51 protein-coding genes and 7 pseudogenes (2 of these 58 cut by a window edge) are annotated in these 57085 nt (G+C 54.3%); 47 read left to right on the top strand and 11 right to left on the bottom strand.

What is annotated here, in order from left to right; genetic code table 11:
* The 13 genes and pseudogenes from AC1VYI_RS20015 to AC1VYI_RS19955 all read left to right on the top strand — a co-directional run.
* A protein-coding gene (locus AC1VYI_RS20015; protein WP_050870275.1) for a tyrosine-type recombinase/integrase crosses the window boundary here: on the top strand, positions 1-861 show its 3' portion. Its footprint begins 348 nt before the window's first position; 861 of the gene's 1209 nt are visible here — the last part of the coding sequence; its start codon lies beyond the left edge, outside the window; it ends in the stop codon at positions 859-861.
* Between the two features lie 675 nt (positions 862-1536).
* Positions 1537-1689 (top strand): annotated as a pseudogene (locus tag AC1VYI_RS20010) (helix-turn-helix transcriptional regulator); the annotation flags it as partial.
* A 185-nt stretch (positions 1690-1874) separates the two neighbouring features.
* Entirely contained in the window at positions 1875-2870 is a 996-nt protein-coding gene (locus AC1VYI_RS20005) for a restriction endonuclease (protein WP_050870277.1), read from the top strand.
* A pseudogene (locus AC1VYI_RS20000) lies at positions 2867-2974 on the top strand (hypothetical protein); the annotation flags it as partial. The gene AC1VYI_RS20005 and the pseudogene AC1VYI_RS20000, both read left to right, overlap by 4 nt.
* 71 nt (positions 2975-3045) lie before the next feature.
* A protein-coding gene (locus AC1VYI_RS19995) for an IS3-like element ISSen4 family transposase (protein WP_087451024.1) occupies positions 3046-4166 on the top strand; the annotation gives its coding sequence in 2 pieces (ribosomal slippage) (positions 3046-3304 and positions 3304-4166; 1122 coding nt in all).
* A gap of 30 nt (positions 4167-4196) precedes the next feature.
* Positions 4197-5180 (top strand): annotated as a pseudogene (locus tag AC1VYI_RS19990) (ABC-three component system protein); the annotation flags it as partial.
* Complete coding sequence (locus AC1VYI_RS19985) at positions 5177-5671, top strand: ABC-three component system middle component 2 (RefSeq protein ID WP_050870452.1); 495 nt, start codon at positions 5177-5179, stop codon at positions 5669-5671. The pseudogene AC1VYI_RS19990 and the gene AC1VYI_RS19985, both read left to right, overlap by 4 nt.
* Positions 5668-7548 (top strand): AAA family ATPase, encoded by a 1881-nt coding sequence (locus tag AC1VYI_RS19980; protein WP_050870280.1) that lies wholly within the window; start codon positions 5668-5670, stop codon positions 7546-7548. Before AC1VYI_RS19985 ends, AC1VYI_RS19980 begins: the two co-directional genes overlap by 4 nt.
* Positions 7549-8749: 1201 nt before the next feature.
* Complete coding sequence (locus tag AC1VYI_RS19975) at positions 8750-10654, top strand: ATP-dependent nuclease (protein WP_134866774.1); 1905 nt, start codon at positions 8750-8752, stop codon at positions 10652-10654.
* The gene (locus AC1VYI_RS19970; RefSeq protein WP_114268982.1) at positions 10651-12315 is read left to right on the top strand and encodes a UvrD-helicase domain-containing protein; all 1665 of its coding nucleotides are present in this window, start codon (positions 10651-10653) and stop codon (positions 12313-12315) included. Before AC1VYI_RS19975 ends, AC1VYI_RS19970 begins: the two co-directional genes overlap by 4 nt.
* 286 nt (positions 12316-12601) lie before the next feature.
* Positions 12602-13687, top strand: coding sequence for a PDDEXK family nuclease (locus AC1VYI_RS19965; protein ID WP_050870285.1), 1086 nt, complete (start codon positions 12602-12604; stop codon positions 13685-13687).
* Positions 13688-13948: 261 nt separating this feature from the next.
* Positions 13949-14833, top strand: coding sequence for an NAD-dependent epimerase/dehydratase family protein (locus AC1VYI_RS19960; RefSeq protein WP_134866773.1), 885 nt, complete (start codon positions 13949-13951; stop codon positions 14831-14833).
* A gap of 66 nt (positions 14834-14899) precedes the next feature.
* Positions 14900-15703, top strand: coding sequence for an SDR family NAD(P)-dependent oxidoreductase (locus AC1VYI_RS19955; protein WP_050870289.1), 804 nt, complete (start codon positions 14900-14902; stop codon positions 15701-15703).
* A 19-nt stretch (positions 15704-15722) separates the two neighbouring features.
* On the opposite strand, the gene AC1VYI_RS19950 is transcribed toward AC1VYI_RS19955, so the two are convergent.
* Positions 15723-16130 (bottom strand): dienelactone hydrolase family protein, encoded by a 408-nt coding sequence (locus AC1VYI_RS19950; protein ID WP_226484470.1) that lies wholly within the window; start codon positions 16128-16130, stop codon positions 15723-15725.
* Positions 16131-16152: 22 nt separating this feature from the next.
* Between AC1VYI_RS19950 and AC1VYI_RS19945 the strand changes: the two genes are divergently transcribed.
* The 9 genes from AC1VYI_RS19945 to AC1VYI_RS19905 all read left to right on the top strand — a co-directional run bounded on the left by AC1VYI_RS19945 (position 16153) and on the right by AC1VYI_RS19905 (position 22220).
* The gene (locus tag AC1VYI_RS19945; protein WP_458305850.1) at positions 16153-16293 is read left to right on the top strand and encodes a DUF3363 domain-containing protein; all 141 of its coding nucleotides are present in this window, start codon (positions 16153-16155) and stop codon (positions 16291-16293) included.
* Positions 16294-16428: 135 nt separating this feature from the next.
* Positions 16429-17415, top strand: coding sequence for an oxidoreductase (locus tag AC1VYI_RS19940; protein WP_134866772.1), 987 nt, complete (start codon positions 16429-16431; stop codon positions 17413-17415).
* The gene (locus AC1VYI_RS19935) at positions 17412-17846 is read left to right on the top strand and encodes a nuclear transport factor 2 family protein (RefSeq protein ID WP_134866771.1); all 435 of its coding nucleotides are present in this window, start codon (positions 17412-17414) and stop codon (positions 17844-17846) included. Before AC1VYI_RS19940 ends, AC1VYI_RS19935 begins: the two co-directional genes overlap by 4 nt.
* A gap of 14 nt (positions 17847-17860) precedes the next feature.
* Entirely contained in the window at positions 17861-18628 is a 768-nt protein-coding gene (locus tag AC1VYI_RS19930) for an SDR family NAD(P)-dependent oxidoreductase (protein ID WP_134866770.1), read from the top strand.
* Between the two features lie 33 nt (positions 18629-18661).
* Complete coding sequence (locus AC1VYI_RS19925; RefSeq protein ID WP_134866769.1) at positions 18662-19099, top strand: nuclear transport factor 2-like protein; 438 nt, start codon at positions 18662-18664, stop codon at positions 19097-19099.
* A gap of 39 nt (positions 19100-19138) precedes the next feature.
* Complete coding sequence (locus tag AC1VYI_RS19920; RefSeq protein WP_226483436.1) at positions 19139-19567, top strand: organic hydroperoxide resistance protein; 429 nt, start codon at positions 19139-19141, stop codon at positions 19565-19567.
* 24 nt (positions 19568-19591) lie between these two features.
* On the top strand, positions 19592-20344 hold the full coding sequence (locus AC1VYI_RS19915; protein WP_134866768.1) for an SDR family NAD(P)-dependent oxidoreductase: 753 nt from the start codon (positions 19592-19594) through the stop codon (positions 20342-20344).
* A gap of 109 nt (positions 20345-20453) precedes the next feature.
* The gene (locus AC1VYI_RS19910; protein ID WP_134866767.1) at positions 20454-21506 is read left to right on the top strand and encodes an aldo/keto reductase; all 1053 of its coding nucleotides are present in this window, start codon (positions 20454-20456) and stop codon (positions 21504-21506) included.
* A 246-nt stretch (positions 21507-21752) separates the two neighbouring features.
* Positions 21753-22220, top strand: coding sequence for a nuclear transport factor 2 family protein (locus AC1VYI_RS19905; protein WP_134866766.1), 468 nt, complete (start codon positions 21753-21755; stop codon positions 22218-22220).
* A gap of 48 nt (positions 22221-22268) precedes the next feature.
* Here AC1VYI_RS19905 and AC1VYI_RS19900 read toward each other — a convergent pair whose 3' ends face one another.
* Positions 22269-23261 carry an AraC family transcriptional regulator gene (locus AC1VYI_RS19900; RefSeq protein WP_226483438.1) on the bottom strand — a complete coding sequence of 331 codons (993 nt, stop codon included), beginning with the start codon at positions 23259-23261 and terminating at the stop codon, positions 22269-22271.
* 178 nt (positions 23262-23439) lie between these two features.
* On the opposite strand from AC1VYI_RS19900, the gene AC1VYI_RS19895 reads away from it, so the two are divergent.
* From AC1VYI_RS19895 to AC1VYI_RS19885, 3 genes and pseudogenes are all read left to right on the top strand, one after another.
* On the top strand, positions 23440-24432 hold the full coding sequence (locus AC1VYI_RS19895; RefSeq protein ID WP_134866765.1) for an aldo/keto reductase: 993 nt from the start codon (positions 23440-23442) through the stop codon (positions 24430-24432).
* A gap of 64 nt (positions 24433-24496) precedes the next feature.
* The gene (locus tag AC1VYI_RS19890; RefSeq protein WP_134866764.1) at positions 24497-25477 is read left to right on the top strand and encodes a LysR family transcriptional regulator; all 981 of its coding nucleotides are present in this window, start codon (positions 24497-24499) and stop codon (positions 25475-25477) included.
* Between the two features lie 106 nt (positions 25478-25583).
* Positions 25584-25841 (top strand): annotated as a pseudogene (locus AC1VYI_RS19885) (transposase); the annotation flags it as partial.
* 12 nt (positions 25842-25853) lie between these two features.
* Here the strand turns inward: AC1VYI_RS19885 and AC1VYI_RS19880 are convergent.
* From AC1VYI_RS19880 to AC1VYI_RS19870, 3 genes and pseudogenes are all read right to left on the bottom strand, one after another.
* Positions 25854-27005, bottom strand: coding sequence for an IS30-like element IS30 family transposase (locus AC1VYI_RS19880; protein WP_001254932.1), 1152 nt, complete (start codon positions 27003-27005; stop codon positions 25854-25856).
* Positions 27006-27067: 62 nt separating this feature from the next.
* Positions 27068-27283: pseudogene (locus tag AC1VYI_RS19875) on the bottom strand (hypothetical protein); the annotation flags it as partial.
* A 119-nt stretch (positions 27284-27402) separates the two neighbouring features.
* Positions 27403-28512, bottom strand: a complete 1110-nt coding sequence (locus AC1VYI_RS19870; RefSeq protein WP_001211967.1) for an AI-2E family transporter — start codon at positions 28510-28512, stop codon at positions 27403-27405.
* A 363-nt stretch (positions 28513-28875) separates the two neighbouring features.
* Between AC1VYI_RS19870 and mmuP the strand changes: the two genes are divergently transcribed.
* The 6 genes from mmuP (at position 28876) to tauD (ending at position 35232) form a co-directional block, all read left to right on the top strand.
* Positions 28876-30276, top strand: coding sequence for an S-methylmethionine permease (mmuP, locus tag AC1VYI_RS19865; RefSeq protein ID WP_134866763.1), 1401 nt, complete (start codon positions 28876-28878; stop codon positions 30274-30276).
* On the top strand, positions 30263-31195 hold the full coding sequence (mmuM, locus tag AC1VYI_RS19860) for a homocysteine S-methyltransferase (RefSeq protein ID WP_134866762.1): 933 nt from the start codon (positions 30263-30265) through the stop codon (positions 31193-31195). Before mmuP ends, mmuM begins: the two co-directional genes overlap by 14 nt.
* Before the next feature lie 624 nt (positions 31196-31819).
* Complete coding sequence (gene tauA / locus AC1VYI_RS19855; protein ID WP_001018397.1) at positions 31820-32782, top strand: taurine ABC transporter substrate-binding protein; 963 nt, start codon at positions 31820-31822, stop codon at positions 32780-32782.
* A gap of 10 nt (positions 32783-32792) precedes the next feature.
* Positions 32793-33560 (top strand): taurine ABC transporter ATP-binding subunit, encoded by a 768-nt coding sequence (tauB, locus tag AC1VYI_RS19850; RefSeq protein WP_023310519.1) that lies wholly within the window; start codon positions 32793-32795, stop codon positions 33558-33560.
* Positions 33557-34384 (top strand): taurine ABC transporter permease TauC, encoded by an 828-nt coding sequence (tauC, locus tag AC1VYI_RS19845; protein ID WP_045356367.1) that lies wholly within the window; start codon positions 33557-33559, stop codon positions 34382-34384. The genes tauB and tauC overlap by 4 nt, the downstream gene beginning before the upstream one ends.
* The gene (gene tauD, locus AC1VYI_RS19840; RefSeq protein ID WP_032661615.1) at positions 34381-35232 is read left to right on the top strand and encodes a taurine dioxygenase; all 852 of its coding nucleotides are present in this window, start codon (positions 34381-34383) and stop codon (positions 35230-35232) included. Before tauC ends, tauD begins: the two co-directional genes overlap by 4 nt.
* Positions 35233-35301: 69 nt before the next feature.
* Here tauD and olsF read toward each other — a convergent pair whose 3' ends face one another.
* Both olsF and hemB read right to left on the bottom strand, forming a co-directional pair.
* On the bottom strand, positions 35302-37026 hold the full coding sequence (gene olsF, locus AC1VYI_RS19835; RefSeq protein ID WP_226483439.1) for a bifunctional ornithine lipid synthase OlsF: 1725 nt from the start codon (positions 37024-37026) through the stop codon (positions 35302-35304).
* Positions 37027-37153: 127 nt separating this feature from the next.
* Positions 37154-38128 (bottom strand): porphobilinogen synthase, encoded by a 975-nt coding sequence (hemB, locus tag AC1VYI_RS19830; RefSeq protein WP_028017695.1) that lies wholly within the window; start codon positions 38126-38128, stop codon positions 37154-37156.
* Between the two features lie 455 nt (positions 38129-38583).
* Between hemB and AC1VYI_RS19825 the strand changes: the two are divergent.
* From AC1VYI_RS19825 to AC1VYI_RS19810, 4 genes and pseudogenes are all read left to right on the top strand, one after another.
* Positions 38584-38910, top strand: a pseudogene (locus AC1VYI_RS19825) (autotransporter outer membrane beta-barrel domain-containing protein); the annotation flags it as partial.
* A 67-nt stretch (positions 38911-38977) separates the two neighbouring features.
* Positions 38978-39958, top strand: coding sequence for an IS5-like element ISKpn26 family transposase (locus AC1VYI_RS19820; RefSeq protein WP_016947617.1), 981 nt, complete (start codon positions 38978-38980; stop codon positions 39956-39958).
* A 149-nt stretch (positions 39959-40107) separates the two neighbouring features.
* Positions 40108-42561: pseudogene (locus tag AC1VYI_RS19815) on the top strand (autotransporter outer membrane beta-barrel domain-containing protein); the annotation flags it as partial.
* A gap of 92 nt (positions 42562-42653) precedes the next feature.
* Positions 42654-43277, top strand: coding sequence for a helix-turn-helix domain-containing protein (locus tag AC1VYI_RS19810; protein WP_134866759.1), 624 nt, complete (start codon positions 42654-42656; stop codon positions 43275-43277).
* Between the two features lie 2 nt (positions 43278-43279).
* Here AC1VYI_RS19810 and ampH read toward each other — a convergent pair whose 3' ends face one another.
* Positions 43280-44440 (bottom strand): D-alanyl-D-alanine-carboxypeptidase/endopeptidase AmpH, encoded by a 1161-nt coding sequence (ampH, locus tag AC1VYI_RS19805; protein ID WP_023310524.1) that lies wholly within the window; start codon positions 44438-44440, stop codon positions 43280-43282.
* A gap of 204 nt (positions 44441-44644) precedes the next feature.
* Between ampH and AC1VYI_RS19800 the strand changes: the two genes are divergently transcribed.
* The 3 genes from AC1VYI_RS19800 (at position 44645) to AC1VYI_RS19790 (ending at position 47626) form a co-directional block, all read left to right on the top strand.
* The gene (locus tag AC1VYI_RS19800) at positions 44645-45178 is read left to right on the top strand and encodes an isochorismatase family protein (RefSeq protein WP_134866758.1); all 534 of its coding nucleotides are present in this window, start codon (positions 44645-44647) and stop codon (positions 45176-45178) included.
* A gap of 115 nt (positions 45179-45293) precedes the next feature.
* Entirely contained in the window at positions 45294-46514 is a 1221-nt protein-coding gene (gene sbmA / locus AC1VYI_RS19795) for a peptide antibiotic transporter SbmA (protein ID WP_047173792.1), read from the top strand.
* 14 nt (positions 46515-46528) lie between these two features.
* The gene (locus AC1VYI_RS19790; protein WP_134866757.1) at positions 46529-47626 is read left to right on the top strand and encodes a DUF1615 domain-containing protein; all 1098 of its coding nucleotides are present in this window, start codon (positions 46529-46531) and stop codon (positions 47624-47626) included.
* On the opposite strand, the gene AC1VYI_RS19785 is transcribed toward AC1VYI_RS19790, so the two are convergent.
* The gene (locus AC1VYI_RS19785; RefSeq protein WP_008503287.1) at positions 47623-47922 is read right to left on the bottom strand and encodes a DUF2755 family protein; all 300 of its coding nucleotides are present in this window, start codon (positions 47920-47922) and stop codon (positions 47623-47625) included. The genes AC1VYI_RS19790 and AC1VYI_RS19785 overlap by 4 nt on opposite strands.
* 249 nt (positions 47923-48171) lie before the next feature.
* Between AC1VYI_RS19785 and AC1VYI_RS19780 the strand changes: the two genes are divergently transcribed.
* Positions 48172-48399: a DUF2754 domain-containing protein gene (locus AC1VYI_RS19780; RefSeq protein WP_023310528.1), complete on the top strand. Its 228-nt coding sequence runs from the start codon at positions 48172-48174 to the stop codon at positions 48397-48399.
* Here AC1VYI_RS19780 and ddlA read toward each other — a convergent pair.
* Entirely contained in the window at positions 48396-49496 is a 1101-nt protein-coding gene (ddlA, locus tag AC1VYI_RS19775) for a D-alanine--D-alanine ligase (protein ID WP_029739746.1), read from the bottom strand. The genes AC1VYI_RS19780 and ddlA overlap by 4 nt on opposite strands.
* Before the next feature lie 103 nt (positions 49497-49599).
* On the opposite strand from ddlA, the gene AC1VYI_RS19770 reads away from it, so the two are divergent.
* The 6 genes from AC1VYI_RS19770 (at position 49600) to adrA (ending at position 55267) form a co-directional block, all read left to right on the top strand.
* On the top strand, positions 49600-50283 hold the full coding sequence (locus AC1VYI_RS19770; protein WP_134866756.1) for an extensin-like domain-containing protein: 684 nt from the start codon (positions 49600-49602) through the stop codon (positions 50281-50283).
* Between the two features lie 168 nt (positions 50284-50451).
* Positions 50452-51666, top strand: a complete 1215-nt coding sequence (locus AC1VYI_RS19765; RefSeq protein ID WP_023310531.1) for a multidrug efflux MFS transporter — start codon at positions 50452-50454, stop codon at positions 51664-51666.
* 209 nt (positions 51667-51875) lie between these two features.
* A complete protein-coding gene (iraP, locus tag AC1VYI_RS19760; protein ID WP_023310532.1) occupies positions 51876-52136 on the top strand; it encodes an anti-adapter protein IraP in 261 nt (86 codons plus the stop codon).
* A 99-nt stretch (positions 52137-52235) separates the two neighbouring features.
* Positions 52236-53651 carry an alkaline phosphatase gene (gene phoA / locus AC1VYI_RS19755; RefSeq protein ID WP_134866755.1) on the top strand — a complete coding sequence of 472 codons (1416 nt, stop codon included), beginning with the start codon at positions 52236-52238 and terminating at the stop codon, positions 53649-53651.
* Positions 53652-53740: 89 nt separating this feature from the next.
* Positions 53741-54061: a phosphate starvation-inducible protein PsiF gene (psiF, locus tag AC1VYI_RS19750; RefSeq protein WP_023310534.1), complete on the top strand. Its 321-nt coding sequence runs from the start codon at positions 53741-53743 to the stop codon at positions 54059-54061.
* Between the two features lie 102 nt (positions 54062-54163).
* Positions 54164-55267, top strand: a complete 1104-nt coding sequence (gene adrA, locus AC1VYI_RS19745; RefSeq protein WP_023310535.1) for a diguanylate cyclase AdrA — start codon at positions 54164-54166, stop codon at positions 55265-55267.
* 14 nt (positions 55268-55281) lie between these two features.
* On the opposite strand, the gene proC is transcribed toward adrA, so the two are convergent.
* A complete protein-coding gene (proC, locus tag AC1VYI_RS19740; protein WP_023310536.1) occupies positions 55282-56091 on the bottom strand; it encodes a pyrroline-5-carboxylate reductase in 810 nt (269 codons plus the stop codon).
* A 97-nt stretch (positions 56092-56188) separates the two neighbouring features.
* Here proC and AC1VYI_RS19735 point away from each other — a divergent pair, with 97 nt between their 5' ends.
* Together AC1VYI_RS19735 and aroL are read left to right on the top strand one after the other, a co-directional pair.
* Positions 56189-56647, top strand: coding sequence for a YaiI/YqxD family protein (locus tag AC1VYI_RS19735; protein WP_010428006.1), 459 nt, complete (start codon positions 56189-56191; stop codon positions 56645-56647).
* Positions 56648-56790: 143 nt separating this feature from the next.
* On the top strand, positions 56791-57085 hold the 5' portion of the coding sequence (gene aroL / locus AC1VYI_RS19730; RefSeq protein ID WP_023310537.1) for a shikimate kinase AroL. The gene runs 230 nt beyond the window's last position; only the first 295 of its 525 coding nucleotides appear in the window; its start codon is at positions 56791-56793; its stop codon lies off the right edge, out of view.

Raw genomic sequence — 57085 nt, 5'->3', positions numbered from 1 at the left:
GAAGGTTATGCCTCCGACATTATCGAAGCTTTCAATAAAGATATTTTTCCCTATATCGGCCAGCAGCCGGTGAATGAAATCAAACCGCTGGTTCTGCTGAATGTGCTGCGTCGAATGGAAAGCCGTGGCGCGACAGAGAAGGCCAAGAAGGTTCGCCAGCGCTGCAGTGAAGTCTTTCGTTACGCCATCGTTACCGGTCGTGCGGAATACAATCCTGCAGCGGATCTAACCAGCGCAATGTCAGGGCATGAATCGAAGCATTATCCCTTCCTTACTGTTGAGGAGTTACCAGACTTCTTTAAAGCTCTCGCAGGCTATACAGGAAGCCCGTTAGTTGTTCTTGCCGCTCGTCTGCTTATCCTTACGGGAGTTCGTACCGGCGAGCTTCGAGGTGCTTTCTGGAGTGAGTTTGATCTTGAGAAAGCCGTGTGGGAAATTCCTGCCGAACGAATGAAGATGAAGCGGCCTCACCTTGTCCCCCTTTCTACCCAAGCGCTGGAAATCGTACAGCAGCTCAAAGGGATGACTGGGCAATATCCACTGATATTCCCAGGGCGAAATGATCCCCGCAAAACGATGAGCGAAGCGAGTATAAATCAGGTGTTCAAGCGGATTGGATATACAGGAAAGGTCACGGGACATGGCTTCCGTCACACCATGAGTACCATTTTGCATGAGCAGGGATTTAACTCGGCGTGGATTGAAACGCAACTTGCACACGTCGATAAGAATGCGATCCGTGGTACTTACAACCATGCGCAATATCTGGAAGGAAGAAGGGAAATGATGCAGTGGTATGGGGATTTTATTGATGAGCTAAGGATGAGAGAAGCTGTAGTGAATATGCGTGTTGCGGGGTAAATACAACAATGCATTAGCCATCTAGATTTATAGATGGCTATTGTTTAGTGTGTTTTTTTGTCTGCGAAGTAATTTGCTTTAGATTCTGCTCTTTGATTCGGGTTCAAGTGGTCAAAACAACGGTAGCATCAGTCCAAAGGCCTTCAAACTATAGGGCAGATTTGTCTACGGGCTCGGGGGCACTCCATATCTTGGGAAGGAGCGTCCATCACTTTGCCACCGCATCGGCACTGATATGCGGGAATAAATCACCTGTCAGCCGATAGCCAATTTTTCATACTCCTCCAACAAAGGGCTCATGACGGCTCCAGTGGCCGTCATGAGCGAGAAGCAGCTGTCACATCCATCAATTCAGTAAGCGAATCAAACGTCGGACGCAGTGAAATACCCAGCTCGATTATCCTGGAGTAAATCGAACCGTTTGAATAGTGATCCTGCCCAGCAACGGTGGACACAGCCTTACGCGAGGCTTTGTTCCTCAAATTGCACCGGACTTAGCCCGTAGTTGGGTACACAGGGGACAAATACATGGTGCTGAATGTCTTCTGATGTACGATTGACGTATATCGTCAAAACCCTTACCGTTGTGGTAATAGCCTGTCCATTTTGAGTCGTAATATAACCGCAGCAGCCCATCATCCAGGTGAAATTCTCGCCTAACGGCTTGAGGCTGTTGATGTGTTACCGACTGAGCTAGCGCGCCAACTTGATGCCCCAGCCCATAGGATCACTAAGATTATCAGCGGCAAACGCGAGATTACTAGTAACTCAGCACTACGGCTTGCTCATTGGTTCAGCGATTCTCCGCAGTTCTGGATGCACTTGTAGGCACAGTACGATTTGGAGCTTGTCGAAGCTGAGTTAGGAATAGCTATTAGATCGCTCCCTCCTGGCCCAATTGTTTAAGGTTACAAGATTAATAAACATATGAAGCCTGAACAGGGAAGCTTAATGATGGAGGGGAACAAATCCTTTGCTTACATTAATGAGTGTATTTGGAGGGGAAGTAGCGCATGACTGATACATCCTCAGACATCGTATTCCACTATCCACCGGAGCTGTTCCACCTCTTGGTGGATGTTGTGCCGTTGCTCAACCGCTCTAAACAAGATGTGCTGGTGTTTTTCCGCGGCGCAGGAGTACCTGACAGCATAACTTCTGATATTGCCTTTCACTTGAGGACTGCACCAAAGAATATCAACAAGTACCAGATGGTTCGCACGGTGCTTGAACGCCTCAACGCGAAGGGGGAACACACTCTCCGTGAACGGCGAGAGGTTCTGCGGCGTGTGGTGGACTTTGCGAACTTCGATTCGTGCTGGCCCGCTGACCAACTCAAGGCCAAGGGCCTTGTCGCCAGTATCCGCGAAGTCGTCAACCAAAAAGACGCTTTCACGCGCATGAACAATGCCCGAGAAGAAGAACGGCAAGCCCGACGCGCTGAATTACAGAGGATCGCAGCAGAAAAACGCGATCGCACTGAGAGAATCGAGTGTGCCAAACAGGGTTTATATACATTGTTTGGCACTACTGCGACGGCGCAGGAACGCGGAAAATTGCTGGAGACGGCTCTCAACAACCTTTTTCAAGCCTACGGTGTTCTCATTCGTAAATCCTTCCATTTAGTTGGTGAGGCGGGTGAAGGGATCGTCGAGCAGATTGATGGGATCATTGAACTCGGTGGGGTTCTGTATTTCGTTGAAATGAAGTGGTATCGCAATCCGGTGGGTAAGCCTGAGATTTCAGAGCATCTTGTGAGGCTCATGTCGCGTGCCGAGGTTCGAGGCATCTTCATTTCTGCCAGTGACTACACAGAACCTGCTATTCATACGGTACGTGAATTTCTTCAGCACAAAGTTCTAGTCCTCTCGACGCTTCAGGAGATCATCCGTCTGCTTGAGCGACAAGACGACCTTTCGGAATTCTTCACAAAGAAAGTCCAGGCTGCGCAGATACACAAAAATCCGTACTTCTGCCCACACGATAGCCAAGGAAAAGGTGCGTTATGACGGCGAGTTGGATGGACATCAATAAGCCGCAGAGCCCAGCGACCGTTGTTACGGCCGCTCAGGTGGCGAACGGCCCCATTATGCCGCCGCAGCAAAGGCTACTGTGACCTGCCCCCCGTTGATTAGTACACCCCGATGTTAGTAATGTCTTCATAAGCCACATGAGGACATCCCCATGAAGAAGCGTTTTTCCGACGAACAGATCATCAGTATTCTCCGCGAAGCCGAAGCTGGGGTACCCGCCCGTGAACTCTGCCGCAAGCATGCCATTTCCGATGCCACGTTTTACACCTGGCGTAAGAAGTATGGCGGTATGGAGGTGCCTGAAGTTAAGCGCCTGAAGTCGCTTGAGGAAGAGAACGCCAGACTCAAGAAGCTGCTTGCCGAAGCCATGCTGGATAAAGAGGCGCTTCAGGTGGCTCTTGGGCGAAAGTACTGACGACAGACCAGAAGCGGGAAGCCGTGATGTTGATGTGTGATGCGACCGGTCTGTCGCAACGTCGTGCCTGCAGGCTTACAGGTTTATCCCTGTCGACTTGCCGCTATGAGGCTCACCGTCCGGCTGCTGATGCGCATTTATCAGGGCGCATCACTGAGCTGGCACTGGAGCGCAGGCGTTTTGGCTACCGTCGTATTTGGCAGTTGCTGCGCCGTGAAGGGCTTCATGTTAATCATAAGCGCGTGTACCGGCTTTATCACCTCAGTGGCCTGGGCGTAAAACGCAGAAGACGTCGTAAAGGGCTGGCAACAGAACGTCTGCCGCTGCTCCGTCCGGCGGCGCCCAATCTGACCTGGTCGATGGATTTCGTCATGGACGCACTTTCCACCGGTCGCAGGATCAAGTGTCTTACCTGCGTCGATGATTTCACAAAGGAATGCCTGACGGTCACTGTTGCCTTTGGGATTTCAGGCGTTCAGGTCACGCGTATTCTGGACAGCATTGCACTGTTTCGAGGCTATCCGGCGACGATAAGAACTGACCAGGGGCCGGAGTTCACTTGCCGTGCACTGGATCAATGGGCCTTTGAGCATGGTGTTGAGTTGCGCTTAATCCAGCCGGGCAAGCCAACGCAGAACGGATTTATTGAGAGCTTTAACGGACGATTTCGCGATGAATGTTTGAATGAGCACTGGTTCAGCGATATCGTTCATGCCAGGAAAATTATTAATGACTGGCGGCAGGATTATAACGAATGCCGCCCGCACTCCACGCTGAATTATCAGACACCGTCTGAATTTGCAGCGGGCTGGAGAAAGGGTCATTCTGAGAATGAAGATTCCGACGTTACTAACTGAGTGTTGTATCTAATCGTGGGGGCAGGTCAACTGACTTACTCACCAGACGAGTGGGAGGGATTCGTCGAGGAATGGGCTTATTACTGTCTCAAGGCGAAGTACAAACACGTCCAGCGTTTCTCTGGGGCTGGCGATATGGGTATCGATGTCGCCGGGTTCGTTGGCGATGAACGCCTTCAGGGGGTGTGGGACAACTTCCAATGCAAGCACTACGGCAATGCCATCAGGCCTAGCGATGTTTGGGTTGAGTTTGGCAAGATCATCTGGTACTCGTACAAAGGTGAATACACGGCACCTCGTCGCTACTACTTTGTTTCGCCACGAGGCGCTGGTACGTCACTTAGCCGCCTATTTTCGAACGCCACAAAGTTGCGTGAGGAATTGTATGCAAACTGGGATAAGCATGTGAAAGATGCGATCACTAGCACACAAGAAGTGTCGCTCGACGTGAAGCTCCGTGCCTATATAGACTCATTCGATTTTACCATCTTCGACGCCAAGACTGCACTTCAGCTTATTGACGCTCACAGAGCCACGCCGGTTCACACAGCGCGCTTTGGTGGTGGACTGCCAACGCGGCCTGCATCCGAAAAGCCGCCCCAAGAAGTTGCCGCCACTGAGAGCCGCTATGTGACCCAGTTGTTCGGCGCATACAGCGAGCACACAGGAACAATAGTGACTGACCCTTCGGCCTTGTCCGTGCCGAAACTCAAGGATCATTTCCGCCGCCAGCGCGAGGCGTTCTACGAGGCTGAGTCGCTGCGGGTCTTCGCACGTGATAGTGTCCCGCCAGGCACATTCGAATCTTTGTTGGATGACATCCATGATGGCGTTATTGACACACATGACGGGAACCATGCCGACGGCTACGAAAAGGTCTGCGCTGTCACCAAGGCCGCCCGCGACATGCAGATTACAGCAAACGCCCTCATAATTTGTACGAACCCCAAGGATAGAGACGGAATCTGCCACCAACTTGTGAATGAGGAGCGTCTTCGGTGGACACGATCATGAGCCAAGTACATAAAACAATTACCTTCAATAGCCCACTTGAGGCTGGTATCCGTGCAGTCTCGATTCTAGGTGCAGCCTACCCGCAAGCCTATGATCTCCAGCGGCTTGTGGCCCTTGACTACCTTCTTGTTCATACAGGTGATATTAACGGACCAGACAATTTGCACCCACCGACACCAATGCCCTCTGCTGAATTGCTCGTGCGCCGCAAATTGGTTGAGCAATCACTGTTTCTGATGATGACCCGCGACCTCGTGGAGCGCGAAGTCACATCTGAGGGAATCAAGTACGGTGCAGGCGAAAATGCTGCAACGTTCCTGTCATTAGTATCTTCCAACTATTTGCTTTCCCTGAAGGAACGTGCTGTATGGCTTGTCGAAACCACTGGTGATCTGACGGATGAACAGTTCAAAAGCATGATGCGCCGTTTCTTCGATAAATGGGTCGAACAGTTCCATGGGACTGAGCAGAGCTTGGGAGGTGAGCTATGACGGCAGTAACTCCCGGCTTACGCTTACGCTTTCTCGGTTTTTTTGGGCCAGAAAAGCCACCCGCAACAGTGACCTTCGGTGCTGGCCTCAATGTTATTTACGGCGCATCGAACACTGGAAAATCTTTCATTGTCGAAGCCATCGACTTCATGTTCGGTGGAAAGCCCCCCCTGCGCGACATCCCTGAGCGTGTTGGCTACGACCTTGTTCTCTTGGGGCTTGAAACCCTTGATGGGGAGTTATTTACTCTCTGGCGCAGTATAGATGGTGGTGGTTTTCGGCTCTACGAAGACTTGCACCAGACGCCACCAACTACTGAAATTCCGTATACGCAGCTTGACGAAAAACACAGCGATAAGAACAGTACGAACCTTTCATCATTCTTGCTGGATCTATGTGGCCTTAGTGGCAAGCGTGTGCGCAAAAACTCCCGGAACGAAACCATTAGCTTGAGCTTTCGCAACATTGCGCGTTTGATGATCGTCGATGAGACGGAGATCACACAACAAAGTTCTCCACTCATCGATGGTAACCCCACCGCCAACACGCCGAACTTGGCTACATTCAAGTTACTTCTAACTGGTGCAGACGACTCCGCATTGGTCGCCACCACTAATAAGAGTGGGCCGGAAGAATTATCGCGCGAGGCACAATTGCGTCTTCTCGCCCAGCTTCTTGACGACTATCGAGAGCGACTCAAGGAGTTGACAAAGAGTCCGGAGGAACTGGAGGAGCAACTTGAGAAGATTGATTTCTCACTTCGTCAACAGGCGGTCCAGGTTAACACCACTGAAGATGAGTTTCAGAAGGCTGCTGGGAAGCGGCGAGAATTGCGCAAGAAACTGGAAGCAAGCCGAGAGGGACGAGCAGAGGTAAGTACGATGCTTGAGCGATTCAGGCTGCTCGACAGACACTACTTGTCCGATATTGAAAGGCTACGTGCTATTGAAGAAGGTGGGACGCTGTTTAGCCTACTAAGTGCCGAGCATTGTCCTCTTTGTGGAGCCGACCCCGATCACCATCGCGCTGATGCTGGGTGTAATGGAGATACTGATGCTGTCGTTCAGGCTGCACGAATGGAGATTGCCAAGATCGAAGTTTTACGCGCAGAACTTGTAGCTACCGTCCAAAGCCTTGAGCGCGAAGGTGCCAGCTTTGATCGCAGAATACCTACTGTTGTTCAAGAGCTGGAGTCAATCTCAGAGTCAGTTGAAGAATTGCTCGCACCCAAGCTCTCGACCCTTCGCAAGTCCTATTCAGACTTTGCCGACAAGCGGGCCCAGGTGCGCGAAGCGCTGGCACTATACGCCACTGTGCAAGACATGGAACGCCGTCGCGCTGCTCTTGAAAAGGGTACTGAAGACGAGAAGGCTGGGGTGGCTGCTAACGCAGATCTATCAACCTCTGTATCCCATAGTTTTGCTAAGACTGTTGAAGGCATACTGACTGGTTGGCACTTCCCTGAGGCTGGGGATGTGTACTTCGATTCCAAGACACGGGACCTTGTCATTGCTGGAAAACCGCGTAGTGCTTTTGGTAAGGGCCTTCGTGCGATTACGCATGCAGCTTTCACCCTCGGGCTGCTTGCTTTCTGCCGTGCGCGTCACACACCACACACGGGATTCGTTGTGCTCGATTCTCCCTTGCTAGCATATAGAGAGCCAGATGGAACGGAATATGATTTAACCGGTACTGACCTTCAAGATCAGTTCTACGCGTATCTTGAGGCACTGCCTAGGGACACACAAGTCATCGTTATTGAGAACACCGACCCGCCTGATGCAATCATGAAGCGTGAGCAATCTCTTATGTTTGGCAAGAACCCGCACCATGGCCGGTACGGTCTTTTCCCATTTATAGCGGATCCTGAGCAATAAATGGACTGAGTCCATGACCGTGGACATGTCCTATCCTCACGACTAGGCCAGTTCGAAGGCCTCCGGCCTGATGCCACCAAGATGGCTGTGGCGTCAGGCCCGATTGTAGAACATTTCAACGTTATCAAAGATATTCGAGTCATTTAAATATTATTACCATGGGTGCTCACCATGCTAGATAGCTGATACTTACAACCCCTGTATCATGGTCGGTAACGAAGATTTCCTATAGTGACAACGACCGACCTGCTTTCTGTCCATCTCTGAAATCGGCCGATGAATCAGTTCCCAGCCTGTATCATTCTGTGTAACAACCACCGGTGTATGGCAGGAGCCACAGACCAGGGGTCTTGCATGCAGGAAAGTGAGTTCATCAACAGCCACCCACTCTCCGTCGGCAGTAATCACATGCTCTGTTGCTCTGAATTTGATAACTATCTTCACCGCTCTCCAGGTACAGAAGGGAATGAGTTACGGCCACCAGGGAGATCAACAGGGCAGGTATCGCCCCTGACGGTTCGGCAGAGCCTACCAGCTCTGCCGTTTTACTAAATCGGGCTAAAATCCCGACCTGTCGGGACGCCTGTAAGGTATATGAGCAGACGAGTAATGTTGGAGGATACCAGAGCCTCGTCAGCAGACCTGTGTTCAGCTTCTTACTGATCCGGATGTCCGCTTTTGGCACAGAGCAGACAACCTACCTGAGTTGAAGGTCCGCTATGAGCGACAAGCAGACGTTCGTATTTGAGTCGCCATAAAACTTGCTCAAAATCTCGTGTTTCAATTAACTGGGAACAGATCAGTGAGGCTTTTTATGGTTCATATCTCCGCACACTGCTTCGTTTCAAGGTCCATAAGCCGTGTAGAAATCTGCCACCCGGGCGACCTCTTGCAAGAGTCGCTTTGCTTAATTTCAGCACTCACTTCGCTCCGGCTGCGGCCTTGCCGTTACCGCTTTGCGTTCTGCTCTAGCCCCGAGTGTTAGTTCTGCTGTTGGGAAGCGAGATTACTCAATCACTGGGTTAACAAAAATGACTTTAATGTTTTCATTAAAACTGCTATTAAAATTTATCAAGAATAAGGAATAAGAAATTTCTGTAATTATTATAATTATGTCTGAGTTTCACAGGATATCGTCGTTAGATGATAAGTGGATTAACTAATTGATTTAGAAGTTTAATTAATCTGTGTAGGGAGGCGCATGAAGCTTGAAGCAATACGTTTATCTGGTTTTCAGTCTTTTGGGTATGAAGCAACAGAACTCAGCCTTGAAGATATAACATATATCATTGGCCCTAATGGTTCAGGTAAAACCGCAGTTCTTCAGGCTTTGTGTCGACTTTTTGCATTCGACCCCGCGTTAAGGCGGATCCAGCGTTCAGATTTCCACGTGCCCTGTGATGAGGAGGACGTTCCGCTTGAGCGCCAGTTGTGGATAGAGGCTGATTTTCTGTTTCCCGAACTGGAAGATGACGAGGACAACAGTACCGTAGCACCCCACTTCAGCCATATGCGACTGGACGAGCCAGATGGGGTTCCGCGCGTGCGTTTTCGCCTAACGGCAACTATGGGGATAGATGGCGACATTGAAGAAGCTCTGGTATATGTTTTGGAAGTTGATGAAGATGAATCACCTCTAAATACCGCTCAGGTTCCACGCTCCGAACGTAATCATATCCATGTACACTATCTGCCTGCCAGACGTGATCCCGCTGACCATATTGCGTACGGTGCGAATGCATTACTCGGGCGTTTACTTCGCGCTGTTCGTTGGGACGATGAGCGTGAAACGATTAAAAGCCTGACCGACCAAATAAGCGTCAGCCTTGCGGCCAATCCCTCGGTGAATGCATTTAGTGAGATTTTAAAGACAACTTGGGCAAAACTGCATAGGGGTAAATTTTTTGCTGATCCTAAAATTACTTTTGTCGCGTCAGAAATTGAACCGCTGTTAAGGCATCTGTCTGTTTCATTTACCCCAAGTCACGATGGCTCATTTGTAGATTTTTCAAGGCTGAGCGATGGCCAAAAATCCATGCTTTACCTTTCACTTGTGTTATCGTCTCAGGCTATTGGCAAGGCCGTGCTTGCAGAAGAAGATATATCATTTGATCCCGAAAAATTACGTCCTCCGGTCTTCACACTGGTAGCCCTTGAAGAGCCAGAAAACAGCCTTTCCCCACATTATCTGGGACGCATTGTTAACTCCCTGAATGCCATGGTTGGAAACCTAGATGCGCAAGCTCTCATTGCGACGCATGCGCCCACAATGCTGCGCCGGGTAGCACCTGAGTTAATACGTTATCTTCGACTGAATGAGTCACGAGAGACGCAGGTCACTTGTATTAAATTGCCTGATGAAACTGATGAGGCACATAAGTTTGTTAGGGAAGCAGTCCAGGCGTTTCCGGAAATCTATTTTTCACGGCTGGTGGTGCTTGGCGAAGGTGACAGCGAAGAGATTGTGCTGCCACGCTTGCTTCAGGCCAAGGGTGCGCCCGTTGACGAGTCAGCGATCACTGTAGCACCTTTAGGGGGGCGGCATGTAAACCATTTCTGGCGTCTGCTTGCAGCATTAAAGATCCCCTATTTTACACTGCTTGATCTTGACGTTGCCCGCTATGCGGCAGGGTGGGGAAGAATTAAGTACGTAAACGATCAATTTGCGATACATCAACCAGGGAAAAAACTTCCAGAAGATTACGGAATTCCAAAATGGGATTCTGAAAAATACAAAATTCGGGGCTATGAACATTATCTCGACATGCTTGAAGAGCGCAGCGTATTTTTCTCCTACCCGATGGATTTAGACTTTGCAATGTTACTTGCGTACCCAGAAGCCTATAACGTTGAGGAGGAGAAGCCCGACGATGCAACTATAAAAGCTGTTCTTGGAAAAAGTCATTACGATTCATCCCAGTACAGGGATGATGAATTAGCGCTTTTTAATACCTATCACCAACGTTTCAAGCTCGGCAGTAAACCCGCAGCTCACATTGAGGCGTTAACTCAGCTAAATGATGCTGATCTACTTAAAAACATGCCAGATTCACTGGACAGGCTGGCTGATGCGGTTATTGCCAAACTCACGGAACTGCCAGAATGATTACTGTCGAAGAATGGCAGCCCGCAGATGGATTGATGCTGGAACCTAATGCGAAACGTGCAGCGAAAGCGCGTAAACGTTGCTTGGCACTGACTGCTGGACCGGGGGCGGGTAAGACGGAAATGCTTGCACAGCGTGCTGACTTCCTTTTGCGAACAGGAACGTGTCGATACCCCAAAAGGATTCTGGCGATCTCATTTAAGGTTGATGCCAGCAGAAATCTGGCAGAACGCGTTGAACGCAGGTGTGGAAGATATCTGGCTTCTCGCTTTGACAGTTTTACCTTCCACGCATTTGCCAAACGCATCATAGATCGATTTAGGCCGGTACTTACGGGAGAATATGCCTTAGATGCTGGTTACACCATTGTAGACAAGAAAAGCGGGACGTCTCGTCACGAAATAGCATTCGGCGATCTGGTTCCTTATGCAATTAAAATATTGCAAAAGTCAAAAATAGCCCGAAATGCAATCCGGCAAACTTATAGTGACATTTTCCTTGATGAATTTCAGGACTGCACAAATTTACAATATGACTTGGTAAAAATTGCTTTTAAGGGAACAAAAATTCGACTGACTGCAGTCGGTGACACAAAACAGAAAATTATGGCTTGGGCAGGTGCTCTGGACGGCATTTTCCAGTCCTTCACAAAGGACTTTAATGCGGTGCCGCTCAACATGTATCGCAATTTCCGCTCAAAACCAACTTTGCTGCGTGTTCAGAACGAAATTATTCGTAAGTTAGATCCTGACTCTGTAATGCCTGATGCTCAGCTGGAAGGGGACGAAGGGGAGGTTTTTGCTTGCAAATTTGAAGACAGTCAAACTGAAGCTATCTATCTGGCTGACCTAATTTATGAATGGATTAACACAGAGAAAGTACCTCCAGCTGAAATTGCAGTCCTGATCTCTAAACAACCAGATTTATATGCTGATCACCTCTTCAGAGAGTTAGAGCAACGCGGAATTCCCTACCGCAATGAGCAGCAAATGCAGGACATTACTGTCGAACCAGTGGCTAGGTTAATCGTTGATTACCTATCATGCCTGTATGGACATCGGGAACCTAAAGCCTGGATTCGTCTGATGAATCAGCTGGTTCCCTTTGCTGATGAAGAAATTCAAACCAACGTACGAAAAGATCTTGATCACCTGATTAAAAAGCATCGTAAGGGGGTGTCTGAAGCAAAAAAAACGGACAATCCCTTTTCGGAATGGTGGACATTTAGTCGCGCTTTCTTGAAGCATATAGGTTTACAGATGCTTGTTGCCTTATCGCCTGAATATGAGTCCCATGATCGTCTTAAACAGGTTGTGCGCGATGTTGAAGCACGTATTAAAGATTTACTGAAAATCGAATCTGATTTACCCCTCGCATTAAAACGATTTAGTGATGATCAAGCTGTACGCATTTTGACCATTCACAAAAGCAAAGGATTAGAGTTTGATTCGGTTGTAATCATGGCTATAGAAAATGAGATTTTTTTTGGTGATGAAGAAGAGAATCGCTGTGCGTTTTTTGTCGGTGTTTCGCGAGCAAAGAGACGCCTTATTTTAACGCATACTAACAAGCGTGATGAACCTGCTAATGCCAGATATTGGAAAGTTTTTAGGACTGCTCAAGTAGAGTATTTGGATTATGTACTTCCGTTTGTGAGGTAACGGCCAGTCCCAAAATTACTTATAATTCCACTTTTATTTTCACATGGTTTAGGGCTAAACAGCATTAATTGTTACAATTGGTTATTCTAACATCGCTCAATAATAGATATGGAGTGCCATTTTCAACGTCCGCTCCTGGCACGAAGCGGACGTGTTAACGAAGCTGAAGGTCCGCTGGGAGCGAGGAGCGGAAGTTGCGTACTATCTTTTATGGCATAGTAGTGTAGGCATCCCGCTGAATATGGCATATTCATGTGTAGGAAACATTTGAAAGGAGATAGAGCCAATGTTTCGTGTAGATATAATAAATAAGACACTAATCAAACTGAAACCAACAAACTTCTCGGAACTTGGGCTGAAGGAACGTTTCGATATTCAGGAATGGATCGAAAAAAGCCCGACTATTTTAGGTGAGGAACTACTTGTCATTGGCAAAGAGGTCATCCTTGCCTCTGGTAAGCGCCTTGATTTGCTTTGCGTAAATAAATCGGCAGCACTTGTTGTGGTTGAGTTGAAACGGGATGATTCTGGTTCGTCCGTTGAATGGCAGGCAATAAAGTATGCATCGTATTGCTCAAGTCTCTTGCCTGGTGAGATTTTTAAGCTATACGCGTCCTATTTAAACAAGACTGAATTTGATGCGACTAAAAAAATTGAGGAATTTATTGATGCTGACATTGAGTTACTTAATGCGAAACAGCATATTATTTTGGCCTCAAAAGAGTTTAACTCTGAAGTTATCTCCGCAGTATTATGGTTGCGAGAATATGGCATAGATATTCAATGCACTCGGATCGCTCCATTTATCGATTCTGATGGTGAGCTATTTATCAAGCCGGAAACAATTATTCCGTTGCCGGAGGCTAAAGATTATATTGAACGAAAAGAAGTTAAGCAAAGAACAATTGCTTCTAATCAAGATGAATGGACTGGTAGTTGGTTCGTGAATGTGGGCGAATGCGAGTATCGAACTTGGGACGATAACAGACAATTTGGCTTTATTGGTGCAGGTCAAGGGAAGGTGTATTCATCTGCACTTAATCGTCTTGCAGTTGGTGACAAAATTTATGCTTACATGAAGGGATGCGGTTACGTCGGCTTTGGGGAAGTGACCAAACCAGCAGTTATGATTCGCGATTTCATGACTGATTCGAATGTTCCTCTACTCTCCGCAGGATTGAAAGCGGAACACCCAAACGCAAACTCTGACAATGAAGAGCTTTCCGAATGGGTTGTTGGTGTTCGTTGGATCAAGTCTCTTCCGAGAGAACAGGCGAAAACATTTTCTGGCATCTTCGCGAACCAAAATATCGTCTGTAAATTGCGGCATGAGCAGACATTAAAATTTGTGCAATCTGAATTCGGTCAGTAAGCACTGATTTCAGCGAGTTCGCTGTTGGCATTAAGCGAACGAGTTGGCTGAACTGAAGATCCGCTGTGAGCGATCTGCGGTCATTCATTTCCAGAGCCCTAATAGCAAACAACTTTGCCAATTTGTGGATCACGCCTGTTCTGCAAAACAATTTTAATTGATGAATTAAAGTAACCGTAGTGTTTAGCCAGGCTCATCGCATATCGTTTTTATGTCGTCAAAACTTAAGGTTGATTTGCACCTCAACCATAAGGACGAAGTATGTCAGTTAAAAAACGTATAGCCATTACCGGTGCTTCAGGAAAAATTGGCAGGGTAACTGTAGAGCGGCTCGAGAAAGCGGGTTATGACCTGTTCCTCATAGATAAAAAAGATCCGCTAACTGATGCCCATCCTGCGATGATTGCAGATCTAGAGGATTTTGGTGCAACAATCGACGCGCTTTCCTCCGTAGGAGAAGACGTTTACTCACGACCCGAGCAGGCAGCCTTTGATGCCGTTGTTCACCTCGCCAGTATTCCGCATCCTCGTATGATCCCGGATTCTGACGAATTCAGAAATAATATGCTTTCTACGTTCAACGTTTTTGAAGCATCACGACGTCTGGGAATTAAAAATATTGTCTGGTCATCAAGCGAGGTTCCTACCGGCGTTCCTTACGATCAATGGAATGCCCCATATATTCCTGTTGATGAAAACTACCCGGCCCGGGGGCTCAGCATTTATGCGCTGACTAAAGTGCTGGGTGAAGAAATGGCCCGTCAGTTCTGTCTTAACAACGCTGATATGCGGATTACCTGTCTGCGGCTTTCTAACGTTATGGCACCGGAGGAATATGCACAGTTCGAAAGCTGGCAGGATGACCCGACCGTCAGGCTATGGAACATGTGGGCCTATGTTGACGTACGGGACGTTGCCCACGCTATTGAGAAAGCACTCGAATATGAGGTCAGAGGTAAAGATGAGTTCTTTATTACCAGCGACATCACCTGCATGCGAACCCCTACACAGGAACTCCTCGATCGCTACTATCCCGATGTTGAACAACGTAAAAAATTTGTGGGTAATGAATCCGTGCTGAGCAGTGAAAAGGCAATGCGAGTCCTGGGTTACCGCCCGGCATACCGCTGGACCGACAGCGTCTGATGGTTACTTCCTTTCTTTGCTACCGGCCTGTAGAAGGTCGGTCAGTCCGCTCAACTGGAGAATCGTATGAATGAGAAAAAACTGGCACTCATAACTGGTGCGAGTAACGGTATCGGCCTGGCGCTTGCTGAAGAGTTTGCGGCTAACGGATACGATCTTGCCATCGTGGCGAGGGATGAAAAAAAACTATCGGTTGCCCGGGAACATCTGCAAAAACACTTTTCAGTTAACGTCCACGCCTTCAGTGCTGACCTGAGTGAATATGACCAGATAACTGACCTGCAGGCCAGAATGGATACGGCCGGTTTAAACCTCAGTGCGCTGGTCATCAACGCTGGCCAGGGCCTCGGCGGCGCCTTTAATGGTGGTACCGATCTTGATAAAGAGCTCAGGCTAATACGGCTTAACGTTGATGCTGTGGTCCATCTTTCTAAAATATTTATTCCCCGGCTCGTTGAAAAGGGCAATGGACACGTTCTTATCACCTCCTCGCTCTCCGGCTCGGCGCCAATACCTTTCGAAGCGGTTTACGGGGCGTCGAAGGCTTTCGTCAATTCCTTCTTTTACGCCATACGTAACGAGCTGATGGGAAGCGGTTTATCGATGACGCTTCTGATGCCCGGGGCAACGGAAACCAATTTCTTCAAAAATGCAGGACAGGCAGACACGACAGTAGGATCCATGAAAAAGGATGATCCAAAAGAAGTGGCAAAACGTGCTTGGTATGCCCTGATGACAGGACATGAATTTGTCTACGGCAGTGAATATGCCGAGTATGAAGGCGAGGTGATGAACAGAATGATGAGTGAGTCACACAAGGCTCAGCGTCACCGCATCATTTCTGAACCCGATTCTGCCATGAAAAAGTAAATCAGCACGGCGCAGGGCATCAGCCCAGCGCCTCCTTCAGCAGGGTAAATACAACACCAAAAGCATGGTTGCTGACGGCCTCGTCGTAATACGTTTTGCCCGGAACATCGGCCCTGGGGTAGGTATAAGAATGAACCGCGCCGGCATAGCTCGTCAGCTGAAAATCACATCCGCAGGATGCCATTTCGCCGGCGAAAGCTTGTATCTGCTCTGTTGTTACAAAAGGATCGCTGGCCCCGTTTAATACAGCGATCTTGCCCATGATATTCCCTTTCTCCGCGGGGATACGCGTATCAAGCGTACCGTGAAAACATGCCGTGAGAGCCAGAGGCGCTCCGCTGCGCGCCAGTTCGAGAACGCAATGCCCGCCATAACAGAACCCTACTGCAGCGAGCTTTTCCGCATTTACGAACCGGAGCTCAGCCAGTCGAGCCAGCGGGCGCTACGCGATGCTCGATGACGGCAAGGGATTCAGCCTGGTGCCGTGGCGGCCGGTGATCGAGCAACGGCTGGGGCAGCAACTCGCCGCAACGGTGCGCGGCGGTGGCGTGTCGTGGGCGATCGGACGGCAACACGGGCCGCAGCTGTAGTGCCTTATCAGAAGCGGCCGTCGCCCTCGGCATGCAATTATGGGATTTTTACGCAAATAAATAGTATCTGCAAGCATTAACAGTTCATCTGGGCGTATGTACCGTGTCGGAGTCCACTTAAAAGGAGAGATTCCGATGACATCAGTTCAGAAACCGCTAGGCACCGGCTTTGGTGCTGCCTCGACCGCAGACGATGTGCTGCGCGGCATCAGCTTGGCAGGAAAGACCGCAATCGTGACGGGCGGTTACTCGGGCATCGGCTTGCCGACTGCGGAAGCGCTTGCGACCGCTGGCGCCACGGTCATCGTTCCGGCGCGGGACATCGAGAAGGCGACGAAGGCGCTGGGTCACATTTCCGGGGTGTCGATCGAGCCGATGGACTTGCTTGATCCCGCCTCGATCGACGCCTTTGCGGACCGAGTGCTGGCGAAGCATCCCATCGTCCACATCCTGGTCAACAGCGCCGGCATCATGGCCAACCCGTTGACGCGCGATGCCCGTGGCTACGAGTCCCAGTTCAGCACGAACCATCTGGGCCACTTCCAACTGTTCTGCCGCCTGTGGCCGGCCCTGGTTCGGGCGCAGGGCGCGCGCGTGGTCGCCGTCTCCTCTCAGGGGCACCACTTTTCGTCGGTCGATCTGAGCGACCCGAACTTTGACCACCGGGAATATGACCCTTGGGTTGCCTATGGGCAGGCCAAGACGGCCAACGTGCTGTTCGCGGTTGAGCTTGACCGTAGGGGGGCAAGTCATGGGGTTCGGGGCTTTGCCGTTCATCCCGGCCGGATTCTGACCGACATCGCTCGCTTCATGTCGCCCGAAGCCATCGTCGCGTCGGGCATCAGCGACGAGGCGGGTAACCCGATCATCAATCCCGAAGAAGGCACCAAGAATCCGCAGCAAGGCGCCGCAACGAGTGTCTGGTGCGCGACCAGCCCGCAACTGGACGGTATGGGCGGCCTGTATTGCGAGGATTGCGACGTGGCCGAACCGCGCGTCGGCCATCCGATCGTGGCCGGCGTGAACCCATGGGCGACTGACCCGGATACGGCGCGTCGGCTGTGGACACTGAGCGAGCGCCTGACCGGAGTGTCTGTCGAAGATTCGGATGGTGTCGCATGAGCACTGTGCCTGCCAGTGGTGAGCCGGTAAGCGATGCGGACTACTTGCAACTTTCGAGGTTGTTGGTCGAAATAATCTGGCGCTTGGATAACGGTCATGCCAAGACAGTGCATGAACTGTTTGTCGACGACGGCGCGTTGCATACCAGCGCGGCGCCGATCGTGGGGATGGAAGCGATGCGGGCGTGGGGAACCGAGTTCGACCAGAGCCCGCCTGGCATCCACCACGTGATGAGCAATGCAAGGTTCGTCGCTGCTGGCAAAGACCGTGCTGTCGGTACTTCGACGCTGACGGCGTACATGGTGCCCCAGGACGGCAGCCACCCCGTAACCGTTCCTTTGGCAGTCGGCGTCGATCACGACGAGTTCGTTCGCACTGCGGACGGATGGCGCTTCTTATCGCGCCGATGGCAGCCACTCTTCATGCGATAAAAAAGGAAATACCCATGGCAAGACTTTTCGAGGGAAAAACGGCCTTCGTGACTGGTGGTGGCACGGGAATCGGGCAAGCCACGGCCTTCGCTCTGGCAGCCGAAGGCGCCACCGTCACTGTCGCTGGCCGCAGCGAAAGCACGCTGCGCGACACCGTTGCAAGAATCGCGGCCCTGGGAGGCAACGCACGCCACGCGGTTTGCGATGTTACCGACGAAGCCGCGGTCGAGGCTGCGGTGGTCGTTGCAATTGGCGATAGCGGCCGGCTGGATGTCGCGGTCAATAGCGCAGGTATCGACGGCGGCAATCTGACCTACCCTACGGCCGAATATCCGAACGAAATATTCGACGACATGCTCGCAGTCAACGTGCGAGGGATGTTCTATTCGATGAAGCATGAACTGGCGCAGATGGTTCGCCAGGGGTTCGGTTCAATCATCAACATATCGTCTGGCGCGGGCCTCATTGGTCAACCCGGTTACGTGGGCTACTCCACGTCCAAGACAGCGGAACTGGGGCTTACGCGCAGCGCCGCGCTCGACTATGCCTCGAAAGGCATACGCATCAATGCCATTTGCCCGGCTCTGGTGAATACCCCGCTAATCGCCAAAATGACCGAGGAGAATCCTGAACTGCACAAGGTGCTGATTGCCGCACATCCCATCGGCCGCATTGCCGAGCCGTCTGAGATTGCCGATGCAGTGTTGTGGCTTGGATCGGAAAAGTCCAGTTTCGTTACTGGAATCGCGCTGCCTGTCGATGGTGGCTACACAGCGCAGTGACGCGGCCACTTTCTCAACAAGCAGAGGCTCTCTATGGCAACAACTTCTCCATCCATCGGAACACCGTTTGACCTGACGGCGCTTGTTGAAAGGCTGCAAGGTGCAGTGAAGTCTGGTGACTCTCAGGCGGCAATTGTGACGTTGAAGTCGGATTGTTTGGTGGTAGCCCCACTAGTGTTGCCGTGGGGCGGCACCACGCGCGGCGTGAGCGAGTTTGCCAAGACCCTGGAGATGATGACAGGAACCTTCGATGTCAATTTGGAAAGCTATGAGGCATTTCCAATTGGCGATCGTGCGATGGCGCTCATGCAGACCGTATTTACCTCGAAGCACAGCGGTCGCGCTGAACGCATGTCAATAGTCGAACTGTATTGCGGCGATAGCGACGGGATCTCCGAGATCGTCGCTTACTACCAGAATCCAAACCTCATCGCTGACTTGGCGAGTGGCAGTGGCCCAAGCGGGTCATAACGACCACCATGACCGCCATGCCGAATAAGGATAAACCCCATGCCAATCACACCTAGCTACACAGCAGAGGCAGTATCTACGGGCGATGGCCGAAACGGCCATGTGCGCTCCAGCGATGGCCTGCTCGATACCGACGTTGCCCTACCCAAAGCAATGGGAGGCGCGGGTAAAGCCACCAATCCCGAACAACTATTCGCCGCTGGCTACGCAGCGTGCTTTCACAGCGCGCTGCGCCACATCGCACAGCAGGATGAGGTGAGCATCGGAAACGACACCAGCGTGACCGTGCGCGTTGGAGTTGGCCTCAACGGCTCAGGCGGTTTCGGCCTTGAAGTCGCTCTGACCACACACCTTCCGGGGCTGGAGAAGACTTATGCGGAAGAGTTGGCCGCGCGGGCGCACGCAACCTGTCCGTACTCCAACGCCGTGCGCGGCAATGTGGCGGTTTCCATTACCACGAACGTGTGACCATAAAAAGCCCAAGGAGAGTTCATGGCAAAGCTCAAAGGTCGTGTCGCGTTAGTTACCGGCGCTGCAAGCGGAATCGGGGCCGGCATCGCCCGCACGTTGGTCGCCGATGGTGCGAAGGTCGCAATTGGCGACGTTGATGAGGTATCAGGAACGGCACTCGCAAGAGAGCTGGGCAGCAATGCGATATTCGCGCATCACGACGTCACCGATTCCGCTTCGTGGGAGTGCGCTCTAGACGCTACGGAAGCAGCGTTCGGAGGGCTTACCGCATTGGTGAACAACGCAGGCATACCTGGGCCGGTACTCCCTACTGCGGAAATCAGCATCAAGGATTATCTCCGGACCGTCGATGTGGATCAGCATGGCGTTTTCCTTGGTATGCACACGGCGATCCCGAGGATGATCGCTGCTGGCAGCGGAGCCATCGTCAATATTTCCTCGATTGCCGGGTTTTCGCATGTATTCGGTGCGCCGAACATCGCCTACACCGGAGCCAAACATGCGATCCGAGGCATGGTGAAAGCGGCTGCGGTGGAATATGCCAAACACAGGATTCGCATCAACTCGGTGCATCCAGGCACGATTCGCACGCCAGTTCTGGAGAGCTTCGGCCGTGATGCCGCGTTGAACCAACGAGTGTTGGACGATATTCCGCTCGGTCGAATTGGCGAGCCGGAGGACGTGGCGAAGGTCGTTGCCTTTCTGCTCTCGGACGATGCCGCCTATGTCACCGGCGTTGCGATCCCGGTGGATGGCGGAATCCTCGCCCACTGACCACCAAGATGCTGGCTTCATGGCCAGTGGTTACGGCCTGCCAATTTGTCGATGTGCATACGGTTGGCTCAACAGAGCGTAGCCGTATTTCTAATGAGGAGATTTTTGTATGCGATACAAACTACACGGGAAGTCGGGCTTGAGGGTTTCGGAACTCTGCCTGGGAGCAATGACGTTTGGTTCCAACTGGGGCTGGGGCGGCGATGAAGCGGCCAGTCGTGCGATGTTCGATGCGTTTGCCGAGGCTGGCGGCAACTTCATCGACACCGCTCACGTCTATACCGAGGGCGCAAGCGAACGGTTGGTTGGCGATTTCATCAGTGCTGACCGGGACCATTTCGTCGTTGCGACCAAGTACACGCCGCACATGGGCACGGACCTATCCAAGTCGGGCAACAGCCGCAAGAACATGCGCCATTGTGTCGAAGACTCTTTGCGCCGGCTCGGCACAGACTATATTGATCTCTACCTACTGCATTTCTGGGACTACACCACGCCGGTTGAAGAGATCATGCGCGGGTTGGATGACCTGGTGACTGCCGGCAAGGTGCTGTACGTGGCCGTCTCAGACGTTCCAGCTTGGCAGATCGCTCGTGCCAACATGCTCGCCGATTTGCGTGGCTGGGCACCCTTCATTGGCATCCAGGTCGAGTACAGCCTGGCCGAGCGAACTGCCGAACGCGACCTGATTCCTATGGCAGAGGAACTAGATCTTGGTGTGACGGCCTGGTCTCCACTGGCGCAAGGCGTACTGTCAGGCAAGTTTCTGAGCGGCGGATCGAACACGCCCACCCGCCAGCAACGCGAGCAGATTCCGCAACGCAGCTTGGAAATTTCCCAACTCGTGGTTGATATTGCCAAGGATGTCGGCCGCTCGCCTTCGCAGGTCGCCCTGGCTGCGTTGCGTCAGCTCCGCCCGGAGGCCGGAGTGATCCCGATCATCGGTGGGCGCAACGTCGAGCAACTCAGGGACAACCTCGGCTGCTTGGACTTGGTACTGGATGCTGCACACATGAAGGCGATCAACGAGAAGACGGCGGTAGAGCTGGGCTTCCCGCATGAGATGCTCAGTCAGGAAATGGTGAAGGACATGGCGTTTGGTCGGGACAACGCTAGGCGGCTGGACAACCACCGTATGCGTCGCCTTGGGCGCAATGCCTGACGCCTGCCTCTCCGACCAATCAGTGAGGTTTTTTATCTTTACCAGACATTAAAAAGATCAAATTCCATGACCCTAATATTCAATCGTTTGGCCCACAAGGCCGTCGCGTTCGGTACGCATTATTCTCGGAACGGCATCTTGGTTCAGGCCGCTTTCGCAATGCTCATCTGGACGGCGATGGCGATCCCATCGTTTGCGTCGTCGGCAGCCGTCGCTGGCGTCCCAACCTCTTTGAAAGAAAACACTATGAGCAAGACAACACTTACCGGCGAGGCTGCCGATCGCCTGGCCATCCGCGAACTGATCGACGCTTGGGCTCATAACGCCGACCGCAAGCTGCCAGCAAAGCAGGCAGCGTTGTTCACCGACGATGGCGTGGTGGAAGTCTATATAGAAGAACCAGGCAAAGACAGCAAGCCAGTGCAGGTGCTGCGCGGCCGAAAAGAGATCGAATCCGGCATTGGCGATGCGTTGAAAAAGTATGCGGTGACAATGCACCTCAACGGCCAGAGCACCATTCAGATCAATGGCGATTCAGCAATCAATGAAAGCTACACTCTCGCGCACCATCTCTGGACGGAGGATGGAGCACGGAAGCTGCTGGTGATGGGCATTCGCTATTACGACACCATCGTTCGCAAGGACGGCCGCTGGCTTTTTGCTGAACGCAAACTTATCATCGACTGGACGGATAGCCGTCCGTCCAGTCCCTGATTTGTAGAAAATCAGGACGTACTTCAATCAAGGCGCCGCCCCAGAAGCCTAGTTCACCTGTCGCTTTTGTGAGGCGGCCTCTTTCATTACTTTAGAGCGGTAGCGTTTGGGCGCTATGCCAACGATGCGCTTGAAGGCATTGCTGAACGCGCTCTCCGACGTATAGCCCAGCGACAAGGCCAACTCTGAGAGCGGATCGTCTTTTTCGACCAGCGCGCGCACGGCAAGACGCATCCGCCACTGGGCGAGATAGGTCAACGGAGCGATGCCCACCAGTTCCTTGAAACGAAGGGCGAAGTTCGTTCTCGACATCGCGGCGGCTTTTGCAAGGTCTTCCAGTCCCCACGGGTGGCCGGGATCGCCGTGCATGAGACGAAGCACGGTCGTGATTCGCTTATCTCGCAGTGCCTGCAACCACCCCGGAGGCGTTGCGCCCTCGGCATCAAGATGTCCCCGGAGGATATGCACGAGCATCAATTGAGCGAGCTGTGAGGAAGCCAGCATGGTGCCGGGGCGTTCCGCAGTCATCTCGCAAATCAATTGATGAAGCATCCATTGCAGCGATGATGCTTCGGCGGCATCTGCGCGCAAATGAATCAATGGCGGTAGCGCGTCGAGTAGAAGATTCGCACACGTCTCATCCATTTCGATGTGTCCGCCGATGTTGTAGAACTCATCGGCGCCGTTCCATCTTGCGATGCCATCGGCATCTGCATTCGCAAATACCGTGGCGGAGGGAGTTGGTTCAACATCCGGTTCGCTGCACATGACCAAGGCGCGTCGCCCATCCAACAAGATCACATCGCCTTGTTCCAGCCGCACCGGAGGCTGGTCCAACCCTTCCAATTTCAGCCAACAGCCGCCCTGCATGATTGCCGCGAACTTCGCGGCTCCTGGTACGGGGAAGCGGATTGCCCATGTTCCACCGGCCCAAAAGCCGCCGGAAAGGATGTGCTTGGCCCGCACTAGCGTGAGAATTTCAGATAAGGGGTCTGCTCGCATTTTGGGATTATTGCGAAAATTTTTCGCACTAACAAGCATTAATGGTTCTTTGTTTAGCCAATAAACTGTCTAAGCCGTAGTAGGCCGAGAGGTCCTTAGCGTGACCTCTCCTCGACATGTCTCGAAGGGCATCGGGGAACACGACATGAATTGAGACCCATGCAGGGTGTCACCGCCGAACGGGTACAGCCATCTAACGCAATTACTGGAGTTCAAGATGAAAATGCGAGCACTTGGCCGCAGCGGCTTAACCGTCTCCGAGATTGGCCTCGGCTGCATGGGGATGAGTTCGGTTTACGGTGCGCCAAAAGATAAGGGCGAGATGGTTTCGCTCATTCGCTACGCAGTGGAGCGAGGCGTAACACTGTTCGACACCGCCGAAGTTTATGGGCCACGGATCAATGAAGAGCTGGTCGGCGAAGCACTAGAACCCATGCGGGATAGGATGACGATTGCCACCAAATTCGGATTCGAGCTGGACCCCAATGGAGGAGAGATTCCGATTGGTTTGAATAGCCGCCCCGATCACATCAAGGCGACCGCGGACGCGGCACTCAAGCGCCTGCGCACAGACTATATCGACCTGTTCTATCAGCATCGCGTCGATCCCTCTGTTCCGATCGAGGATGTTGCCGGTGCTGTCGGCGATCTGGTGAAGGCCGGCAAGGTTCGATACTTCGGTCTATCCGAAGCGGGAATCGACACCATCCGTCGCGCTCACTCCGTACACCCGGTCGCCGCTCTGGAAACGGAGTATTCGTTGTGGGCACGAGAGCCGGAAGAACAACTGCTATCGGTAGTTGAAGAGCTGGGTATCGGTTTTGTGGCCTATAGCCCCTTGGGACGCGGCTTCTTGACGGGTTCGATGTCTCCAGACAGCAAGTTTGGAAACGACGACTTTCGCAGCGTACTGCCGCGATTCCAGCCCGAAGCGATGCGCAAGAACATGGAGCTGGTGGAAACGCTTAAGCAGGTCGCTGCCAGCAAGGGGGTCACGCCTGCCCAACTGGCTCTGGCATGGGTGCTCAAGCAACGCCCTTGGATCGTACCGATCCCCGGCACCACTAAGCAGTCACGCTTGGACGAGAACCTCCAAGCAGCAGAGGTTTCCCTTGCGGCTGATGAACTCATCGCTATCGGATCGGTCGCTTCGTCGCCAATTGAAGGCGACCGCTACTACGCTGCGGAAATGGCGAATCTGAACCGATAGGAAGTCTCAAGCCGAATGCGGTGCAGACCATTTCGGACTATCAACTACGTCAAGGGGCATCGTGATGGAACTACGTCATCTGCGCTGTTTCCTCGCAGTAGCTGAAGAGCTGCACTTCGCGCGTGCTGCGGAGAAGTTGCACATGGAGCAGTCACCACTGTCGCGAGCCATCAAGGAGTTGGAGGAAGAGCTGGGCGTGGTGCTGTTCGCACGCACCACGCGCAGCACACGCATAACCCGAGCAGGCGCGCTCCTGCTGGAGCACGTCCCGCGCGTCTTCACTGCCTTGCAGCAGGCGCGCGACAGCGTGAAAGCAGCGGCGAATGGCTTTCATGGGCAGTTGCGTGTGGCCCTGTCCGATGGCATCACGCCATCGCGCCTGCCGGCCCTGCTGGCGCTGTGCCGCCAAGAAGAACCCGAGGTCGAACTCCGGTTCTTCGAGGTGCCATTGTCTCAGCAACTCAAAGGTCTGCATGACGATCTGTACGACGTAGGGTTTTCGCAGTCCGATGACGTGGGCGATGGCATAGCCACCATGCCTGCCTGGAGAGACACGCTCGTCGTGACAGTGCCTGCGCGGCATCCGTTGCTTGCACACAAGCGAATCCCTTTGGAGGAACTGCTGCGCTATCCGCTGGTTCTATGCGATCCACAAGTGTGCGAAGGCCATGCCAAGTTCGTCGATCGGGTGCTGCGCGTGGCCGACATGGAGCCACTGGTCGCAGAGCGGGTCGCTACGTGTGATCTGATGATGGCACTGGTATCGGCCGGCCTCGCGCTTGGGTTTACGGGCGCCGCGCGCATTGCCGCCAACCCTGACTCGGGCGTGGTGGCCCGGCCTTTGGCGTTGCGCATACCGCCGCTGACGACGTACCTGCTGTACCCCGACGGCGAGCCGTCCGATGTGCTGGCGCGGTTCATTGAGCGCGTGCAGACCATCGAATCACCGGAACCCCCAAGGCCCAAGTCGGGCCATCATTCCGCTTCACAGGAGGAACCTCCGCCGTTAAGAAGATCATCCCGTTCTTGTTGGTGGCCGCGTTGACTGCTTGCGGCCAGTCCGAAACGCCTCAGAAGGCTGAAGTGGTTTACTGAATTTGGCCACCTGAACAGAGGTGATATGCTCACCTCAGAACAACACAGGTGTCATAATGAAAAAAAGAAATTTCAGCGCAGAGTTTAAACGCGAATCCGCTCAACTGGTCGTTGACCAGAACTACACCGTGGCAGATGCAGCCAGCGCTATGGATGTCGGCCTTTCCACAATGACGCGATGGGTGAAACAATTACGTGATGAACGGCAGGGCAAAACACCAAAAGCCTCCCCCATTACCCCGGAACAAATTGAAATCCGTGAGCTCAGGAAAAAGCTACAACGTATTGAAATGGAAAATGAAATATTAAAAAAGGCTACTGTAGATTCAATCTGTCAATGCAACACCCCTTTCAATTATCTCTTTCGGTGTTTTGAACTTCAGTGTCTTTCTCGGTCTGTTGTTTAGCTGAGCAGCAACCAGATCTAGTTCATGTTGAGTATATTGGGCAAGACATGTCTTTTTAGGAAAGTACTGCCGAATTAGCCCATTTGTGTTCTCATTTGTTCCCCGCTGCCAAGGACTCTGAGGATCGCAGAAGTAAACTTTAACGCCGGTGCTGACAGTAAATTCTAGATGTCTGGCCAGTTCCATTCCTCTGTCCCATGTCAGTGATTTTCTGAGTTCTGACGGTAAACTCAGGAATTTGTCGGTAAGAGCCTGATTTACTGAGACAGAATCTTTGCCCCTGAGTCTAAGGATGATCGTATAACGTGATTTTCGGTCTACAAGTGTGGCTATATGAGAGTTTTTTGTACCTGAGACTAAATCGCCCTCCCAATGCCCCAGAGAGCGTCTGTTATCGATATTTCGGGAACGTTCGTGAATTGGTGTTCCGTTCACTATGTTAATCGTACCTCTTTCGCCTTTGCGGGTATGACGCCTGCCATGGCGAAGGCTATGCGACCGTCGCAGATGCTGTATATTCAGGTGGTGTAGCGCTTCACGGCTACGAAAGTACAGCGTTTTATAAATTGTCTCAGGTGATATTCGCAGCGTTTTTTGACGTGGTTTTGTTCGCCTTAACCATCCTGATATTTGCTCTGGAGACCATTTCATCTCCAGCTTTTCCAGAACAAGCTTTCGCAATGGTAAATTTTGATCCAGTAAGCACGGTTTTGGCCTTTTCGCCATTCTGTTGGCTCGGTTATTAGCATCAACAGCTTTGTAATAGCGTCTGCCCCGATTACGCTGAACTTCACGTGAGATCGTCGAAGGACTGCGATTCAGCGCAGTAGCTATCGCACGAATGCTCATTTTGGCTGACAAACCAGCTCGTATCTCCTCGCGCTCAGACAGTGTCAGGTGAGCTACAGCCCGCTTACGCTCATGGGGTTTTATGCCGCCAGTATCCCTTAACATAGTGAAGATCGTTCCGGGTTTTGAACCCAGGATATTCGCTATTTCACTGAAGCCTGTTCCGTTCTTCCATAGTTCAAAAACAGAGGCTTTTTCCTCTGCTGTAAATGTTCGTCTCATTCAAAAAACCTCCGCAACCCCATGTTTTCACATAACTGTTGCGTTGACCAATTGAATCTACAAGGATCTTTTTTAATGACGTACAGCCGCGCTAAATCAGACTGGGCCCAGATATCGGTTTCGATATCTTCCGTGAGCTGATCAAATTTCTGCCGTTGTTCAACGGCTTGACGCTCGAGGGTATCAGCACTGGACGCCATCAGCATGATGATGCCGGAGGCGATGGTCAGGCAGACCGTGGCCCCATAGGCCCAGTTTGTTATCGTTGCGATTCGCACCTGATGATCCTTTTACGACATGAGTAGGATGGCGTTCTTCAAATTATAGAAAACGTCTGATTTAAGGCGAAAAAAAAGGCGGCACATCGCCGCCTGGTGTGGTCTATATCGTCACATCCTCACAATTCTGGAGGATTTTTTCCTTCTTCGATGAAGTCGGGGTCCAGCTCTTCGGCGTTACCTTCGTGATCGCGCCCTGAGAAGAGGTTCCAGCAGGCGATAAACAGCGCGGCAATGAGCGGCCCAATCACAAAGCCGTTAATGCCGTACAGCTCCATGCCGCCGAGGGTGGAGATCAGTATCAGGTAGTCCGGCATTTTGGTGTCTTTCCCGACCAGCAGCGGGCGCAGGATATTGTCCACCAGCCCGACGATAATCACGAAGAAGCCGACAATAAACAGCCCTTGCCAAAGCTGATGGGTGGCGAACAGGAAGATAGCGGCGGGCACCCAGACAATCGCCGAGCCGATGGCGGGCACCAGCGAGAGGAAGGCCATCAGCGCGCCCCAGAGCACGCTGCCGTCAATACCGGCAATCGCAAACGCAATCCCGCCGAGGATGCCCTGAACCACCGCCACCGCCGCCGTACCTTTTACCGTGGCGCGCGACACGCCGACGAATTTGGCGAACAGGTGTTGCTTGGCGAAATCAGACAGCGGCAGGGAGTCGAGGATCTGGCGCACCAGATACGGGCCGTCTTTCAGCAGGAAGAACAGCAGATAAAGCATGATGCCGAAGCTTATCGCAAAGCCAAACGTGCCCTTGCCAATCAGAAACGCGCTGCCGGCGAGATACTGCCCGCCCTGCAGGGCGACATCAGAGAGTTTTTTCTGGATCTGCGCGGCGTTGGTCAGGTTGTGATCCGCCAGGAAGCCGCTGGCCCAGTCAGGCAGATGGTTGAAGATGCTTGCCACCACTTCCGGGAACTGGGTGTTGTTCTCCTGAAGCTTCGTATAAACCACGTTCAGCTCAATGGCGAGCGAGGAGAGGATCACCATCAACGGGATAAAGACGATCAGGCAGATAATACCGATGGTCAACAGCGAGGCAAGCCCGTTGCGATCCCCCAGCGCGGTGCGCAGCCTGTTTTTTACCGGGTTGAAGATGACGGTCAGAATGGCGGCCCAGAGTATCGCGGAGAAGTAGGGCGACAGCACGTCGAAGAAGGCCCAGGTCACAAGGGCAAGAATAAAGATAAAGAAACCTTTGGTCAGTCCGTTAAAGCGCATCAGTCAGTCCTGGTTACTAAGAAACTGTGTCGACTATAGAACTGATTGTGAGAATTACCAACCTTGCGCCGGGTAGCGGCTGCGCCTTAACCGTCCTGCGGGCAGTGTTGCGGTATGAATCCGCTCTTCGCGGATACCACTTTCGACTGACCGAAGATCGCCTTTTCCCGCACCATGCTGTAAGTATCTGCTTGCGGAGGTGCTTATGGCCTGGCGTCCGATTCTCTATGTGATCCTCACGACCCACCCCAGACTCAGCGCGAGGCGTGCCCGTTTGCGTCTGGTCATCTAGCTTTTTATTAACAATCGCGGTATAACACACCTTCTTTGGATGTTTAGATGTCCATACGTATAGAAGGTAATATGCAAACACAACAAGAAAATGGGCAGCTTAAGCGCACCATGAAAACACGCCACCTGATTATGCTCTCGCTGGGTGGCGTGATTGGGACAGGGTTATTCTTCAATACCGGATACATCATTTCAACCACCGGGGCGGCGGGCACGCTGCTGGCGTACCTGATAGGCGCGCTGGTGGTCTGGCTGGTGATGCAGTGTCTGGGCGAGCTTTCCGTGGCGATGCCGGAAACCGGCGCGTTCCACGTCTATGCCGCCCGCTATCTTGGCCCGGCGACGGGCTACACCGTGGCGTGGCTCTACTGGCTCACCTGGACAGTGGCGCTCGGCTCGAGCTTCACGGCCGCGGGCTTCTGCATGCAGTACTGGTTCCCCCAGGTGCCGGTCTGGGCCTGGTGCGTGGTCTTCTGCGTGGTGATTTTTGGCCTGAACGTCATCTCTACGCGCTTCTTTGCGGAAGGCGAATTCTGGTTCTCCCTGGTCAAAGTCATCACCATTATCGCCTTTATTATTCTTGGCGGCGCGGCGGTCTTTGGCTTTATCCCGATGCAGGACGGTTCTCCCGCGCCGGGCTTAAGCAACATCACCGCCGAGGGCTGGTTCCCGCACGGCGGCCTGCCGATCCTGATGACCATGGTGGCGGTGAACTTTGCCTTCTCCGGTACCGAGCTCATCGGCATCGCGGCGGGGGAAACGGAAAATCCGCACAAGGTGATTCCGGTTGCGATCCGCACCACCATTGCGCGCCTGATTATCTTCTTTATCGGCACCGTGTTTGTGCTGGCGGCGCTGATCCCGATGCAGCAGGCGGGCGTGGAAAAGAGCCCGTTCGTGCTGGTGTTTGAAAAGGTCGGTATTCCTTACGCGGCGGATATTTTTAACTTTGTGATCCTGACGGCGATCCTCTCGGCGGCGAACTCGGGCCTGTACGCTTCCGGGCGCATGCTGTGGTCGCTGTCGAATGAGAAAACGCTGCCGCGCTGCTTTGCCCGCGTGAACAAAAACGGCGTGCCGCTGACGGCGCTCTCGGTCTCTATGCTCGGCGGCGTGCTGGCGCTGTTCTCAAGCGTCGTGGCCCCGGACACGGTGTTTGTCGCGCTGTCGGCGATTTCTGGCTTTGCGGTGGTGGCGGTGTGGATCAGCATCTGCGCGTCGCACTTCGTTTTCCGTCGCCGTCATCTGCAGTCCGGTCAGCCGCTCTCTGCGCTGAAGTACCGCGCGCCGTGGTATCCGCTGGTGCCGGTGCTTGGTTTTATCCTCTGCGTTGTGGCCTGTGTCGGCCTGTGGTTTGACCCGAGCCAGCGCATTGCCCTTTATTGCGGGCTTCCGTTTGTCGCCCTGTGTTATGGTGCGTACTACCTGACCCGAAATATGACATCGCAGGAGCCTGAACATGTCGCAGAATAACCCGCTTACCGCCATCCTTGAAAAACAGCCGTTTGTGGTGCTGGATGGCGCGATGGCGACGGAGCTGGAAGCGCGCGGCTGTAACCTGGCAGACAGCCTCTGGTCAGCAAAAGTGCTGGTGGAAAACCCGGAACTCATCCGCGAAGTGCATCTCGATTACTACCGCGCGGGCGCGCAGGTGGCGATCACCGCCAGCTATCAGGCCACGCCTGCGGGGTTTGCGGCGCGCGGTCTGGACGAAGCGCAGTCCCGCGCGCTAATCGGTAAAAGCGTGGAGCTGGCGCGCAAAGCGCGCGAAGCGTATCTGGCTGAAAATCCGCATGCCGGCACGCTGCTGGTGGCGGGATCCGTTGGGCCGTACGGCGCCTATCTGGCGGATGGCTCAGAGTATCGCGGCGACTACGTGCGTAGCGCCGGGGAGTTTACGGCCTTCCATCGCCCGCGCGTGGAAGCGCTGCTGGATGCGGGCGCTGACCTGCTGGCCTGCGAAACGCTTCCCTCGTTTACCGAGATTAAGGCGCTGGCGGCGCTTCTGGCCGAGTACCCCCGCGCCCGGGCGTGGTTCTCCTTTACCCTGCGGGACAGTGAACACCTGAGCGACGGTACGCCGCTGCGTGAGGTGGTCAGCGCGCTGGCAAACTCTCCGCAGATTGTCGCGCTGGGCATTAACTGCATCGCACTGGAAAACACTACGGCGGCGCTGAAGCATCTGCAAAGCCTGACGTCGCTGCCGCTGGTGGTCTATCCGAACTCGGGCGAGCATTATGATGCGGTCACCAAAACCTGGCACCACCACGGCGGAGCGTGCGAGACGCTGGCGGGGTATCTACCGCAGTGGCTGGAGGCTGGGGCCAAATTAATCGGTGGATGCTGTCGCACCACGCCGAAAGATATTGCTGAGCTGAACGAGCAGCGCTGAGTGCTTTGCCGGGTGGCGGCTACGCCTTACCCGGCCTACATCTAAGGTTTCGTGCGCCTGATGCCCTCACCCTGACCCTCTCCCACGGGGAGAGGGAAAAAACATCAAAAACAGCAACATGCGTTGTTTCAGAACGATTGAAGGCTTTCAGCGATGCTCTGGTCCGGCTGTAAATCGCTGAGGCGTTTCCTGCAGGCCGGGGCGAGGCGCAGGGATGCGCCGAGAGGGCGGGCTTTACAGGGATGTTACCTCCGCCCGTCCCCGATAAGCCGGAGGGAATAAGCCGAGGGCACCGCGTAGCGGCGATTTACCGCCGGGAGCCCGGGTCGCCAGGGTGGTGGCGACTGAGCCACCCTGGCACGTTCACAGGTCATGCCATTACAGAGTAGCAAGGAACATAAAGTGAACGGAATGACCACTACCGCCTTATGTTCCCCTCACCCTAACCCTAACCCTAACCCTCTTCCCAAAGGGGAGAGGAGAAAAAAACAACCGCACAAAATCAACTATCCTTTCCCGCTTTTTCTCTAAAAACGAATCGTTATGAGCGATTCATTTTTATTCCTTTATCAAAATTCCCGCGCCGGAAATACTGCCCTCATAACAACAAGGGGAGCAGGCACTATGGCAATTTCATCGCGAATCACACTTCTCGGCGCACTGGCGCTGTGGGCATTTCAGGCGCAGGCGGTGGACGTCACCGTCGCGTATCAAACCTCTGCGGAACCGGCGAAAGTCGCGCAGGCGGACAACACCTTTGCGAAAGAGAGCGGCGCGAAAGTCGACTGGCGCAAGTTCGACAGCGGCGCATCCGTGGTGCGTGCGTTAGCCTCCGGCGACGTGCAGATCGGCAATATCGGATCCAGCCCGCTGGCGGTGGCGGCCAGCCAGCAGGTGCCGATCGAGGTTTTCCTGCTCGCCTCGCAGCTCGGTAACTCAGAAGCGCTGGTAGTGAAGAAAAACATCACTAAACCGGAAGATCTGATCGGCAAACGCATCGCCGTGCCGTTTATCTCCACAACCCACTACAGCCTGCTGGCGGCGCTCAAACACTGGGGCATCAAGCCGGGTCAGGTACAAATCATCAACCTGCAGCCGCCGGCGATTATCGCAGCCTGGCAGCGCGGGGATATTGACGGGGCTTACGTCTGGGCACCGGCAGTGAACGAACTGGAAAAAGACGGCACCGTGCTGACCGACTCAGAAAAAGTGGGCCAGTGGGGCGCGCCAACCCTCGACGTGTGGGTCGTGCGCAAAGACTTCGCCGAGAAACATCCTGAGGTGGTGAAAGCCTTCGCCAAAAGCGCGATTGATGCCCAGCAGCCGTACATCTCTAACCCGGATGAATGGCTGAAGCAGCCCGCCAACCTGGAAAAACTCTCCCGCCTGAGCGGCGTGCCGGAAGCGGACGTGCCGGGGCTGGTGAAAGGCAATACCTATCTGACCCCCGCGCAGCAGGTGCAGCAGCTTACCGGGCCGGTAAACAAAGCGATTGTTGATACCGCCACCTTCCTGAAAGAGCAGGGCAAAGTGCCAGCGGTGGCGACGGATTACAGCCAGTACGTGACCGATCGTTTTGTGAAATAAGGAGTCCGCCATGCTGAATATTACGAACCTGTACGCCGATTACGGCGGTAAGCCCGCGCTGGAGGACATCAACCTGACGCTGGACAGCGGTGAGCTGCTGGTGGTGCTGGGCCCGTCCGGGTGCGGAAAAACCACGCTGCTGAATCTGATCGCCGGGTTTGTCCCTTATCAGCATGGCACCATCCAACTGGAAGGCAAAAAGGTGGAAGGCCCGGGCGCCGAGCGCGGCGTGGTCTTCCAGAACGAAGGATTGCTTCCCTGGCGCAACGTGCAGGAAAACGTGGCGTTTGGGCTACAGCTTGCGGGCGTCAATCGCGAACAGCGGCTGGAAACGGCACGGACGATGCTGAAAAAAGTGGGGCTGGAAGGGGCGGAAAAACGCTTTATCTGGCAGCTTTCCGGCGGCCAGCGGCAGCGCGTGGGTATTGCCCGCGCGCTGGCCGCGAATCCGCAGCTGTTGCTGCTGGACGAGCCGTTCGGGGCGCTGGATGCCTTCACCCGCGAGCAGATGCAAACCCTGCTGCTGCGCCTGTGGCACGAGACGGGCAAGCAGGTGCTGTTGATTACCCACGATATCGAAGAGGCGGTGTTTATGGCGACGGAGCTGGTGCTGCTCTCGCCGGGGCCGGGCCGCGTGCTGGAGCGCTTGCCGCTGGATTTCGCCCGCCGCTTCGTCGCGGGAGAACCCGTGCGCAGCATCAAATCCGATCCGCTGTTTATCGAACAGCGTGAATACGTCTTAAGCCGCGTGTTTGAACAACGGGAGGCTTTCTCATGAGCATCGTCTTCAGTGAAAAAACGCGCCGCACGCGTCTGGCGCTGCGCTGGCCTTTCTCGCGCCAAATCACGTTGAGCGTCGGTACGCTGCTGGTGCTGCTGGCGGTGTGGTGGGCGGTTGCTGCCCAGCAGTGGGTCAGCCCGCTGTTTCTGCCGCCGCCGGGCCAGGTGCTGGCCAAACTCATTACCATCGCCGGGCCGCAGGGCTTTATGGATGCCACGCTCTGGCAGCACTTAGGTGCAAGTCTGGCGCGTATTCTGGTGGCGCTTCTGGCAGCGGTAATTATCGGGATACCGGTCGGGATCGCGATGGGCTTAAGCCCGACGGTGCGCGGCATACTCGACCCGCTGATTGAGCTTTACCGTCCGGTGCCGCCGCTGGCCTGGCTGCCGCTGGTGGTTATCTGGTTCGGCATAGGTGAAACGCCCAAAGTTTTACTCATCTATCTGGCGATCTTTGCGCCGGTTGCAATGTCAACGCTGGAAGGCGTGAAGAGCGCCCAGCAGGTGCGGATCCGCGCGGCGCAGTCGCTGGGAGCCAGCCGCACGCAGGTGCTGCTGTTCGTGATTTTACCGGGCGCGCTGCCGGAAATTTTAACCGGGCTGCGCATCGGCCTCGGCGTGGGCTGGTCCACGCTGGTGGCGGCAGAGCTGATTGCGGCCACGCGCGGCCTTGGGTTTATGGTGCAGTCGGCGGGAGAGTTCCTGGCGACTGACGTGGTGCTGGCAGGGATCGCGGTGATCGCCGCGATCGCCTTTGGATTAGAACTGGGGCTACGCGCGTTACAGCGCCGCCTGACGCCCTGGCATGGAGAAATACAATGAGTGAACGTCTGACCATTACCCCGCTGGGGCCGTACATTGGCGCGCAGGTGTCGGGCCTGGATGTGACCCGTCCGCTGAGCGATAACCAGTTCGAGCAGCTGTACCACGCGGTGCTGCGTCATCAGGTCGTTTTCCTGCGCGAACAGGCGATCACCCCGCAGCAGCAGCGCGCGCTGGCCCTGCGCTTTGGCGATCTGCATATCCACCCCGTCTATCCGCATGCGGAAGGCGTGGAGGAGATTATCGTTCTGGACACCCACAACGATAACCCGCCGGACAACGACAACTGGCACACCGACGTGACCTTTATCGAGACGCCGCCCGCCGGGGCGATTCTGGCGGCGAAGCTGCTGCCGGAAACCGGCGGCGATACGCTGTGGACCAGCGGGATTGCGGCGTATGAGGCGCTCTCCGCGCCGTTCCGGACGCTGCTGAGCGGGCTGCGGGCGGAGCACGACTTCAAAAAATCGTTCCAGGAATACAAGTACCGTAAAACGGAAGAGGAACATCAGCGCTGGCAGGAGGCGGTTGCGAAGCATCCTCCGCTGCTGCACCCGGTGGTGCGGACCCATCCTGTCACGGGCAAGCAGGCGCTGTTCGTGAATGAAGGGTTCACGACGCGCATCGTGGACGTGTCCGAGAAAGAGAGTGAGGCGCTGCTGGGATTCCTGTTCGCGCATATCACCAAGCCGGAGTTTCAGGTCCGCTGGCGCTGGCAGGAGAACGACCTGGCGATCTGGGATAACCGCGTAACGCAGCACTATGCCAATGCGGACTATCTGCCGCAGCGCCGGATTATGCAGCGGGCGACGATTTTGGGGGATAAGCCGTTTTATCGTGCGCCTTGATCCCCTCACCCTAACCCTCTCCCCAAAGGCGCGAGGGGACTGCCCGGTGCGGTTTTCACCCTCTCCCTTTTAGGGAGAGGGCTGGGGTGAGGGTATTAAATGCGCCTCAATATACCGCTGATAGCGGTTCGCCTTCAGGTAACACAAATCCACCAGCACCAGTCCGTCGACGCAGTCGTTAAACGCCGGGTCGCTGCCAAAATCAATAAACTGCACGCCGCCGGGTTCACACAGCTCGGAATACTGCTTGTAGAGCGGCGGAATGCCGCAGCCCAGATTGCCGAGCAGGGATTTCAGCTTTGTCAGGTCATCCACGTAATCCACGCCGCCAAACTGCGCGAGCACGTCCGGCAGCGATGCGGGATACGGCTGACGTGACGCGGCCAGCGGATGCGTTGCCGGGAACCACAGGCGGTAAAAGGCCACCAGCAGATCCCGTGCGGCAGGCGGTAAGCCACCGGAAATGGAGACCGGGCCAAACAGGTAGCGATAGTTCGGATAACGCGCCAGGTAGGCTCCAATGCCGGACCATAAATAGTCCAGGCCGCGGCGTCCCCAGTAGCGCGGCTGAATAAAGCTGCGCCCCAGCTCAATGCCGTGCTCCAGTACGTCCTGCATTTTGTCGTCGTAGTGGAACAGGCTATAGCTGTACAACCCCTCAACGCCGCGCTTTTCGATCTGCATGGCCGTCGGCATAAAGCGATACGCCCCGACGATCTCCAGATCGTCCTCATCCCACAGGATCAGGTGCAGATAATCATCGTCGTAGCTGTCGGTGTCCCGACGTTTGCCGCTCCCTTCCTCGACCGCGCGAAAGGCAATCTCGCGCAGGCGGCCCAGCTCGCGCAGCAGCGGGGCGTCTTCCTGCCCGTTGCGCTGCCAAAGATAGATGGTTTTACCGTCGCTGGTATTGCCCAGACATTCGGCCTGCGCCAGCGCGCGTTTCAGGGTGGCGCGGTCTTCAGGACGGGCAATGGCGCACTGGGTTTTAAAGACGCCAGGCAATCCCTTGCCAAGACGCATCACGTGCTGACGGCACTGTTCGGCCATCTCACGCGACGAAAGGGTGGCGCTGTGCCAGTGATGCCAGGCAATCTGCTGGCCGATCTTAATCGGCAGCTGGCTGTGGCGGCGGCGGAACATCTGCTGCATGAGTAACAGCATTGACAGCGTCGGGGAGACCAGCGTGCTGGCATAGAAGAGCACGCTGTTATGCGCCTGAATATGTACCGGCAGCAGCGGAGCGCGCAGCTTGCTGGCGAGTTTGATAAAGCCAGAGTGCCACTTTTTGTCGCGAATGCCTTTGCGCGTGGGACGAGAAACTTCACCGGCCGGGAAGAAAATCAGTACCCCCGCGTTTTGCAGATGCTGTTCCATCTGCACAAGAGACGTTTTCGCCGTCCTGCCGCCCATATTATCCACCGGAATAAACAGCGAGCTGAGGGGCTCAAGGTGGGTCAGCATCCTGTTGGTGACGACTTTAACATCGCGTCGCACGCGGGAAACGGCGTACATCAGCGCCAGACCGTCCAGCGTACCCGTCGGGTGGTTGGCAATAATGACCAGCGGGCCATGTTCGGGGATTTGTTCAAGATCGCGGGCGGAAACGGTGCAGAGAATATCAAGGTGTTCCAGAACTTGCTCCACCATATCCAGTCCTTTCAGGTGGCGGTATGCTGCTGCAAATTGCTGAAATTCGTCTTCGTAAAACAGTCTTTTTAACAGACTTTTTTGCCAGGGTGCAGGCCTCGCCTGAGGCCAAAGATCGTCGAGAACGCTATCGAGGCTAAACATGGTTACTCCTCCTGCCGTCTTGCGAAGACAGTAGAAGGCGCAGATGTCGGTTGTATTGCAGTTTGGTGAAGATTAGCGCAGAGAGCAGGCCGGGTAAGGCGAAGCCGCCACCCGGCGCTAAAGCGGATTAACGCAGAATTTTCTTCTCGGCCAGATCCAGCGCGAAGTAGCTGAAGATCAGATCCGCGCCTGCGCGTTTGATGGCGCCGAGGCTTTCGAGGACCACTTTCTCTTCGTCAATCGCACCGGCCAGCGCGGCGAATTTGATCATCGCGTACTCGCCGCTGACCTGGTAAGCGCCCAGCGGCAACTCGGTGCGCTCGCGGATGTCGCGCAGGATATCAAGGTACGCGCCCGCAGGTTTCACCATCAGGCAGTCTGCGCCCTGGGCTTCGTCGAGCAGGGATTCGCGAATCGCTTCCCGACGGTTAAGCGGGTTCATCTGATAGGTTTTACGATCGCCCTTCAGCGCCGTGCCCGCAGCTTCACGGAACGGGCCGTAGAAGGAGGAGGCAAATTTGGTGGAGTAAGACATGATGGCGGTGTCGGTAAAGCCCGCCGCGTCCAGCGCCTGACGGATCGCCTGAACCTGTCCGTCCATTGCGGCAGAGGGCGCGATGAAGTCCGCACCCGCAGCGGCAGCCACGACCGCCTGTTTGCCGAGGTTCAGCAGGGTGGCATCGTTATCGACACCGTGATCGCACAGCACGCCGCAGTGGCCGTGGGAGGTATATTCGCAGAAGCAGGTGTCTGACATCACCACCATTTCCGGCACGGTCTCTTTGCAGATGCGGGACATGCGGGCGACGAGGCCATCTTCTTTCCACGCGTCGCTGCCGGTGGCATCGGTATGGTGAGAGATGCCGAAGGTCATCACCGAGCGGATCCCCGCGTTGGCGATGCGTTCAATCTCACGTGCCAGATATTTCTCCGGAATGCGCATTACGCCCGGCATGGCTTCGATGGCTTTGTAGTCATCGATCTCTTCTTCGACAAAAATCGGCAACACCAGATCGTTTAAGGTCAGGGTTGTCTCTTCAAACATAGCGCGCAGTGCAGGTGACTTGCGCAGGCGGCGGGGACGTGCAATTAAATCGGTCATGGTATGCCTGATGTTTGTGGAACAAAGAAGGCTAGTGTACCTCAAAGTGAAGACAGGTGTTTTGGTAAAAGTGGGCATTTTATTTTGTAAAATGCGATGAGTCTGGTTTTTTGGCATCAATATATAATGCAGGACAGTATAACGCCGAAATGGAGATAAGTTATTCATATTGTTTTTATATTAAATGGAAAACATCATTGAAAATGATTCATTATTTATTTTTATATGTACATTATTGTTTCGTCTCTATTTTAATGCTTTGTTTTTATAATATTTATCTGTAGTGACAGAGGCTTTCTCGGTTTTGATGTGTTATTAGTCTGGATACGGACTTAATGGAAACATTCATTGAACCTTTTCGAAATGAAAATGCATAATTCCCTCCGCAATTAAACTAAACATTGCAAAATCATTGATGGACAAACTTGCTTACGTCCCTGAGGAGGGATGACCCAATGCAAACATGGAAAAAGAAACTCGTTGTATCTCAACTTGCATTAGCCTGCACCCTGGCTATCGCTTCTCAGGTCAATGCGAAGGATATTTCCGGTACGACATATAATACATTCGGATACGATAATACCGCTTCCGCTCCCTGGTATTATGGCTATGCCGACTGGGATTACTCAGACGCGACCCACGACGGCGATATTTATCCGGTGATTAATAAAAGCACCGTGAATGGTGTTATTTCAACATACTATCTGGATGATGGCATCAATGGGCGGGCGAATGCGTTAAGCATTTCCAACAGCACCATTAATGGCATGATTACCTCTAAGGAAGGTGCGAACAAGTTCCTGATATGAGATCATCATATTCATCCGGAGCGCATCCCAGAGGGACATCATGAGCCATCAACTCACCTTCGCCGATAGTGAATTCAGCACTAAGCGCCGTCAGACCCGAAAAGAGATTTTCCTCTCCCGCATGGAGCAGATTCTGCCATGGCAGAATATGACCGCTGTCATCGAGCCGTTTTATCCCAAGGCGGGCAATGGCCGACGGCCCTATCCGCTGGAGACCATGCTGCGTATTCACTGCATGCAGCATTGGTACAACCTGAGCGACGGTGCCATGGAAGATGCCCTGTACGAAATCGCCTCCATGCGCCTGTTTGCCCGATTATCCCTGGATAGCGCCCTGCCGGATCGCACCACCATCATGAATTTCCGCCACCTGCTCGAGCAGCATCAACTGGCCCGTCAATTGTTCAAGACCATCAATCGCTGGCTGGCCGAAGCAGGCGTCATGATGACCCAAGGCACTTTGGTGGATGCCACCATCATTGAGGCACCCAGCTCTACCAAGAACAATGAGCAGCAACGCGATCCGGAGATGCATCAGACCAAGAAAGGCAATCAGTGGCACTTTGGCATGAAGGCCCACATTGGTGTCGATGCCAAGAGTGGCCTGACCCACAGCCTGGTCACCACCGCGGCCAACGAGCATGACCTCAATCAGCTGGGTAATCTGCTTCATGGAGAGGAGCAATTTGTCTCAGCCGATGCCGGCTACCAGGGAGCGCCACAGCGCGAGGAGCTGGCCGAGGTGGATGTGGACTGGCTGATCGCCGAGCGTCCCGGCAGGGTAAAAACCTTGAAGCAGCATCCGCGCAAGAACAAAACGGCCATCAACATCGAATACATGAAAGCCAGCATCCGTGCCAGGGTGGAGCACCCGTTTCGCATCATCAAGCGGCAGTTCGGCTTCGTGAAAGCCAGATACAAGGGGCTGCTGAAAAACGATAACCAACTGGCGATGTTATTCACCCTGGCCAACCTGTTTCGGGTGGACCAAATGATACGTCAGTGGGAGAGATCTCAGTAAAAACCGGAAATAACGCCAGAAATGGTGGAAAAAATAGCCTAAATAGGCTGATTCGATGTGTTTGCGGGAAAAAAATCGGCCCAGATCCGCGAAATTTTAATCAGCGAGTCAGCTTGGGAAGAAATGACCTGCTTATTCGCACCTTCCCTAAGTGTATGACCTCCTCGTGTGCTGACGGCCTGGATACCGATGGCACCAACCATTCTCAATACGATCGTTTTAACCTGACCGTAGATAATTCCACCATTAACGATACCTATGAGCATTATGCGTATGATGTCGTGAACGGGGAAAATACGGAAAGACACAATCTGGACACGTATAATCTGGGTAATGCGATTACCTTGGATGTGGAGTCCGATATTGTTATCCAGAATAATTCCCACATTGCCGGTATTACCCTGACGCAGGGTTATCAGGAGCCGGATAATACCCCTTACGACGGTGTGGAAGGCGTAGCCAACAGCAGCAAAGTATTTACCGACACGCTGGTGGTGAAAGACTCTGTTCTGACCTCAGGCGCGTACCGCGATCTGGGGACCAACGGGTTCTACGGTCAAACCGCGAAGCCGAGCGACTACGGTGAAACGAATGCCACGGCGGCGGATGATGCGGCGCTGATCGTTGCCGCTAGCGCGTCTGATAACGCGATGCAGACCACTGCCACGTTCGATCACTCCACCGTTACTGGCGATATTCTGTTCTCCAGCACCTTCGACAACAACTTCTATCCGAACGGCGATCCGGCTACGGATACCACTGCAGACGGTGTCTATAACCCAACCACCAACGGCTGGGATGGCACCGATAAGCTGGATGTCACCCTGACCAACGGCAGCAAATGGGTCGGTGCAGCACAGTCCAGCGTCGAGGCTATCGGCCCAGCGCAGATGTATGGCCTGGGCTACAGCAACGTAGACTGGAGTAGCTTATCCCCTAACAGCATTTGGCCGGATTCCGTTTATGACAGCAACGGAAACGTTGCGGGTGAAGCGGTGTATCAGAGCGGGCTGTTTAACATCGCGCTGGATAACGGCTCTGAGTGGGATACCCGCAAGCTTTCTAATATCGACACGCTGACGGTAAACAACCAGTCTCAGGTTAACGTCGAAGACTCTGGCCTGCTGGCGGACTCCATCACCCTGACCAATGCTTCATCAATGAATATTGGAGACAGCGGTGCCGTGGCGACCGACCGTCTGTATCTGGACAGCTATAGCCGTGCGGCACTGACGGAAGAAACGGCCCAACTGTATGCCAACACCATCACCGTGGATAACGGTGCTGAGCTGGCGCTGGGGCTGGGTCAGGTTGATACGCACAATATGGAACTGACCGATGGCGGGGTGCTTAACGTTGCCAGCCGAGATTACGTCCTGAACAGCGATTTGAACAACGCACGCTATATCACTAACGATAAGTACAATGCCGATTACGACTACGGTGTTGTGGCGATTAACTCTAATGGCCATCTGTCAGTAAACGGTGACGTTGCAGGTAACTACCAGGTGCGCATCGACGATGCGACCGGTGCCGGTTCCGTTGCTGATTACAAAAACAAAGAGATTATTCGCGTCTATGACAATAATGCGGATACCACAGCCAGCTTTACTGCCGCAAACAAAGCCGATTTAGGCGCTTACACCTATCAGGCGCAGCAGCAGGGTGACGCCGTTGTCCTTCAGCAGAAAGAGCTGACCGACTCTGCCAATATGGCGCTGAGCATCCCATCTGCCAATACCAATATCTGGAATCTGCAGCAGGATACCGTTGGCACGCGTCTGACCAACAGCCGTCACGGCCTGGCGGATAACGGCGGGGCGTGGGTGAGCTACTTCGGTGGCAACTTCGACGGTGACAATGGCGTTATCAGCTACGATCAGGACGTGAGCGGCATTATGGTGGGTGTGGACACCCAGATTGACGGTAATAACGCGAAATGGATCGTCGGTGGTGCGGCAGGTTTCGCGAAGGGTGATACCAGCGATCGTACCGGTCAGGTCGATCAGGATAGCCAGACTGCGATGATCTATGCGTCAGCGAAGTTCATGAACGATCTGTTCCTCGACAGCTCCCTAAGCTACACCCGCTTCAACAGCGATCTCTCCGCCAACATGAGCAACGGTCAGTACGTTGACGGCAATACCACGAATGATGCTGTTGGTTTTGGGCTGAAGCTGGGCTATGACTGGAAGCCAAACCTCTCTGGCTACTTTACGCCATATGCCGCCGTCTCTGGCCTGTTCCAGTCTGGCGATGATTATCGTCTGAGTAATGACATGCGCGCTGATGGACAATCTTACGATAGCCTGCGTTATGAACTCGGCGTTGATACGGGTTACACCTTCAACTACGGCGGCGAACAGGCTCTGACGCCTTACTTCAAGCTGGCCTACGTCTATGACGACGCCGATAACAATGCCGATATTAACGGTGACAGCATTGATAACGGCGTGAAAGGCTCCGCTGTGCGGGTAGGGCTGGGCACCCAGTTCAGCTTCACGAAGAACTTCAGTGCGTACACCGATGCCACTTATCTGGGCGGCGGCGACGTTGATCAGAACTGGGGCGCAAATCTGGGCGTGAAATATACCTGGAAATGAATAAAAGCGGGGGGAGTGGTTATCTCCCCCGCTTTTTATACAAGTAATAAAAATAATATTGGACCGACAAATACGGATGACTTGAGGTCTGCATGAACGTTAATGCGAAACCGCTTTCTGAATTACGCCGGCTCGAACAGTATTTAACAGCGGCCAGTACTCCTTTTACATGTGCGCCCCAGCAATTAATTACGTTAGACGAATGGAATGAGCCTTGTACGATCGTATTACAAACCGGCGTTATTGAGGTTTATCGAACTTCTGATGAACTGCTGGTGGGGATTGCGACTGCCCCTTTTATATTCGGGCTGTCTACGGTGGTGATTAATCACTCTCACGAATACAGGGTAATTGCTAAAACGGCCTGTACCGGTTTTTATTTGCCCACGGAAACCACCCGTCAACTTATCCAGCAGTATTCACTCTGGAAAGAGGCCTTCTGCTGGTTATCCTGGATAACTTACATTCTTGAGAAACGCGATAAGCAGCTGGTGGGAAATAACTCCTATCACCAGATCCGCTCGATGCTGCTGAATATGGCGGAATGGGATGAAACGCTGCGTTCAAAAATCGGTGTGATGAATCATATTCAACAGAGCACAAGAATTTCACGCTCCGTTGTTGCCGAGGTGCTTGCCGCCCTGAGGCAGGGAAACTATATCAATATGAGCCGGGGCAAGCTGGTCAGCATCAACCGCTTGCCCACGGAATATTAAGATCAGTTTGACGCGGTGAGCACCTGGGCCTTATTGGCGCTCAGTTCTGCCACCAGGTTATTAATCCCGTCACTCATATTGACGAAACGCGTATGCGGGGAGCGGGTGACCACCACAAACGCGCCGACGTTTGACTGCGGGATCATGGCCATATAGGTGATGAATCCGCCGCCGCCGCCGGTTTTCTGAATAATACCCGGACGGCCATTTTTCGGTGCCATATAGACCCAGCCCATGCCGAGCGCATCGGCTTTACCCGGCACGTCCATACCGATGACGCGTTGCAGCTGAGTGCGCTGATAAATCAGGGTCTGCATGCGATCGGCCTGGCTGCTGCGGGCGTAGAAATCTGAGGAAAGGAACTGCTGCATCCAGCGCATCATGTCGCCAGGCGTGGAATAGACCCCGCCGCTGCCCACGGCCGCGAGCGTGTTATTACAGGGGCTAGCGCCTTTCTCCGCCACCATCAGGCGACGGCACTGATCCGGGGACGGGGTAAAGGTGGTGTCTTTCATACCCAGCGGACGGGTTATCTGCTCTTCAAACAGCTGCGTGTAGGGTTTGCCAGCCGCCGTTGAAAGGGCGTCCGCCAGCAGGTCAAAGGCCAGGTTTGAATAAGAGGCCTGCGAACCCGGCGCCGCCTTCAGCGTGGCGGTGCTCAGGTAGCTCCAGCGCTGGTCGCGCGTTGGCCAGACAAATACGTCACGGTGCGCCGCCCCGCCTGGCTGCTCGCGCGGCAGGGCGCTGGTGTGGGTGGCAAGGTTCACAAGCCGGATTGGCGTCCCCTGATACGTGGGTACCCGGGCGCCTGGCGGCGCGTATTTGCTGAGCGGGTCGTCGAGCTTCACCACGCCCTGGTCGAGCAGTTTCACCAGCATTTCGCTGGTCATCAGCTTGGTTAAGGACGCGATGCGGATAACGGAATCCAGCTGCGGGTGAACGTTATTTCCTGGGCGCGTTTCGCCAAAGCTGCGGAACACACGCTGGTTGCCGTCGATGACGACCATCGCCATCCCGGTCGCGCCGCTGCCGTAATAGATAAGGTTCGCGTAGCGATCGGCAATATCTGAAGCTAAAACGGGCGCCGTCAGCGGTTGGGCTGCCTGGGCGGTAGAAAAGCTCACCGCACACAGCGCGGCAAAAGAGAGCAGACAACGTTTCAACGAAAAGCATCCATGAAGTGAATGAGGAAAGTAATGGGTATTTATACTACTAAACGGTACCGCGCAATGCCCCGAATTGCATAACGATAGCGAGAAAAACGTAACCATGGGTAAATATGAACAATTTACTGACGAGCCATCTCCCATTTTGTGACATCGGGCTTATGATAGGCACCAGTGTCACTCAATCTTACGGAGAACGGTATGTCTGAGAAGCGTGTGGTTATGGTTGTCGATATGCAGAACGGGGTATTTGAAACCCCTCGTCATCAGCGCGAAAAGTGTGTCTCTCTGATCAACCAGCTTACGCAGGCAGCCGACAAGGTGATTTTTATTCAGCATACCGAGGCCGGGGGCCTGGAAGAGGGAAGCGAAGGGTTTGCGCTACTGCCTGAACTCCATCAGCCTGCTGACGCGCTTTACGTCACTAAAACCGCCTGTGATGCCTTCTATAACACCGCGCTAGAGACGCTGCTGCGTGAGCAGGGCATTCGCGAGTTTGTCATCTGCGGCTGCGCCACCGACTACTGCGTCGATGCGACGATTAAGAACGGCGTCAGCCGGGGTTATCACATTATCGTGGTGGAAGATGCCCACACTACCGCCAATCGCCCGGCGGCAGATGCGCAGATCCTGATTAACCACCACAACGACGTCTGGCGTAACTTCATCGCGCCGGCGAATCCTCTCGCGGTGAAACGCACCGAAACAATTCTTGAAAACTGGAAAGCGAACTAATAATTAACGCTCGGGTCTGACCTTTTTGCCGGAGCCGGGAGGCTGGCTCGGGCAGGTTTTTCGTGTGGTAACGTGTTGTGCGCAGCAACAGCCATAACAACAAGAAGGAAGCATTATGTTTAAGTCTTTTTTCCCAAAGCCGGGGCCTTTTTTCCTGTCGGCATTTATTTGGGCACTCATCGCTGTCATTTTCTGGCAGGCGGGCGGCGGCGCATGGCTGACGCGTATCACGGGAGCAACGGGCGAGGTGCCGATTAGCGCGGCGCGCTTCTGGTCGCTGAGCTATCTGCTGTTTTACGCCTACTATATGGTGTGCGTTGGGCTGTTTGCGCTGTTCTGGTTTATGTATTCTCCTCACCGCTGGCAGTACTGGTCGATCCTCGGCACATCGCTGATTATCTTTGTCACCTGGTTTCTTGTCGAAGTGGGCGTGGCGGTTAACGCCTGGTATGCGCCGTTCTACGATTTGATCCAGACCGCGCTGAGCTCGCCGCACAAGGTGACCATCAACCAGTTCTACCATGAAGTCGGGATCTTCCTCGGTATCGCCCTTATTGCGGTGATCATCGGCGTGATGAACAACTTCTTCGTCAGCCACTACGTTTTCCGCTGGCGTACCGCGATGAATGAACATTACATGGCGCACTGGCAGCACCTGCGCCATATCGAAGGCGCCGCGCAGCGCGTGCAGGAAGACACCATGCGTTTTGCCTCCACCCTTGAAGACATGGGCGTCAGCTTTATCAACGCCATCATGACGCTGATCGCCTTCCTGCCCGTGCTGGTAACGCTCTCTGCGCACGTGCCGGATCTGCCTATTGTCGGTCATATTCCGTATGGTCTGGTGATTGCCGCGATCGTCTGGTCGCTGATGGGGACGGGCCTGCTGGCGGTAGTGGGGATCAAGCTGCCGGGTCTGGAGTTTAAAAATCAACGCGTGGAAGCCGCTTACCGTAAAGAGCTGGTTTACGGTGAAGATGATCCCAACCGCGCCTCGCCGCCGACCGTCCGCGAGCTGTTTGGCGCCGTGCGTCGTAACTATTTCCGACTCTACTTCCACTATATGTATTTCAACATCGCGCGTATTTTGTATCTGCAGGTGGATAACGTTTTCGGTTTGTTCCTGCTGTTCCCGTCGATTGTTGCGGGTACGATTACGCTCGGTCTGATGACGCAGATTACCAACGTTTTCGGTCAGGTTCGAGGCTCGTTCCAGTACCTGATCAGCTCCTGGACCACCCTGGTAGAACTGATGTCCATCTACAAACGTCTGCGCAGTTTTGAACGTGAGCTGGACGATCGTGACCTGCAGGAAGTCACCAACACATTTAGCTAATACAGGAAGTTGCTATGTCTTTTGCCGTACCGCGCGCGTTACCGTTGTCCTTGCTGGCCGCTCTTGTGCTGGCAGGCTGTGCCGAAAAAGGTGCCGCTCCGCTCAAAAAGGGGGAGAAGCCCGTCGATGTGGCGAGCGTTGTGCGGCAGAAAATGCCCGCCAGCGTGAAGGATCGCAATGAGTGGGCAGATGCGCTGGCAAAAACCTTTGAAAGCCAAAAGATCGCGCCGACCGAGGAGAATATCTGCTCGGTGCTGGCGGTGGCGCAGCAGGAGTCGATGTACCAGTCAGACCCGGTCGTGCCGGGCCTGAACAAAATTGCCTGGAAAGAGATCGACCGCCGCGCGGAGTCCATGCATATCCCGGTTTTCCTGGTGCATACCGCGCTTAAAATCACCTCGCCGAACGGCAAAAGCTACAGCGAACGGCTGGATGCGGTGAAAACCGAAAAACAGCTTAGCGCCATCTTTGATGATTTCATCAGTATGGTCCCGATGGGGCAGAAGCTGTTTGGCTCGCTGAACCCGGTACATACCGGTGGCCCGATGCAGGTGAGCATTGCGTTCGCGGAGAAGCATACCGACGGCTACCCGTGGAAAATCGACGGTACGGTACGTCAGGAGGTCTTCTCCCTGCGCGGTGGGCTGTGGTTCGGCACGTATCATCTGCTGAACTATCCGGCGAACTACAATGAGCCGCTGTACCGCTTTGCCGACTTTAACGCGGGCTGGTATGCCAGCCGTAATGCGGCATTCCAGAGTGCGGTCAGCCGCGCAAGCGGCGTCAAGCTGGCGCTGGACGGCGATCTCATCGCTTACGGCAGCAGCGAGGCGGGAAGCACCGAGCTGGCAGTACGGAAATTATCGACAACGCTTGGCTTGAGCAACAGCGACATTCGCCGTCAGCTTGAGAAAGGCGATAGCCTGGCCTTTGAGAAAACGGATCTGTACAAGAAGGTGTTTGCGCTTGCGGAGCAGAAAAGTGGGAAAACGTTACCGAGGGCGATCCTGCCGGGGATCCAGCTGGAAAGCCCGAAGATCACGCGTAACCTGACAACCGCATGGTTCGCAAAACGCGTGGACGATCGCCGGGCGCGCTGTATGGGGCTTTAACGGCGACGGCGAAAGCGCAGAACTAACGCTACAACGCCCAGAATCATACATCCCGCGAGGAAGGGGATCAGGCCGAACAGGGTGCTTACGCCAAACCCAATCTCAACTCGCGGGCGTCCGTTATCCTGCACCTGCATCAGGTGTTCATAAACGCCGGGGGCATGGACCAGCATGTTGAGCAGCTGTGAGCCGGCCCAGAAGCAGAACAGGACAAACAGGGCATAAGCAATATTACCCGCCGTGGAGGTTTTTGGTTTGCCGCCAAAAATCGGTTTCGACAATGTAAAGTCAGCCATGTTGACCTCCCGTGGTATCACTCTGTTTTAATACGCGTCTTACGGGGTGAGTTTGACAGGTCATCGCATTTGTCAATATCAGAATCGTGGTAATTTGCGCTCAGGAATTCTCCTGGATTGTCGATTTCTGCAGCACATCACAATTTCATCACTTAAGTGAAATTGCGTCGCGTTTCAGAATTTCCGTATTTGCCACAGACCTGGCCGTAAAACTGTGAGAGGATGTCTTTTTTTCCTGCCGGAGTTGTTATGAAGCTCACGTCCAAACTACGCCGTGACTGGCACTACTACGCCTTTGCCATCGGGCTGATCTTTATTCTTAACGGTGTCGTGGGCCTGTTGGGTTTTGAAGCAAAAGGGTGGCAAACCTATGCCGTCGGGCTGGTGACCTGGGTGATAAGTTTCTGGCTGGCGGGGCTGATTATCCGCCGTCGTCCTGAAGAGACGACAGCGGATGAGGCGAAGAGCGCCGATTAACCGTTTACGGAACTTTTAAGCGCGCTGTCGGCCGCGTGACGCTCCAGCGCCAGTTCGATCAGGCGGGTGATCAGTTCCGGGTAGCTCAGGCCGCTGGCCTGCCACAGTTTTGGATACATGCTGATGTTAGTGAAACCCGGCAGCGTGTTGATTTCATTGATCACCACTTCGTTTTCCGGCGTCAGGAACACATCCACGCGCGCCATGCCGCAGCAGCCGAGCGTCTGATAAGCGCGAATGGCGATCGCCCGGATTTTATCGTTAATCGCCGGATCGATATCCGCAGGAACGACAACCTGCGCGCCTTTGTCATCAATGTATTTGGTGTCGTACGAGTAGAAGTCGCTGTTTAACACCACTTCGCCGCAGGTGCTCGCCTGTGGAAAATCGTTGCCCAGCACGGCGCACTCAATTTCACGGCCTTTGATGCCCTGCTCAACCACCACTTTATGGTCGAACTCAAACGCCAGACGGACGGCCTGCGTGAACTCTGCTTCGCTGGTGACTTTGCTGACGCCCACGGAGGAGCCCTGGTTTGCAGGCTTCACAAACAGCGGCAGACCCAGCTCTCCGCTGATTTGCGCGAAGCTGTGCTTGTCGCGGTTTGCGCGGGTGAGCGTCACGAACGGCGCAATATTCAGCCCGGCATCGCGCAGCAGGCGTTTGGTGACGTCTTTGTCCATGCACGCTGCAGAGCCGAGGACGTCCGAGCCGACGAACGGCAGGTTGGCCATGCGCAGCATCCCCTGCAGGGAACCATCTTCGCCCAGGGTGCCGTGAACAATAGGGAAGACAACGTCGATCTGGGCGAGAGCCTGAGCGTTGCCGGCGTCGATGAGCTGCCCCTTCACGACGCCGGGTACGGTGGCGACGCTTACTTCCGAAGGATTAAGGGCGATATGGGCCGGATCGTGAGCATTCAGCAGATACTGGCTGGCATCGTTCACGTGCCACTGGCCCTGTTTATCAATGCCCAGCAGCACCACGTCGAAACGGCTTTTATCGATCGCATCAACGATATTTTTAGCCGATTGCAATGACACTTCGTGCTCCGCTGATTTTCCCCCAAAGACAATACCTACGCGCTGCTTAGCCATCTCACTCTCTTCCAGTCTGACGAAAAGCCAATAACATACCACGATGCCCGGCGGGTTTCGCGGCCTTCTGCCATAATGTTTTGGGGAATGTTGAGGGGGGAGAGTGAAAGGAAAAACGCTGCTGACCGTATTCATCATTGTGGCCGTTGCAACGGTGGGTTACCGCTGGTTGCCGTCTTACTACAACCCTTTCATGCCGCTGACGCTGGACGACCCGCCGGGCCGAATCACCCAGTATAAGCTTCGGCGCTTAAACCCCGAGGCGTGCGAGAGCCTGCTCGCGCAGGCTAACCAAAGAGATCTCATCCACACCCAGCCGGTGGCGGACAGCGGCGGCGCGTGTCCGCTTAACAACGTCGTGCGCGTGCGTGACTTCGGTCCGGTCGGCCTGAACGGGAGCTTTCTTGCCAGCTGTCCGCTGGCGCTCAGCTCTGCGCTGTTTATCAGCCAGCAGGCCCGACCGCTGACAAAGCGCTATACGGGCAGCGACCTTGCGCGTATCGACCACCTCGGCAGTTTTGCCTGCCGCAATATTTATCACCGCCCCGACGCGCGCCGCAGTGAACATGCCACGGCGGAGGCGCTGGATATCGCCGCTTTTCGTCTGGCGAACGGGGAACACGTCACGGTGCTGAACGGCTGGAAGGCTGCAACGACGCAGCCCTGGCTGAAGGCCATGCTGGTGGCAAGCTGCAGCTACTACGGAAACGGTCTGGGACCGGAGTATAACGCGGCGCATGCCAACCATTTTCATCTGGGAATGCGCGGTTTCGGCCTCTGCCAGTGAAGCATAATATTCCGCCAGAAAATGGATGAATTGTGACTTGTTTCACAAATATGATGACTGGGAAGATAAAACACCAAAGTCAGTCGGGCCGCATCTCTGGTGCGACGTCAAAACGCGTAACTTGCTAATCTGTCGGCGAATTCGCCTAAAAATGAAGACTATTTCGTTATGGAATCCTGGAAAGTTAATCTTATCTCGGTCTGGTTTGGCTGCTTCTTTACCGGGCTGGCCATTAGCCAGATCCTGCCGTTCCTGCCGCTGTACGTCTCGCAGCTGGGGGTGACCTCGCATGAAGCGCTCTCCATGTGGTCCGGCCTGACGTTCAGCGTCACGTTTCTGGTGTCCGCCATTGTGTCACCGATGTGGGGTAGCCTGGCGGATCGGAAAGGCCGTAAACTGATGCTGCTGCGCGCCTCGCTCGGGATGGCGATCGCCATTCTGCTCCAGGCCTTCGCCACCAACGTCTGGCAGCTGTTTTTCCTGCGCGCGGTGATGGGGCTGACGTCCGGGTACATTCCAAACGCCATGGCGCTGGTCGCCTCTCAGGTGCCGCGCGAGCGTAGCGGCTGGGCGCTGAGCACGCTCTCAACGGCGCAGATCAGCGGCGTCATCGGCGGTCCGCTGCTGGGGGGCTTTCTGGCGGACCACGTCGGGCTGCGCGCGGTATTTATCATCACCGCGATCCTGCTGGTGGTCAGTTTTCTGGTCACGCTCTTTCTTATAAAAGAGGGGGGACGCCCGGTTATCAGTAAATCTGAACGCCTGAGCGGCAAGGCCGTCTTCGCCTCGCTGCCCTATCCGGGACTGATGATCAGCCTGTTTGTGACCACTATGGTTATCCAGCTCTGTAACGGTTCGGTCGGTCCGATTCTGGCGCTGTTTATCAAGTCGATGGAGCCGGATAGCACAAATATCGCTTTTCTGAGCGGCATGATTGCCGCCGTACCGGGCGTATCCGCCCTGATTTCCGCGCCGCGTCTGGGAAAACTGGGTGACAGGATCGGCACCGCGCGCATCCTGATGGCGACGCTGATCTTTGCGGTTGTGCTCTTCTTCGCGATGTCGTTTGTCACCTCTCCGCTTCAGCTAGGCGTATTGCGATTCCTGCTCGGGTTTGCTGATGGCGCCATGTTGCCTGCGGTACAGACCCTGCTGGTTAAATATTCCAGCGACCAGGTGACGGGGCGTATCTTTGGATATAACCAGTCATTTATGTATCTGGGGAATGTTGCCGGTCCGCTTATTGGCGCATCCGTTTCCGCGATGGCCGGTTTTCGTTGGGTATTTGCCGCCACGGCGATTGTCGTTTTAATCAATATTATCCAGCTGGCTATTGCGCTGCGTCGCCGCAGACAAATGGCGGAAGCGAAATCGTCGAGATAATCGTTTCGTTGATGTATTATATATTCTTATGGTAGCCGCATTTTTATATAACAAAATGCGGCGTTTTTTATAGAAAAACGTTTCGCTCACCGCGGCGGTTCTTTATTTTTATTCCTGCATCACTTTTGCATACCATAATAAATTTCTTCTCTTTGCATTATGGATTCAGAATGCTAACTTCAGACAAAACTGAAAAAGGAACTGGCACGATGAAAAATCTCATTGCTGAATTGCTGGTCAAACTGGCACAAAAGGAAGAGGAGTCAAAAGAGCTGGTTGCTCAGGTCGAAGCGCTGGAAATTGTGGTCACCGCGCTGCTGCGACAAATGGCGAAAACCGATCAACAGGCGTTGATTGAGAGCGTGGAAGGCGCACTGGACAGCGTCAGGCCTGAATCGCAGGTTCCGGTTGAGGATGCCGAGATGCTCCACCAGTACGTAAAGAAGCTGTTAAGGCATCCGCGCACCTAAACCGTCACAGGACGTAACGACGTGTCATAGAATTGTCATGCAGGATGCCTATAGTCGCTCTGTTTTTATTTTTATGTATTTGTACATGGAGAAAATAAATTGAAACAGAGCGCACTTTTCATCGCATTACTTCCCCTGTTAATTACCCCTGCCATTTATGCCGATACTGCCCAAACCAGCGTGCTGGATAATCGCGCGGCAAAAGGGGATATCACCCAGCCTGGCGGCGCACGCCGTTTATCAGAAGATCAAACTGCCGCTATTCGCGCTTCGCTGAATGATAAGCCGGCGAAAAATATTATTCTGCTTATTGGCGATGGAATGGGGGATTCCGAAATTACGGCGGCGCGAAATTATGCCGAGGGTGCGGGCGGCTTTTTTAAAGGTATCGACGCATTACCGTTGACCGGACAATATACCCATTACGCGCTGGATAAAAAAACCGGTAAACCGGATTACGTCACGGACTCGGCGGCCTCTGCTACGGCGTGGTCCACCGGCGTGAAAACCTATAATGGCGCGCTGGGTGTGGATATTCACGAAAAAGATCACCAAACCCTTCTGGAGATGGCAAAAGCGGCGGGCCTGGCGACCGGCAACGTCTCCACCGCTGAACTTCAGGATGCAACGCCCGCGGCGCTGGTGGCGCATGTAACCTCGCGTAAATGCTACGGCCCGTCAGTGACCAGCGAAAAATGCACGACGAACGCACTGGAAAAAGGCGGCAAAGGCTCGATTACGGAACAGCTGCTGAACGCGCGTCCTGACGTGACCCTGGGCGGCGGCGCGAAAACCTTTGCAGAAACCGCGACGGCGGGCGAGTGGCAGGGCAAAACGCTGCGCGAGCAGGCGCAGGCCCGCGGCTATCAGCTGGTGAGTGACGCCAGTTCGCTGGCAGCCATCACCGAGGCGAACCAGGACAAGCCGCTGCTGGGGCTATTCTCTGACGGCAACATGCCCGTGCGCTGGGAAGGACCAAAAGCCTCTTATCACGGCAATATCGATAAACCTGCAGTAACCTGTACGCCTAACCCGAAACGCACGGACAGCGTACCGACGCTGGCGGCGATGACTGATAAAGCCATCTCTCTGCTGAGCAAGAGCGAAAAAGGGTTCTTCCTGCAGGTGGAAGGCGCGTCGATTGATAAGCAGGATCATGCAGCGAATCCGTGCGGCCAGATTGGCGAAACCGTCGATCTGGACGAAGCGGTGCAGAAGGCGCTTGAGTTCGCGAAAAAAGACGGTAACACCCTGGTGGTGGTCACCGCGGACCATGCGCACGCCAGCCAGATTATTCCGGCAGATACCAAAGCCCCGGGCCTGACGCAGGCGCTGAATACCAAAGATGGCGCCGTTATGGTGTTGAGCTACGGCAACTCTGAAGAAGAGTCCATGGAGCACACCGGCACCCAGCTGCGCATTGCAGCCTATGGGCCGCACGCGGCAAACGTGGTAGGCCTGACCGATCAAACGGATCTGTTCTACACCATGAAGGCGGCGCTGGGTCTTAAATGATAAAATCCCGGCGGAAATCACATCTGCCGGGTGGTTTTTTTCCTGTCACGAACCAGACTTACAGGGAATGTTCACAAAAGGATGGTGCAATGAAAACAACATTACTGGTTACTCTGCTCTCTGGCCTATTCCTGATCGCATCGGCGAACGCGGAAGAGAAAACGTTAACGCCGCAACAGCAGCGTATGACCACCTGTAATCAACAGGCGACGTCTCAGAGTCTGAAGGGAGATGCTCGCAAGACATACATGAGCGACTGCCTTAAAAACGGCGCCGCGAAGCCGGCTGAAAAAAGCCTGACGCCGCAGCAGCAAAAAATGCGCGAGTGTAATGCGAAAGCAACCGAACAGTCCCTTAAAGGGGACGACCGCAGCAAGTTCATGAGCGCGTGCCTGAAGAAAAAAGTGTAGTTCAAACGGGTGAGCGGCTCCGGCGGCTCACCCGAAATTTCATACTTTCCCCGCAGACCCCCTCTCTATAATTTGGGAAAATGTTTCAGAATATTCCCAAAAATGATGAATGATGAAACGTATTACAACAAAAAGCGCATTCGGGAAGAGTGGAGTTTAACCCTTTCTCAGGATGACCCTCACCGCGCCGGCATTCAGTTTGCCCGGCGAGTCAGGCTGGCGCGCGCCGTCGGCCTGGCGGCAATGTTTTTCCCCGTTGCGGGGATGCTGGTCACCCATTTTTTACCCGGCGGCTGGTGGCTTTTACTGGTGGGGTGGTCGTTCGTCTGGCCCCATTTTGCCTGGCAGCTGTCCTGCCGCGCCGCTTCACCCCATCAGCAGGAAATTTTCAATCTTAAAATCGATGCCATTATTGCCGGGCTCTGGATCGGCGTGATGGGGATGAATGCGTTACCCACGGCAGCGCTGGTAATGATGGTGGGGATGAATATGATGGGCTCCGGGGGCTGTCGCCTGTTTATCCCGGGGATCGCGTTGACCCTGCTCTCCGCGCTGGTGACGCTGCCACTCGTCGGGAAGGTGGCCGTCTTCAACCCCGACCTTGTGGAGTGGGGCTTAACGTTACCCGTACTCGTGCTGTATCCCATGCTGTTTGCCTGGCTTAGCCACCGAACCGCCGTCAGGCTTGCGGAACATAAGCAGCGGCTGGAAATGATGAGCACACGAGACGGGATGACCGGGGTCTTCAACCGCCGACACTGGGAAATGCTGCTGCGAAATGAATTTGAGCATTGTCGGCGCGACCACAGCACCGCCACGATATTGCTGATTGATATCGACCACTTTAAAAACATCAACGACACCTGGGGGCACGACGTGGGCGACGAGGCGATTGTTGCTATTACGCGTCAGCTCCAGCGGTCGGTACGGTCAGGCGATGCGATCGGCCGGTTTGGCGGGGATGAGTTTGCAGTGATCATGTCGCAGACCGCGGCGGAGAGCGCCATCGCCGTGATGTCGCGACTGCATGAGCGGCTGGAAAAGCTGACGTTACCGTGCGCGCCAAAAGAAGCGCTGCGCATCAGCGTCGGCGTTGCCCCCTGGGGACCGCAGTTTGGACACTATCGGGAATGGCTAAAGGCGGCTGACGTGGCGCTGTATAAGGCGAAAAATGCCGGGCGCGGCCGCACCGAAGTGGCCGCCTGACGCCCGGTCAGAAATCAGGATTTACTCAGCTTCTCTGATTTTTCCATGCATTTTGCCATCGCTTCAATGACGGCCGAGCGGAACCCGCGCTCTTCCAGCACCCGCACCGCTTCGATGGTGGTACCGCCCGGAGAGCAGACCATATCTTTCAGTTCACCCGGATGTTTGCCGGTTTCCAGCACCATTTTGGCGGAGCCCATGACGGCCTGCGCGGCGAACTTATACGCCTGCGCGCGCGGCATTCCGCCAAGCACGGCGGCGTCGGCCATCGCTTCTAAAAACATGAACACATAGGCAGGGGCTGAGCCACTCACGCCAACCACCGGATGGATCATCGATTCGGCAATCACTTCTGCTTCACCGAAGCAGCGGAAAATATTCAGCACGTCGGCCACTTCTTCCGTGGTCACCAGCGCGTTAGGCGTGACGGAGGTCATGCCGGCATTGACCAGCGAGGGGGTGTTAGGCATCGCGCGGACGATTTTACGATCGTGACCCAGCGCGCGCGCCAGCTGATCGAGCGTGACGCCCGCGGCAATCGACACGACCAGCGTCTCTTTATTCAGGCTGGAGGTGATATCGCTCAGCACTTTGATCATGATGTTTGGCTTGACGGCGCCAAAGACGATATCGGCGACCTGGGCGACTTCCTGCGCGCTTTCGGCGGCGTTGATCCCGTATTGATCGCGCAACTCGGCGACTTTGTCCGGTGACGGGGTATAGACCCAAATCTGACCCGGCAGCACCTGCCCGCTGGCGATCAGACCGCCCAGGATGGCTTTGCCCATGTTACCGCAGCCGATAAACCCGATTTTCTTGTCCATCACGATTCTCCGTCATTATGCGTTGTTTTCTCTGATTGATAGCTTAACAACGAAATGCAGGCGACAATAGTCGGCAGAGTCATTATGGGGAGACAATATGGCGATTTGGGTTGATGCGGACGCGTGTCCGAATGTGATTAAAGAGATTTTATTTCGTGCCGCCGAGCGCGTTCAGATGCCGCTGACGCTGGTGGCTAACCAGAATATTCGCGTACCGCCTTCGCGGTTTATCCGCTCCTTGCGCGTGCCGGCCGGGTTCGACGTGGCGGATAACGAAATTGTTCGCCTGTGCAGTGCGGAGGATCTGGTGATCACGGCAGATATTCCGCTGGCTGCCGAAGTGCTGGAGAAAGGGGCGGCGGCGCTAAATCCGCGCGGGGAGCGTTACTCGCCTTCGACCATTCGGGAAAAGCTCACCATGCGCGATTTTATGGATACGATGCGGGCCAGCGGCGTGCAGACCGGTGGACCGGACAGCCTGTCCCAGCGCGACCGTCAGCAGTTCGCTGCCGAGCTGGATAAATGGCTGCTGGAAGTGAAGCGCCGCACAGCGTAATGATAATTATTGTCAATTTGTGGTACAGTGTGACCTCCACAGGGTTGTCATCCCGTACCGCTTTGCAGTAAAGTAATCGCAACATCTTCTGCAATTATTTCTTTACACTCTTCAGCCATTCGGCATCAAGGGGAACACCTGGCATGACCCAACCCATCTTTTTAGTTGGCCCCCGCGGCTGTGGGAAAACCACCGTTGGCCTGGAGCTGGCACGCGTGTGTCATCGCCAGTTTGTTGATACCGACCACTGGCTGCAAACCGAGGCCGGAAAAACCATCGCTGAGATCGTTGAGCAAGAGGGATGGGAGAGCTTTCGCGCGCGCGAAACGGCCGCGCTGAAAGCGGTCACCACCCCGTCTGCCGTGATCGCGACCGGCGGCGGCATCGTTCTGGCGGAGTGCAATCGTCACTTTATGCGCGAAAAGGGGATTGTGATTT

It is taken from the genome of Enterobacter sp. QK-SA4 (genome assembly GCF_056856775.1).
Note: the sequence above shows the minus strand (reverse complement) of the source record. Positions and strands in the feature narration are given on the sequence as shown.

What these genes read in the sequence shown, in the direction of transcription:
- AC1VYI_RS20005 (WP_050870277.1), top strand. Translation starts at nt 1,875, where the DNA reads ATGACTGATACATCCTCAGACATCGTATTCCACTATCCACCGGAGCTG.
- AC1VYI_RS19985 (WP_050870452.1), top strand. Translation starts at nt 5,177, where the DNA reads ATGAGCCAAGTACATAAAACAATTACCTTCAATAGCCCACTTGAGGCT.
- AC1VYI_RS19980 (WP_050870280.1), top strand. Translation starts at nt 5,668, where the DNA reads ATGACGGCAGTAACTCCCGGCTTACGCTTACGCTTTCTCGGTTTTTTT.
- AC1VYI_RS19975 (WP_134866774.1), top strand. Translation starts at nt 8,750, where the DNA reads ATGAAGCTTGAAGCAATACGTTTATCTGGTTTTCAGTCTTTTGGGTAT.
- AC1VYI_RS19970 (WP_114268982.1), top strand. Translation starts at nt 10,651, where the DNA reads ATGATTACTGTCGAAGAATGGCAGCCCGCAGATGGATTGATGCTGGAA.
- AC1VYI_RS19965 (WP_050870285.1), top strand. Translation starts at nt 12,602, where the DNA reads ATGTTTCGTGTAGATATAATAAATAAGACACTAATCAAACTGAAACCA.
- AC1VYI_RS19960 (WP_134866773.1), top strand. Translation starts at nt 13,949, where the DNA reads ATGTCAGTTAAAAAACGTATAGCCATTACCGGTGCTTCAGGAAAAATT.
- AC1VYI_RS19955 (WP_050870289.1), top strand. Translation starts at nt 14,900, where the DNA reads ATGAATGAGAAAAAACTGGCACTCATAACTGGTGCGAGTAACGGTATC.
- AC1VYI_RS19945 (WP_458305850.1), top strand. Translation starts at nt 16,153, where the DNA reads ATGCTCGATGACGGCAAGGGATTCAGCCTGGTGCCGTGGCGGCCGGTG.
- AC1VYI_RS19940 (WP_134866772.1), top strand. Translation starts at nt 16,429, where the DNA reads ATGACATCAGTTCAGAAACCGCTAGGCACCGGCTTTGGTGCTGCCTCG.
- AC1VYI_RS19935 (WP_134866771.1), top strand. Translation starts at nt 17,412, where the DNA reads ATGAGCACTGTGCCTGCCAGTGGTGAGCCGGTAAGCGATGCGGACTAC.
- AC1VYI_RS19930 (WP_134866770.1), top strand. Translation starts at nt 17,861, where the DNA reads ATGGCAAGACTTTTCGAGGGAAAAACGGCCTTCGTGACTGGTGGTGGC.
- AC1VYI_RS19925 (WP_134866769.1), top strand. Translation starts at nt 18,662, where the DNA reads ATGGCAACAACTTCTCCATCCATCGGAACACCGTTTGACCTGACGGCG.
- AC1VYI_RS19920 (WP_226483436.1), top strand. Translation starts at nt 19,139, where the DNA reads ATGCCAATCACACCTAGCTACACAGCAGAGGCAGTATCTACGGGCGAT.
- AC1VYI_RS19915 (WP_134866768.1), top strand. Translation starts at nt 19,592, where the DNA reads ATGGCAAAGCTCAAAGGTCGTGTCGCGTTAGTTACCGGCGCTGCAAGC.
- AC1VYI_RS19910 (WP_134866767.1), top strand. Translation starts at nt 20,454, where the DNA reads ATGCGATACAAACTACACGGGAAGTCGGGCTTGAGGGTTTCGGAACTC.
- AC1VYI_RS19905 (WP_134866766.1), top strand. Translation starts at nt 21,753, where the DNA reads ATGAGCAAGACAACACTTACCGGCGAGGCTGCCGATCGCCTGGCCATC.
- AC1VYI_RS19900 (WP_226483438.1), bottom strand. Translation starts at nt 23,261, where the DNA reads ATGCTTGTTAGTGCGAAAAATTTTCGCAATAATCCCAAAATGCGAGCA.
- AC1VYI_RS19895 (WP_134866765.1), top strand. Translation starts at nt 23,440, where the DNA reads ATGAAAATGCGAGCACTTGGCCGCAGCGGCTTAACCGTCTCCGAGATT.
- AC1VYI_RS19890 (WP_134866764.1), top strand. Translation starts at nt 24,497, where the DNA reads ATGGAACTACGTCATCTGCGCTGTTTCCTCGCAGTAGCTGAAGAGCTG.
- AC1VYI_RS19880 (WP_001254932.1), bottom strand. Translation starts at nt 27,005, where the DNA reads ATGAGACGAACATTTACAGCAGAGGAAAAAGCCTCTGTTTTTGAACTA.
- AC1VYI_RS19870 (WP_001211967.1), bottom strand. Translation starts at nt 28,512, where the DNA reads ATGCGCTTTAACGGACTGACCAAAGGTTTCTTTATCTTTATTCTTGCC.
- mmuP (WP_134866763.1), top strand. Translation starts at nt 28,876, where the DNA reads ATGCAAACACAACAAGAAAATGGGCAGCTTAAGCGCACCATGAAAACA.
- mmuM (WP_134866762.1), top strand. Translation starts at nt 30,263, where the DNA reads ATGTCGCAGAATAACCCGCTTACCGCCATCCTTGAAAAACAGCCGTTT.
- tauA (WP_001018397.1), top strand. Translation starts at nt 31,820, where the DNA reads ATGGCAATTTCATCGCGAATCACACTTCTCGGCGCACTGGCGCTGTGG.
- tauB (WP_023310519.1), top strand. Translation starts at nt 32,793, where the DNA reads ATGCTGAATATTACGAACCTGTACGCCGATTACGGCGGTAAGCCCGCG.
- tauC (WP_045356367.1), top strand. Translation starts at nt 33,557, where the DNA reads ATGAGCATCGTCTTCAGTGAAAAAACGCGCCGCACGCGTCTGGCGCTG.
- tauD (WP_032661615.1), top strand. Translation starts at nt 34,381, where the DNA reads ATGAGTGAACGTCTGACCATTACCCCGCTGGGGCCGTACATTGGCGCG.
- olsF (WP_226483439.1), bottom strand. Translation starts at nt 37,026, where the DNA reads ATGTTTAGCCTCGATAGCGTTCTCGACGATCTTTGGCCTCAGGCGAGG.
- hemB (WP_028017695.1), bottom strand. Translation starts at nt 38,128, where the DNA reads ATGACCGATTTAATTGCACGTCCCCGCCGCCTGCGCAAGTCACCTGCA.
- AC1VYI_RS19820 (WP_016947617.1), top strand. Translation starts at nt 38,978, where the DNA reads ATGAGCCATCAACTCACCTTCGCCGATAGTGAATTCAGCACTAAGCGC.
- AC1VYI_RS19810 (WP_134866759.1), top strand. Translation starts at nt 42,654, where the DNA reads ATGAACGTTAATGCGAAACCGCTTTCTGAATTACGCCGGCTCGAACAG.
- AC1VYI_RS19800 (WP_134866758.1), top strand. Translation starts at nt 44,645, where the DNA reads ATGTCTGAGAAGCGTGTGGTTATGGTTGTCGATATGCAGAACGGGGTA.
- sbmA (WP_047173792.1), top strand. Translation starts at nt 45,294, where the DNA reads ATGTTTAAGTCTTTTTTCCCAAAGCCGGGGCCTTTTTTCCTGTCGGCA.
- AC1VYI_RS19790 (WP_134866757.1), top strand. Translation starts at nt 46,529, where the DNA reads ATGTCTTTTGCCGTACCGCGCGCGTTACCGTTGTCCTTGCTGGCCGCT.
- AC1VYI_RS19785 (WP_008503287.1), bottom strand. Translation starts at nt 47,922, where the DNA reads ATGGCTGACTTTACATTGTCGAAACCGATTTTTGGCGGCAAACCAAAA.
- AC1VYI_RS19780 (WP_023310528.1), top strand. Translation starts at nt 48,172, where the DNA reads ATGAAGCTCACGTCCAAACTACGCCGTGACTGGCACTACTACGCCTTT.
- ddlA (WP_029739746.1), bottom strand. Translation starts at nt 49,496, where the DNA reads ATGGCTAAGCAGCGCGTAGGTATTGTCTTTGGGGGAAAATCAGCGGAG.
- AC1VYI_RS19765 (WP_023310531.1), top strand. Translation starts at nt 50,452, where the DNA reads ATGGAATCCTGGAAAGTTAATCTTATCTCGGTCTGGTTTGGCTGCTTC.
- iraP (WP_023310532.1), top strand. Translation starts at nt 51,876, where the DNA reads ATGAAAAATCTCATTGCTGAATTGCTGGTCAAACTGGCACAAAAGGAA.
- psiF (WP_023310534.1), top strand. Translation starts at nt 53,741, where the DNA reads ATGAAAACAACATTACTGGTTACTCTGCTCTCTGGCCTATTCCTGATC.
- adrA (WP_023310535.1), top strand. Translation starts at nt 54,164, where the DNA reads ATGATGAATGATGAAACGTATTACAACAAAAAGCGCATTCGGGAAGAG.
- proC (WP_023310536.1), bottom strand. Translation starts at nt 56,091, where the DNA reads ATGGACAAGAAAATCGGGTTTATCGGCTGCGGTAACATGGGCAAAGCC.
- AC1VYI_RS19735 (WP_010428006.1), top strand. Translation starts at nt 56,189, where the DNA reads ATGGCGATTTGGGTTGATGCGGACGCGTGTCCGAATGTGATTAAAGAG.